Here is a 57,671-nt window from a genome sequence, read left to right on the forward strand (position 1 = left end):
CGCCAAGCAACGGAAGAACCTGTGCAACCTGCGCAGGTTCTTTTGATTTGCGTGTAAGCGGAAGAATGGACGCTACAAAGGGAATAGTGCAATTACCCCAGAAGCTCATAGCTGGAGATGGTGGCGTCTGATGAGCGTCGATGTTCGTATATCCCTGGAGTTGGTGCAGTGCGGAAGCATCATAATTCGTACATTGCCGGATATTGGCCGCGTCCGTCGAGCGTCGAACTTCGCATAGCAGTAAATCCCTACGGGCAAGCATGCAGGGCTCTTTGATTGGCAAAAGCCGAAACGGGTAAAAAGAAAGAGGAGCAAGTTTACCATTATATCAAAATGATGCTTGCAGAGGAGGGATTCCGAATGCCTTGGAACAAGAACGATTATCCCGATTCCTTGAAGAACTTTACGGCCCCGATCCGGAATAAGGCCATTGAAATTGCCAATGCCTTGCTGGATGACGGGTATGAAGAGAGCCGTGCGATCTCGATTGCGACCGCCAAAGCGAAAGAATGGGGCGAGGATCGGGACAAACAAATCCGCAAGAAAAACGCCGATTGAGTCATCGGCCGAGAACAAAAGCAGTTCATGCCTTGCATGGGCTGCTTTTTTTGTTTTCTTTATGATAAAGTGGCCTGGATGAAAAAGCTCGCTCATGAATAAACTATATGGAATGACTTTTTTCACACTTGGTTATGCTGATAAGAAATGAAAGTTTGGAAATTTACAAAAAGGTACTGGAAAAGTGTAAAATACATCACCGTTTGAAGCGTTTATGCCGATTATAGTAATAAAGAGAGCGGAAAACCGCTCTTTGGAAAAGCAAATCATACGGAGTGTGGACCTATATGGCTGTGCAGCAAAATGAAACGGGGCGGGTCCATTACGGGGATCCTGCGGTAACCGACGGCATTTCGGTATTTTCGCCGGCCTTCGACCGGTTTTTCGCTTATGAAGGAATGGATTTGGGGGTCACCTACGGGAAGGAACAAACGTTTTTCCGGCTTTGGGCTCCGACTGCCTCGGAAGCTCGGCTTTTGCTGTCACGGCGTTGGGATGCGGAAACGGAACTGGAGCTTCCCATGCAGAAAAGCGAACAGGGAACTTGGACATCCACCGTTAGGCATGATTTAAAAGACTGGTTTTATTTGTACAAGGTGAAGATCGGCGACCAGTGGAATACTGCTGTCGATCCATATGCTAAAGCGGTTGCGGTAAATGGCTGCAAGGGGGCCATCGTCGACTTTGCGGAAACCGATCCGGCGGGCTGGAGTCGGGCGGAGCGAGTCCCGGGTTCCGATTCGCCTGTCGATGCGGTGATTTATGAGCTTCACGTTCGTGACCTTTCGGTACACCCGGACAGCGGCATTCGGAACCAAGGCAAGTATCTTGGTCTTTGCGAAGCAGGGACGCGGGGCCGCAATGGAATCTACACGGGTCTGGATCATATCGCCGGGCTTGGCGTTACGCACATCCAGCTGCTGCCCGTCAGTGACTACAGTGAAATTAGCGTGGACGAAACACGTCCGTGGGCGCAATACAACTGGGGCTACGACCCCTGCCATTACAACGCGCCGGAAGGCTCTTACGCTACCGATCCGTACGAACCGGCAGTTCGCATCCGCGAACTGAAACGGACGATACAGGCCATTCACGAGCGTGGGATGAAAGTGATCATGGACGTGGTGTACAACCATGTTTATGACGGGTATCGCATTCACTTCAGCAAGCTGGTGCCCGGCTATTATTTGCGCTATCGGGACGACGGCACGCTTTCGGACGGTTCCTTTTGCGGGAATGAAACCGCCTCAGAGCGAAAAATGATGCGGAAATTCATGACGGATTCTATTTTGCATTGGGTGAAAGAGTACCAGGTGGACGGCTTCCGGTTCGATTTGATGGGCTTGCACGACATTGAAACCATGAGGGAGATTCGCCGCCGATTGGATATGATCGATCCGTCACTGTTAATGATCGGCGAAGGCTGGTCGATGGAATGCGGACTTCCGCCTGAGGAGCGGGCCAACCAGACGCATGCGGTCCGCCTGCCCGGCATCGGCCAATTCAGCGACTCGCTGCGCAATGGCATCAAGGGGAATCCTTTTGACGCGGGAGACAGCGGATTTATCGGCGGAAACGCCCGATTGGCGGACGATATCCGTAAAGGGGTGGCGGGCGGTATCTTTTACAACGACCGGCTGCATTCCTTCGCCGCCGAGCCGGTGCAATCCGTCAATTACGCGGAATGCCACGACAATCATACGCTGTGGGACCGGCTGAAGCTGACGCGCCCGTATGAGGAGGAAAGCCGGCTGAGCAGCAGGCACCGGCTGGCCGCAGCGATCCTCATGACCAGCCAGGGGATTCCTTTTTTGCATGCGGGGCAGGAATTTATGCGGACTAAACAAGGCGTGGAGAACAGCTACCGCTCTCCGGACGAGATCAATTGGCTGGATTGGAACCGGTGCTCCGAGCGGCAGGACGATGTGCATTACATGCGCGAGCTGATCAAGCTCCGCCGCGCCCATCCGGCGTTCCGGCTGAAAACCGCAGCGGAAATTCGTTCGCATTTGTCATTTGAGGAAGCCCCCGACGATTGCCTGGCTTTTGCACTTCGCAACCACGCGGGAGGCGATTCGGTTCGTCACTTGTATGTTCTGTATCGGACGGACGACGGAATCCGGGAATCCCGGCTGCCGGAGCTGGGCGAGTGGCGCATCCGCTTTGGCGAGGAGCATGTCCGGGAGCTGGAGAATGGACGGCTGGTTTCGGCCGGAATCGGCATGGTGGTGCTGGCGGTTTACTGACTTTCCTTTCCTAGAAAAGGATTTCCCTGACTGAGCACCGTTTCGAATACAACCGAAATAAAGGCCTCGACCGCCTTCGAGAGATACCGGCCCTTGCGGTAGGCAATCACCAGGGTGCGGTGAGGCCTTCCTTTCAAGGTGAGGTAAACGGGTGTAAAAGGAATCGAGGTATCCCGGGCGAACATGGAAGGCAAAAAGCCGATTCCCATGCCGGCTGCGACAAGCGACTGGACTGTTTCGATATTGGTGCTTTCGAAAACGATATTGGGCTCGAATCCGGCCTGGCGGCACAGGCCCATGCTGATGTCCCGGAAAGCCTGTCCCAGCTTGAGCACGATAAAAGGCTCGTCGCGCAGCTCTGCGATATCGATTTCCCGCTTGCCTTCCGACGCCGCCAGCCGATGGTCCCGGGGAACCGCCAGCCACAGCTCTTCATTAAGCAGGGGCATGTACTCGAGCGACGGCTCCGTCACCGGCAGCGTCAAAATACTGATATCCGTTTCACCCCGGATGGCCAGCTTTTCCAGTCCTGCCGTCCGTTCCTCGATCAGGGAAAGCTCGATGTCCGGATAGCGCTGCCGGAAGACCGGAAGGACCAGCGGCAAAATATGAGACCCGGTAATGGGAAGGCAGCCGACAATTAGGCGGCCTTTTTTCATTTGGGAGATGTCCTCCATTTCGCGGACCAGCTGGTTCACGTGATCCAGAATAAACTGCGCTTTTTCTACAAAAACGCTTCCGGCATGTGTCAGTTCGACCGAATTGGTGCTGCGCTGAAAGAGAAGCACCCCGATTTCCTTTTCCAGCTTGGACAGCTGCTGGCTCAAAGACGGTTGGGCGATGTGCAATTTTTCGGCCGCGCGGGAGAAATTTTTTTCGGCCGCGATTCGGACGGCGTATTGTAGCTGGCGGAGTTCCATAACTGCTGCACCTTCCTGACGGTATTGGTCTGTTTTTACATCAATTTAAAAATGGACTTTACAAAACAGGCGGCAGACACCCAAAAGACATCGGGTGGACAAATGTCCAATCCTCCGCAAGTAACCAACATAGGATGTGGTAACTTTTTGTTGGAGGCGACGCTTATGGATGAGAACCCGAAGGGGACAAAAAAGCGAAAATGTAAGAAACTCAAAAAATTTAAATCCTGCAAGGTCGTACAAGTCAAGCCGAAAGTGGTTGTCAATGCGCCGCAGGGTCCTCAGGGTCCTCAAGGCTTCCAAGGGCTCCAGGGCTTCCCGGGTCCCCAGGGACCGCAAGGGATACCCGGAAATGACGGGCCTCCCGGACCGCAGGGGATTGCCGGTCCGATCGGGCCGATAGGTCCTGCGGGTGCGGCAGGGGCTACCGGAGCGACAGGGGCAACCGGTGCGCCCGGACCGGCAGGAGGCGCAACCGGCGCCACCGGAGCGGCGGGCGCAGACGGAGCCACGGGCGCCGCAGGCGCGGCAGGAGCAACCGGAGCCACGGGCGCCACCGGGGCTGCGGGCATCGCAGGCGCGGCAGGCGCAACCGGAGCTACGGGTGCAACCGGAGCTGCGGGCATCGCAGGCGCAGCAGGCGCAACCGGAGCTACGGGTGCAACCGGTTCGACTGGCGCGACCGGGGCGGGGATTACCGATTATTTAAGTGTTTACCGGTTTGACCCGGGCACCGGAACAGATACCATTCCGGGAAACACAGCTGTTGCTTACAACGGTGTGTTTGCCAACGTAGGAGGAGCGTTTACGTTTACTCCGCCATCGGGAATTATTGCAATCAACGAAATCGGCACCTATCTGATCAACTTTGTCGTTCATAACCAAGGGAGTGCGGATTTCAACCTGACGGTTAACGCCGTTCCGATTACGCCGGTGCCTTTTACCGGAAATGGCGGTGGGCCCACCTCCGCGGAGGCTATTATCGCAATAGGAGCGGTTCCCGCAACGGTGCTGCTTGTGAACGCAAATGCAACCCCGGCGCAACTGCACAATCTTACCAATACAACCCTGACGATATTGAAGTTGACCACCTGATTTACACGGATACGGCTTCCTCCTACAGAAAGTCGTTAACCGGGCGAGAATAACGAAGGGAATAGCCCGTTACGCTAAGCGGCTTGGAGAAGGGCGATGCGGTACGGAACTTGCGCCGCGCCGCCGCTCTCCAAGCCCGGTCATGGGCGGATTGCAATCCGCTGAGAGGTGTACATACTCCGGTTTTGCCGTTTTGCCCGCCATCGGTTCTGTCAACGTTCCCCTTATAGGAAACGATTATTAACATTATAGACATTATATCTTAGACCAATGAAGATACAAATGGTAATCTACTAGCAAAGCATAAAGTCAATATCTTCACGAGGTGAGCGGGCTTGGCTAAAACATTGTACGAGAAAATTTGGGATAATCACGTGATTTATCAAGAAGCGGGCAAACCGAGCATTTTGTACATCGATCTGCACCTGGTGCATGAAGTAACATCGCCGCAGGCTTTTGAAGGCCTTCGGCTGGCCGGCCGCAAGGTGCGCCGTCCGGACCTGACGTTTGCGACCATGGACCACAACGTTCCGACGAAGGACCGTTACAACATCAAAGACCCCATTTCTCTGCAGCAAATCCGGACGCTGGAGAAAAACTGCGCCGACTTCGGCGTTACGCTGTTCGGGCTCGACAGCATCGATCAAGGCGTCGTCCACGTTATGGGGCCCGAGCTGGGGCTTACCCATCCCGGCAAGACAATTGTTTGCGGCGACAGCCACACGGCGACGCACGGCGCCTTTGGCGCGCTGGCGTTCGGCATCGGGACAAGCGAAGTGGAGCATGTCATGGCCACCCAGTGCTTGCAGCAGGCCAAATCGAAAACGCTGGAGGTTCGCGTCAAGGGCAGTCTGCCGCCGGGCGTTACTGCCAAAGACCTGATTCTCGGCATCATCGCCAAGTACGGAACGGATTTCGGCACCGGCTATGTCATTGAATATACGGGCGAAGCGATTCGGGCGCTGACCATGGAAGAACGGATGACGGTCTGCAACATGTCCATCGAGGCGGGCGCTCGGGCAGGACTTATCGCGCCGGACGAAACAACGTTCGAATATCTCCGCGGCCGTCAGTACGTTCCGCAGGGAGCGGACTTCGACGCGGCGGTTGAAGCCTGGAAAACATACGTGACGGATGAAGGGGCCGAATATGACCTGACGGTCGATTTTGACGCCTCTACGCTGGTTCCGCAGGTTACGTGGGGAACCAGCCCGGGCATGGGAACAGGTGTCGACGCGCTGGTTCCCGACCCGCAGAGCTTTGCTACCGAAAACGAGCGGAAAGCCGCCGAAAAGGCGCTGGAATACATGGATCTGAAGCCGGGAACCCCCATGAAGGAGCTTCAGCTGGATGTCGTCTTTATCGGCTCCTGCACGAACGGCCGGATTGAAGACCTGAGGGCCGCAGCGGCTGTCGCCAAAGGTTACAAGGTCGCTCCTTCGGTCAATGCCATCGTGGTGCCGGGCTCGGGCCGCGTAAAGCAGCAGGCCGAAGCGGAAGGGCTCGACCGGGTCTTCACCGAAGCCGGCTTTGAGTGGCGGGACGCAGGCTGCAGCATGTGCCTGGCCATGAACCCCGACGTGCTGAGCCCCGGACAGCGCTGCGCTTCGACCTCGAACCGCAACTTCGAAGGCCGTCAGGGACGGGGAGGGCGCACGCATCTGGTGTCGCCGGAAATGGCTGCGGCCGCCGCGGTTACCGGGCGCTTCGTCGACGTTCGCGAGTGGCAGTATCAATAAGAGAGGGGTCTCATCATGGAATCGTTTAAAACGCATACCGGCCTGGCCGTTCCCGTCGATCGGGTAAATGTGGACACGGATGCCATTATTCCCAAGCAGTTTTTGAAACGGATCGAACGAACCGGCTTCGGCCAGTTTCTCTTCTACGAATGGCGTTGGGATGAAGGGGGACAGGTCATTCCGGAATTTCCGCTGAACCAGAAACGCTACGAAGGCGCCTCGGTCCTTCTCAGCCGGGCGAATTTCGGCTGCGGCTCCTCCCGCGAGCATGCTCCGTGGGCGATCATGGATTATGGCTTTAAAGTCGTCATTGCGCCTTCGTTTGCCGATATCTTTTACAACAACTGCTTCAAAAACGGCATTTTGCCGATCCGGCTGACGGAAGAGCAGGTGGACGACCTGTTCCGCCGCACCCGGGAAACGGAAGGCTACCGCCTGACGGTCGACCTGGAGAACAAGCTGATTACCGATGAGGCGGGACTCCGGCTGTCCTTCGACCTGGATGAACACCGCCGGCAGTTTTTGCTCCTGGGCCTGGACGACATCGGCCTGACGCTGCAGCATGAGGACGCCATTGCGGCTTACGAGGCTGCCCGCCGGTAAGTCATATTCTGCATCCGTTGGACCCGCTTGCCGGTCTAACAGCGAACCAAGCCTGCCCCGCCCCTTTGGCGGAGCAGGCTTTTTTTGGCTGCCCGGAAAGGAAAATGAAGGCTTTTGTCGAAAGCGTTAACCAGACACAATCGGCGGAACTTCGCAACTTTTTCCCAGGATTTGCGTCTATTTTGAGAAGGTTACATATCCCATTTCGAGGTGGAAGATGAAAAAGCTCGCTTGGTGTCTGGTCCTGATGCTTCTTTTTGTCGCGATGCTTCCCCAGAAAAGCCACGCCGCCACACCGGATGTTTCGCTCGTGCTGAACGGAGTGGAGCTGAAGCCTGAAGTCCCGGCGCAAAAAATCGACGGGTACGTCATGGTTCCGCTAAAGGTGGTATCGGAGAATTTCGGCGCGGAGGTTACCTACAGCGCGCCCGAGAAAAAGATTACCGTCGTCAACGGATCGGACGTCATCGAGCTGTTTATCAACCGGAAGCAGGCTATGGTCAATGCCAAGCCGGTTGTTCTGGACACCGAGCCGGTTTCCGTTGCCGGACGGGCGCTGGTGCCCGTTCGCTTTGTCGCCAATCAGATGGGCATCGGCGTCAAGTGGTTTGCCGCCACGCAGACGGTGGAGCTGAGCGGCAAAGCGGAAGCGCCCGCACCGACGGTTAAGCCGTCTCCGGCGGCTACGGCCAAGCCGGCGCCGACCGTCAAGCCGACGGCCAAACCGACGGCAAGCAGCACGGCGCTGCCGGGCCCCACAGCGACGCCGACAGCCGCGACACCGGAGCCGGGAACGGGAGGCGTACAGCCGCTTCCGGACACCTCGCCGGACGCCGGAAACGGTACGCCGGAACCGAATGCAAGCGCTCCGGCGGAAGAACAGCCGCTGCCCGAGTTAACGGGCATCCGTCTGGACGGGGGCAAGCTGACGGTTACGGCCGATGCTTCGATCCGGCCGAAGGTTCAGTATGTATCCAACCCCGCGCCGGATCGTCTGATCATTGACATCCCCGGCGCCCGTTTCGGTTCGTTTGTGGCCAAGCCCGCTCCCGAGGCGTCGCTTGCCGCCAATCATCCGCTGATTTCCAAAGTGCGGTATTCGCTTTACGACCCGAAGAGCGGCACCGTCCGCATTGTCATCGACCTGAAAGGCAAAGCGGGAAGCCGGATTTTATCGGACGGCACGAACGGGACCTTCTCTCTGGAAGTGACGGAAGCCAAGTTCAAGGTGCTGATTGACGCCGGACACGGCGGCATCAAAGCCGGCGCGGTGTCCGCATCCGGAAAGCTGGAGAAGGACTTTACGCTCGCGGTGGCGCTGAAGGTCGAAGCGATCCTGAAGCAGCAAAAAGGGATCGAGGTTTACATGACGCGCACCGACGACAGCCATGTGGAGAACGGAGACCGGGCCACGATGGCAAACGATATGGATGCGGACGCCTTTGTATCCATTCACGGCAACAGCCTGAACGCGGTGAGCAAAGGAACCGAAACGTACTATTACAACGCCTTCAGCAAAACGCTGGCGGAGGTTATGCACAAGCATCTGGTCGCGGCTACGGGCTTTGTCGACCGGAAGGTGAAAACGAACGATTATCTCGTGATCAAGAAAACGGATATGCCCGGCGTGCTTCTCGAAGTCGGCTTCCTGAGCAATCCTTCCGAAGAAGCGTTGATGTACGCGGATGATTTTCAGCAAAAGGTGGCCCAGGCGATCGCCGACGGCCTTATCGAGTATTTCACTCTGCCGCAATCCTGACAAGCTTCGCGGCAACCCTATGATTCAGGAGGAGAAGAGATGAACCGTTTTTCGACTGTAACCGCCAAGGCCGCTTTGTCCTTGGTTCTTTTATCGGGCAGCATGCTGGCTCCCGCAGTGATTTCCGCCGAGGATTTGCAGGCGGGGTCTCCCGTGAACTGGACGCTTCGCTCCGTTCTTTCGTTTCCGGACGTAAAACCGACGCATTGGGCGGCGAAGGAAATTGAGAAAATGTCGCTCCTCGGCATCATTTCCGGCGATAACGGCATGTTTTTGCCAGCCAAGGAGGTTTCGCACCAAGACGTGCTGCTGATGGCCGTGCTGAGCATGGGCCTGCGCGAAGCGGCCGAAAGCGAACCGACCGAGGAAATTGTCTTCTCCTTCGGCGTTTCGAATTATGCCAAGTCCTACGTCAAAATTGCCCTGGAAAAAGGCCTGATCAGCCTTTCGGAGATTCCGGACGGAGACGGCGCATGGGGCACCGCGGGAGCTAGCCGGGAGTGGATCGCCCAGGTAGTTGTACGCATGGCGGGCAAAGCCGAAGAAGCGGAGCAAAAAGCCTTTGCGCCGACGGCTTTCCGGGATGGGGATACCATCGCGCCGGATAAAGTGGGCTATGTCAACGAAGCGGCCGACCTGAAAATTCTAAGCGGCTTTGAAGACGGCACGTTCCGTCCGCAGAAGACGGTCACCCGCGCGGAAGCCGCACTTATGCTCAGTCGGGGCGCCGATTATTTGGCGGTGCAGCCCGGAAAACCCGTTACCGGAACGGTACTTTCCAACCAGTCGGGCATTCTGAAAATCATGACGGAAACCGGCGATTCCTTTGAAGGAACGCTTTCGGCCGATACCGTTGCTTACCGCGGCAGCGTTAAGGTAGGAGGCTCGACTCTTTTGCCGGGGAACCTGCTGAAATTGATTCTGTCCGAAAACGGAACCGTGTATTTCGCGGATGTTTTGCAGGAGCAAGGGCCGATTGTCACGTCGGGCGAAGGCGTCATCGCTTCGATTTCGCAAACGGACAAAACGGTATCCTTTACAACCGCATCCGGTACCGTAACCTATGGCTTGACGGAAAAAGCGCTGGCTCCGCTGCAAAATGCCCAGGCCGGCGACAAAGTGCGGTATGAAGCTTACGGAACAAACCTGGTTTCCGCAGCGGTCGTTCCGGTAATCAAAGGCAAGCTGGTTACGACCGGCGCGGAAGGAACCAATAAATATTTGACGATGGTGAACAGCAAAACCGGCAAGCTGGAATCCTACTACCTGGCCAAAAATCTGGTGGTGACCAGTCCGGTAAAGGGGAATGCGGTACTTGCCGATTTGTTCAAGGACGATCAGCTGGCGGTTGAACTGGACGCAAACGGCGACGCCGTCCGCGTCGACGTCGTATTCAGTTCCATTACGACAACCCGCTTGGCTACCGTTCTCGCGCTGGAAGGCAAAAACATGATGGTGACCCTGCCGGACGGAACGGTCGCCGCCTATCAGCTGGACGACAAAACCGTGATGATCGACTCCTCCAAAAAAGAAACGACGCTGCTTCCGGCAATGTATACCGTCTTCTCGAAGGGGCAGCGGGTCGACCTCATGACGGCGGGCAACAAAATTCTGAAAATCAATCTGTCCTCCGGCTTTGCCTACGGCGGAACGATCACGGACATCAACTTCTATTCGGGCAGCATGACGCTTGCGCTGCAGGATAACACATCGATGACGTTTATCGCTTCCGGTGCGAACGTGCTGGACGCGGCCGGCAACAAAATCCGCCTGGATCAGCTGACCGTCGGAGCCAGAGTGGAAGCGACGTTCAGCGCTACGCTGAACGGCCAAAACTACTTGAGCCAAATCAAGCTGGTGCCCTGACACCGTCTGGCCTGACGGTAGGCATTATCCATAACGATCGGATGTACTTCTTTGCAGGGGTTAAGAACCGGACGGCGCGCCCGTCCGGTCTTTTTTTCATATTAAACCGGCCGGTTTCGAAAAAAATTCGAAATTCCTTTCCCCCAGCCATTGATTATTCCAGGGTGTTTCGCTAGACTGGACTTTAATTGGTGTTCTCCGGAGGTTTCGAGGAGGTGCAGGCAGCCGGGTGAATGAGAAGAAAATCCGCCGGATACTCGACACGATGGGCGACTTGTTTCCCGAAGCGCATTGCGAGCTCCATCACGCCAACCCGTTCGAGCTGCTGATTGCGGTTATGTTATCCGCCCAGGCGACGGACGAATCGGTGAACCGGCTGACGGCCACGCTGTTCCGCAAGTACAAGAAGCCAGAAGATTATACGGCTGTGCCGCTTCCGGAGCTGGAGCAGGACATTCGGACGATCGGATTGTTCCGCAACAAGGCCAAGAACATTCAAGCCATGTGCCGGATACTTCTGGAGGAATATGAAGGCCGCGTGCCGGAAACGCATGAAGCTCTGGTCGCGCTTCCCGGTGTCGGCCGCAAGACGGCGAACGTGGTCGTATCCAATGCTTTCGGCATTCCGGCCATCGCGGTCGATACGCATGTCGAGCGGGTATCCAAGCGATTGGGGCTCGCGAAAGAGGACGACTCGGTGCTGGCCGTCGAGAAGAAGCTGATGGCCGTCGTTCCCGAAGAGGAATGGACGCTTTCCCATCACAGACTGATTTTTTTCGGAAGGTATCACTGCAAAGCTCAAAATCCCAAATGCGATGTCTGTCCCTTGTTCGATATTTGTCCCTATGGCAAGAAACGAATGAAGGTCGCGGGTATGAAGCAGCCGAAAAAAAGGAAAGCTGTTACCGGGCGGTCCATAGCAGGACAGCAAGAAGGTAAACTAGAGAACAAGCAATTATGACAAAGGATGGGATTTTGAGATGAAATGCATTGCTGTGTACACGAAAAACTTTGAACAGTTCTCCGACATCTATGAGAAGGTCATGAACACCCCGCTTGCTGACAACGAAGAGAAGGAAGTCGAAGGCGTCATGATCAGTGAATCCGGTCAAGTGCCGGAAAACTACCTTAACCGGATGAAGGCGAAGCCGGAAGTGGTTGTTATGAAGGTGAAAGGACAGCCGATCACCATTTTGCAGCACGGCGATGTATTTGAAATTCTGGTGCCCGAACAGGAAACCGCGGAAGCTGCGGTTCTGCAATAAAATCTCCGCAAAACGCCCGGTAAGGGCGTTTTTTCTGCGATTCGCAAACCCGGAGCATTATGCCGGTCCTTCGGACCAATTGAGATGATTTAAAAGGAAACCGCCGATTACAGGCGGTTTTTTGCCGTTTAACCCGATATGGGGCGATTTTCGCTTCTTGCCTCCAATTGCCGTACGTGCACCGGGATGGTACGATTCAGAAAGTCTTCAAGGGATGCGAGGGAGGGAAGGAAACGGCATGAATGTTTTCAGGCAGCTCAAGGAGTTCTATTGGCATGAGAAAAAGCTGCTGTTCGCCTCGATCATCAGCATGGTTTTCGTAACGGCGCTCGGACTTGTGTTTCCGAACATGCTCCGCTATTTGGTGGACGAGGTCATCGCCAAGGAACAGTATGAGCAGGTTCCTTATTTGGCGCTCGGGGTAGTCGGCGTCATCGCGGTCAAAGGGTTGTTTCAGTTTTTGACCGGCTTTACGGGAGGAAGGCTGGGCAACCGGGTGGCGTTTAACATGCGCAACGCCTTATACGGCCGGCTCCAGGAGTTTTCTTTCCAGTATTACGACAAAGCTCGGACGGGAGACTCATGTCCCGGCTGACCGCCGATCTGGAAGCCATTCGGCATTTCATCGGCTTCGGTTTCGCGCAATTTTTGAACGTCTTTTTTATGATCCTGTTCGGATCGGTCATGATGGCTACACTGAATTGGAAGCTCACGCTGCTGACCATGGTGACCATGCCGATTCTGGCGTACACCGCTTTAAAATTTGAAAAGCGCATACATCCGGCCTACCGGCGGGTTCGGCATTCGATGAGCAGCCTGACCACGGCCGCGCAGGAAAACATCACGGGCGTCCGGACGGTAAAGTCGTTTGCGCGGGAGCCCTACGAGGTGGACAAATTCGCCGTACGGAGCGAGGAGTACAAAGAGAGCAATCTCGCGGCTTCCGGGCTTTGGGCTCGTTTTTTTCCGGTCATGGAGCTGTTTGCGAACCTGGCGGTTGTGCTTCTGCTCGGCGTCGGCGGGTATTTCGTGATCGGAGGCGACCTGCTTCCCGGCGAGCTGATCGCTTTTTTCAGCCTGATCTGGTACATCGTCGGGCCGCTTTGGGGCATTGGGTATCACATCAATAACTATACGCAGTCGAAAGCCGCCGGAGAGCGCGTTTTGGAGCTGATTCACCAGTACATTCACGTCAAGGACAAGGAGCAGCCGAGGTCTCTTGTACCCGAGCAAGTAAAAGGACATGTCCGTTATGAAAATGTGACCTTTGCTTATCCCGACAAGCAGCCGGCTCTGACCGGCTTTACCCTTGACGCGGCTCCCGGCAAAGTCATCGGTCTGCTTGGCGGGACGGGGGCGGGAAAATCGACGGTGGTGAATTTGCTGATGCGCGCCTACAACGTGAAGGAAGGACGCATCCTGCTTGACGGAACGGATATCCGCGACCTGAAGCTTGCGGAACTGCGGAGCCAAATCGCATTTGTTTTCCAGGAAACGTTTTTGTTCTCTTCATCCATTCGCAACAACATTTCCTACGGCAACCGGAGCGCTTCGATGGAAGAGATCGTCCAAGCGGCCAAGCTGGCAAAAGCGCATGAGTTTATCATGGAGCTGCCCGAGGGCTACGATACGGTTGTCGGCGAACGGGGAATGGGCTTGTCCGGAGGGCAAAAGCAGCGGATCGCCATCGCGCGGGCGCTTCTGAGGAACCCGAAAATACTGATCCTCGACGATGCCACCAGCGCGGTCGACATGGAGACGGAGCAGGAAATCCAGGCCGGCTTCAAGGAGGTTATGGCGGGCCGCACCACCTTTATTATCGCGCACCGGATTTCGTCGCTGCGTCACGCCGATGAAATTATCGTGCTGGATCAAGGAAAAACCGTACAGAGAGGGACGCATCCGGAGCTTCTGCGGGTGCCGGGCCCGTACCGCCAGACCTATGACATTCAATACGCGGACGCTCCCGCAGCCGGGAACGAGCCGGAAAGGAGCGCAGCCCGATGACGCAAACCGACTTTCATACGCTGAAGGGCCAGCAGCAGCCTTCCAAGCAAAAGCCGTCCCGGGAACAGCCCAAACAGGACCGGTTTGTCTATCAGGACGACGACGCAATCGAAAGACCGTTCAACTGGGAAATGATCGCCCGGCTCGGCAAGTACATGCGGCCATACCTCCGGAAAATGCTTCCGGTTATCCTGATCTCCGTTATCCTTGTCACGCTATCCAAGCTGGCGATTCCGCTCGTCATCAGCGAAGCCATCGACGGCCCGATCATGGACGGCGATTCCCGCATGCTGCTTGTCCTGATGGCGGCCATGGCCGGTCTTTACGTCGTGCAGTGGCTGGCCGGAAACTACCGCATCCGCGCCACGAATGAAATCGGCCAGCGGGTCATTTACGACCTGCGGGACGATTTGTTCCGGCACATCCAGTCGCTGTCGTTCCGCTTTTTTGACAAGCGTCCGGCGGGCTCCGTTCTGGTCCGGGTGACAAACGACGTCAACTCGCTCCAGGAGCTGCTGACCAACGGCGCGATCAACGTGCTGATCGACTGCGTTCAGCTGCTGGGGATCGTCGTCATCCTGATGTTCCTCAATGTGAAGCTGGCGCTCGCCGTTATTGTGACGGTCCCGATCATGTTTTTTGTCTCCACCAAGCTGCGCAAAATGATCCGGATGGCCTGGCAGGACGTGCGGATCAAAAACTCCCGGATCAATTCCCACTTGAATGAAAGCATTCAGGGGATGCGGGTGACGCAGGCGTTTACGCAGGAAACGGAAAACATGCAGTACTTCGACGAAATGAACCGGGTCAACCGGAAATCTTGGGACCGCGCCTCGGCGATGAACCAGACGTTCGGGCCGATTATCGAAATAACCGGCGGCATCGGGTACTGTATTTTATTCTGGTACGGCGCGCACCTGATCCAGGCGGATTCCGCGCTGACCATCGGCATTCTCTTTGCCATCTTTACGTATATGGGCAACTTCTGGGAGCCGATCAACCGCCTGGGGCAGATGTACTCCCAGCTGCTGGTGGCGATGGCGTCAGCGGAGCGAATTTTCGAATACATCGACGAAAAGCCTTCGGTCGAGGAAAAACCGGACGCCAAAAAGCTGCCCTCCATTCAAGGCAAGCTTGATTTCGAAGACGTTGTCTTCGAATATGAGCCGGGACGGACCGCGCTGCACCGCTTCAGCCTTCAGGTGGCGCCCGGCGAATCCATCGCGCTGGTCGGACACACCGGCTCGGGCAAAAGCACGATCATCAACCTGCTTTGCCGGTTCTACGATCCGGTGGGCGGCCGGATTCTCGTGGACGGCCATGATATCCGGGACATCACCGTGCAAAGCCTGCGTTCGCAAATCGGCATCGTGCTACAGGACACGTTCATCTTTTCGGGCACGATCCGGGACAACATCCGGTTCGGCCGGTTGAATGCAACGGACGCGGAAGTGGAGGAAGCGGCCAAGGCGGTGCTGGCCCACGAGTTCATCACGAGCCTTCCGGACGGGTATGAGACGGAGGTGCAGGAGCGCGGCAACATCCTTTCGATGGGCCAGCGGCAGCTGCTTTCCTTCGCCCGGGCGCTTCTCGCCGACCCCCGTATTCTGATCCTGGACGAAGCGACGGCAAGCATCGATACCGACACGGAGCTGAAAATCCAGACGGCCCTGAAGACCCTGCTGAAGGGCCGGACGTCCTTCATCATCGCGCATCGGCTGTCCACCATCCGGCATGCCGACAAAATCATCGTGCTCGACCACGGCCATATGAAGGAAGCCGGCAATCATGACGATCTGATGGGCAAAAAGGGCATTTATCACGGTTTGATCGAGGCCCAGTACCGCTTTTTGACGGAAGCGGCCGGGTAAACCGGCCTTTGTGAATTCGCCGGAAACGAATCCGGCCGAAACCGGACCTCCGCCTTTCCCGTATACGGAAAGACGGAGGTTTTGCTATTTTTTGCACACCGGAAGGCCGAAGCGCTCGGGGGCCTTGGTTGCAAAAAACGCACCAAAGTTTTACTCTAGGAGAAGTTGCTTTGAAAAGACATGCAGATCGACGGGGAGGAAGGCCCATCATGATCTCGACCCGATGGCTGTGGAGACTTGCGGGAACGGCCGCGCTGCTCTCGGCTTTGCTGCTCACGGCCGGATTTGTTTACGCGGTCCGTTCCGTTCTGGATACGGGGGGACGCGACCAGCCTGCGCCTTTGCCTGCGCCTTCGGCGCCCGCCGCCGCCCGGATGGAAGAAGGCCTTCGTATTCTGGCGGTCGGCGACTCGCTTACCCGCGGGGTCGGAGACTCCAAGGGCGACGGGTACGCCGAGCGCGTCAGGAAAGGGCTGGAGGAACGGGAGAAGGAAGACGTTTTCCTGTGGAACCTGGCGATTTCCGGAGCGAAGACGCCCGACCTGCTGGGGAAACTGAACGAAGGAAACGGCCGGATGCTCTCGTACGCCAAAGAAGCGGACATTATTCTGTATACCATCGGCGGAAACGATTTGTTCCAGATCGGCGTGGGCGATGAAAACGCGGTCGCCGGAGACGCCGGCTTCCGCATCGATTATCCGGCTCTGGAAGCGCAGCTTCCCGAAGCGCTGAACCGGATGGAGGAAATCATGCGCCTTTTGTCCGGCGCCAATCCGGACGCCCGGGTTGTCTATGTGATGTTTTATCATCCTTTTCTGGATTACGATACGGAACGGGCGGGCTCGCTGTTTATTCAGGAATGGCAGAACCGCGCGATCGCGGCCGCCGGGCGGCTGCCGAACGTGACCGTCGTGCCGACCTTTGATTTGTTCGACCAGGTGCCGGTTACGCTGCTTGCCGGCGACCATTTCCACCCGAACGCGGAAGGGTATGAGAAAATCGCCGCACGGGTGCTGGAGCTGCTGGACCGTCCGGTGTCATCCTGACGGCTAGCGGGAACGATGTGCGAGAAGGAGAGAAAACCATGACCGAAGTGCTTTCCGTGCGCGGCCTGAAGAAAAAAATACGCGGCAAATGGATCATCAAAGGCGTCTCCTTTTCCATCCGGGAAGGGGAGGTATTCGGTTTTCTCGGCCCGAACGGCGCGGGAAAAACGACCACCATCCGCATGCTGGTCGGGCTGATTCGCGCGACGGAAGGGGAAATTACGGTTTGCGGGATTCCGCTCGGAAAGAATCCGGAGGCCGCCATGCGGAATATCGGCTGCATTGTGGAAAACCCCGAATTGTACAGCTATATGAGCGGATGGGAGAACCTGGAGCATTTCGCCCGGATGTTTCCCGATGTGAGCGGCGACCGGATCCGCGAAGTCGTGAGCATCGTCGGCATGGACAAGCGCATTCACGACAAGGTGAAAACCTACTCGCTCGGCATGCGCCAGCGGCTGGGCATTGCCCAGGCTCTTCTCGGGCGGCCGAAGCTGCTTATTCTCGACGAGCCGACCAACGGGCTTGATCCCCAGGGAATCAAAGAAATGCGGGAATTTATCCGGGAGCTGGCGGCGGGCGGGCTGAGCGTATTCGTGTCCAGCCACTTGCTCAGCGAAATCCAGCAGATGTGCGACCGGGTCGCCATTATCAGCCACGGAGAGGCCATCGCCGTCGGACAGGTGGACGAGCTGCTCGGCGAAACCGAGAAACGCATCGTTTGGCAGGTGCAGCCGGCGGAGCGCGCGCTTCCGGTGCTGGCTCCGTATGGCGGAGGCCAAGCGGAGCAAAGCGCCGATGCCGGCGCGGGCGGGCAAGGTGAGGCAGTATCGGCGCAGGAAGGTGCGGAGATCGCGGTGAAAATCGCGCCCGAGCTCGTTCCGGAGCTGAACCGCCGGCTGGTGGAGAACGGAGTCGAAGTCTTTTCGATTACGGTCAAAAATCCGACGCTGGAAGAGCTGTTCCTGCGGCTGACGGAGGGTGAAACAATTGGTTAGCTTGTACCCGCTGGTGCAAAACGAAACGATCAAGATGCTGCGCAAACGCCGGTTTCAGGTCGTCATCCTTATCGTGGCGGCCCTGATACCGATTTTTGTATACGCCCAGGTCAAAATTACCGAGAATAACCGGGAACGGTACGGGAACACGGACTGGCGCATCCAGGCGGAAAAACGCATCTCGGATATGACCAACACCCTCGGCAACAACATCCCCGAGGAGTGGAAGGTCTACCGCCAGGTCGAGATTCAGCGGCTGCAGTACGCCCTGGACAAAAACGTCGATCCGCAGTCTCCGAATTCCGTCACGTTTGCCAGTACGTTTATGCAAAACGCCGTTTCCTTGTTCCTTCCGCTCCTTGTCGCGGTGATCGCATCGGATATCGTTTCCTCGGAGCAATCGACCGGAACGATCAAGCTCCTCTTGACACGACCCGTGAGAAGATGGAAAATTCTCATGAGCAAATGGATCGCGCTGGTGCTCTTTTCTTCGCTTATCGTTATGTGCACCGCTTTGCTGGCTTATCTGATCTCCGGGGCCGCTTTCGGCTATGGAGGCTGGACCGCGCCGGTGCTAACGGGCTTTCAGGTAAACGGTGACGTGCTGGATACGTCCGGCGTCTATATGATCGACCAGTGGCAGTTTCTGCTGATGGAGCTGGGACTGGCCTGGTTCTCCTGTCTGGTCGTCGCGACGCTCTCCCTCATGATTTCCGTTCTGGTCCGCAGCACGGCGGCAGGGATGGGCATCATGCTGGCCGTTCTCATCGCGGGCGTCATTTTGACCAATATGGTATCGACCTGGGAAAGCGCGAAATACTTGTTTATGATCAACCTGAACACCCTTTCGTATTTGACCGCTTCCATCCCGCCTGTGCCGGGGCTGACGCTCGGTTTTTCGCTGGTTGTGCTTGCCGTCTGGGCGCTCGGCGCGCTGGCGCTGTCGTTCGGCGTCTTTACGCGCAGGGATATGTTGGGGTAAAATAGAACGAGGGGAACAAATGTTCTTGAAATTGCTGATTTTGAATGTGGAGGTTTAACATTGGCCGAACAGGTAGACATGTTTGAAAAAGCTTCGGTTGCGGCAAATAACGGCTACGGAGCGGACGATATTCAGGTGCTGGAAGGTTTGGTCGCGGTCCGCAAACGGCCTGGCATGTATATAGGGAGCACAAGCACGTCCGGTTTGCACCATCTGGTTTGGGAAATTGTCGACAACGCCGTCGACGAGCATCTGGCCGGTCATTGCAGCGAAATCGACGTGGTGATCCGCGCCGACCAATCCATTACGGTGACGGACAACGGCCGCGGCATTCCGACCGGCATGCACAAAACCGGCATTCCGACGCCGCAGGTCGTTTTTACGATGCTTCACGCCGGCGGCAAATTCGGCGGCGGAGGCTACAAGAAATCCGGCGGGCTTCACGGCGTCGGCGCCTCCGTAACGAACGCCCTTTCGGAATGGCTGACCGCGGAAATTTTCCAGGACGGCAAAATTCACCGGATGCGCTTCGAATACTGGGTGGACGAGAACGGCAAGGAGCATGTCGGGGAACCGGTCACGGGTCTGGAGGCCGTCGGGACGACCCGCAAGACGGGCACCCGCGTTTCCTTCAAACCGGACAAGCGGGTTTTCCAGGGCGGCATTTCCGTCAACTACGACACGCTGGCGGAACGGCTGCAGGAGATCGCCTTCTTGAACTCGGGTCTGAAGGTGACGATCAAGGACGAACGCACCGGCAAGGAAGAAACCTACCTGTACGAAGGCGGAGCCAGCCAGTTCGTCCAGTTCCTGAACGAAGAGAAAACGGTTTTGCACGATGTCATTCACTTTTACGCCGAGAAGGAAGAAATCGAGGTGGAAGTGGCGCTTCAGTTTAACGACGGATACACGGAAACGCTGGCGTCCTTCGTCAACTCGATTCCAACCCGGGGCGGCGGGACGCACGAAACCGGCTTCAAGACGGCGTTTACCCGAGTGATGAATGAATACGCCCGGAAAACCGGCATCCTGAAGGAAAAGGACAAAAACCTCGACGGCACGGACTTGCGCGAAGGATTGATGGCGGTCATCAACATCAAGATGGGCGAAGTGGAATTTGTCGGACAGACGAAGGATCAGCTGGGCAGCTCCTCGGCCAGAAGCGCCGTGGATGCCGTTGTTGCCGAGAAAATGGCGGTGTTTCTGGAGGAGAATCCGTCTGTCGGACAAAGTCTGCTGAAGAAGGCGGTCCAGTCCGCCAAAGCGCGCGAAGCGGCGCGCAAGGCAAGAGACGAGGTGCGCAGCGGCAAGAAGGGCAAGAGCGAAAGCTCCAACCTGAACGGCAAGCTGACGCCCGCGCAGTCGAAGGATTACATGAACAATGAGCTGTTTATTGTCGAAGGCGATTCGGCCGGCGGCTCGGCCAAGCAGGGCCGCGATTCGAAGCATCAGGCGATTCTGCCGCTCAAAGGCAAGCCGATGAACCCGGAGAAAGCGAAGCTGCTCGATATCCTGAAGAACGACGAATACAAAACGATCATTTCCGCCATTGGCGCAGGGATCGGACCCGAATTCGATTACACGGAAAGCAGCTTCGGCAAGATCATCATCATGACGGACGCCGATACCGACGGCGCGCACATCCAGGTGCTGCTGCTTACCTTCTTCTATCGCTACATGAAGCCGCTGATGGATGCGGGGATGGTGTTCCTCGCGCAGCCGCCGTTGTACAAAGTCACCAAAAAGGGCGGACGAAATCCCGTATCCCGGTACGTTTTCTCGGATGAAGAATTGCAGGCGGTTATCAAGGAGCTGGGCCGGAACGTAGAGCTGCAGCGTTACAAGGGCCTGGGGGAAATGAACCCCGAGCAGCTGTGGGAAACGACGATGAATCCCGAAACGCGGAAGCTGTATCAGGTGCAGGTCGAAGACGCCGCGAAAGCGGAGCGGAGGGTGACCACCCTGATGGGCGACAAGGTCGATCCGCGTAAACGCTGGATTATCGAAAACGTCGACTTTGCCGAGTATGAAGAATAACGTAGGGAGCTAACAAACGGATGGGAATTCTGGAACAATTTTTGCCGGCTTTTCTGGAGGATGTCGTCAGCGACCGTTTTGGACGATATTCCAAATACATTATTCAGGACCGCGCCATACCCGATGTCCGGGACGGACTGAAGCCGGTGCAGCGGCGGATCCTGTATTCCATGTACGAAGCGGGGAACACCCCCGATAAACCATACCGCAAGTCTGCCAAAACCGTGGGCGATGTCATGGGGAACTACCATCCTCACGGCGACTCGTCGATTTACGAGGGCATGGTGCGGATGGCGCAGCCCTGGAAAATGGGCCATGTGCTGATCGACGGCCACGGCAACTGGGGTTCGATGGACGACGACCCGGCGGCCGCGATGCGGTATACCGAGGCGCGGCTATCGCCGATCGCCATGGAGCTCCTGCGCGACATTGACAAGCGTACGGTGGAGTTCAAGGACAACTTCGACAACACGGCCAAAGAGCCGGTGGTTTTACCGTCGCGTTTTCCGAATCTTCTCGTGAACGGGGTAAGCGGCATTTCCGCCGGCTTTGCCACGGAGATTCCGCCCCACAACCTGAACGAGATCGTCGACGCCTGTATCCGGCTGATGGAAGACTCCGAGCTTTCTCTGGAGGAAATAATGAAGACCGTTGCCGGTCCCGACTTTCCGACAGGCGGCATCATCATGGGCGGCGAAGGCATTCGGGATGCATTCCGAACCGGCAAAGGCCGCATTTACCTTCGCTCCCGTACGGCGATCGAAGACCTGCGCGGCGGAAAGCAGCAGATTGTCATTACGGAAATTCCGTATCAGGTCGTCAAAAGCCGGCTGGTCACCGCCATGGAAAACATCCGGCTGGAGAAGAAGGTCGAAGGGATCGCGGAAGTCCGCGACGAGAGCGGACGTAATGGTCTCCGCATCGTCATCGAGCTGAAGAAGGATGCCGACGCCAACGGCATTCTCGCTTATTTGCTGAAGAAAACCGACCTGCAGGTGACCTATAACTACAACATGGTGTCCATCGTGGACCGAGCTCCGAGACAGCTGGGCATTCGCGAAATGCTGCTGGCTTATATCGAGCACCAGAAGGAAGTCGTTACCCGGCGCAGCGAATTTGAGCTGGAAAAGGCCGAGGACCGCGCCCACGTTCTGGAAGGTCTCGTTAAAGCGCTCAATATTCTGGACGAAATCATCGCGGAGATCAAAGCCTCCAAAAACCGGCAGGACGCCCAGCGCAACCTGGTGGAGCGGTTCGGCTTCTCGGAGAGGCAGGCGGATGCGATCCTGACCCTGCAGCTGTACCGGCTGACGAATCTTGAAATCACCTCGCTGGAAAAGGAACTGAAGGAGACGCAGCGGGTGATCGCCTACCTGCGCGGCATCCTGTCGAGCACGCCGAAGCTGCTGAAGGTGATCAAGGACGAAATGTCCGAGATCCGCGACAAGTACGGCATTCCGCGTCGCTCCGAGATTCAGGGCGAAGTCGAGGAGATCAAGGTAAACCTTGAGGTGCTAGTTCCTTCCGAGGAAGTGCTGGTGGCGCTCTCCAACCAAGGATATATCAAGCGCACGAGCAAGCTTTCCTACACCCGTTCGGGGAGCGATTTGGCTTCCGTCGGCACGAAGGAAGGGGACTACCTCCGGCATTTATTTGAGGTCAACACGATCGAAAACCTCTTGATCATTACGCGCAAAGGCATTTCTTTTGTGCTTCCGGTGCATCAGATTCCCGAGTACAAATGGAAAGAGAACGGAACGGCCATCGTCAACGTCATTCCTCTCGCCAAGGACGACCGCGTGATCGCCGTCCTGCCCGTCAAGGATTTTGAAGCGGCGGACCGCTCGCTCCTGTTTGTCACCCGCAAGGGACAGGTGAAGCGGACCGAGCTGAAGGAATACCACACCAGCCGTTCGGGCGGCATCGTCGCCTGCAAAGTGGGCGACGGAGACGAAGTGATCCGGGTGATCGAAAGCGGCGGCGGGGAAGATTTGATGCTGGTGACCAAGCAGGGCGCCAGTATCCGCTTCAAGGAAGACGAAGTCAGCATGATGGGCCGGGCCGCCGCCGGCGTTCGCGGCATCTCGCTCAAAGAGGGAGACGAGGTGGCCGCCGCGCTGCGGTTCTCCGGAGACGAAGGCGAAATTCTTGTGCTGACCGACCTGGGGTACGGCAAGCGTTCCCTGCTTTGCGATTATCCCCTTCAGGGACGCGGCGGCAAGGGAATCGCAACGTTCGAATTCAAGGAAGGCAAACGCATCAAGCCGAACGGGAACGCGGTGCTAGCGGCATTTGTGGTGCGCGAGCCGGTAAACCTGCAATTGGTTTCCGACAACGGCCGCAAAGTCACGCTGGATTCGGAGCGTGTCCCGCTGGAAGAACGGAAATCGACCGGGCGCTCTCTTGCGCCGACCGATAAAGGCGAAACCCTGCTGGAAGCATTCCCGGAGCCTGTCGTAACGACGGCAGGCTAAGAAACGAAGCTGTCCGGCAGTTGAAGCCGTCCGGTGATTGCCGCCGGACGGCTTCCGTGTAATCGGGCTTCGCTCCGCTTTCCCGTTGCGCTTAATGACCGGCCTTGCTTGTAAAGCCATTCGTCGTTTCGCCAGCGTACGACAAGCCGTCGCATCCCGGCGAACGCTGCCGGATGCCGTCCTTTTGACGATCGGTATCGATTAATGTAGTAAAGTATTAAGCGGATTAAGCTTCCGCCTTCGGTCAGCCGATGCTATAATGGGGACAAGCAAACGGGGACCGGGCGGGTATGACCGCGCCGGATGCCGAGGAAATGTATGTTTTGTGGAGGGATGACCGTGTATTCCGACGATTTCATAAAGCTGTGGCATAAGCTGTCCAAGGACATGAAATCCCATATGGAGGCCGAATTGACGCCTGCCCTGACGGAGGGCCAGCTTCAGGTTCTCGAGCTGCTGGCCGGCGACAAAAGGATGAAGCCGTCCGACTTCCTGGAATACCTGGAAACAACCCCGGCGGCCGTGACCACGCTGCTCGACCGGATGGAGCGGGGCGGACTCGTCGTGCGCGAGCGCGATGAGAAGGACCGCCGTGTCGTTTGGGTGAGCGCCACCGAGAAAGGGAAGACGGAATGCGAACGAGGCGTCGGAATCCGCCAGTCGTTCGTCGATTCCCACTTGGGCCGCATCTCCTATCACAACCAGCAGCTGCTGGTGTATTTGCTTGGCAAAGTCGCCAATTGAAACAGCCGTCCGGCTTGCCGCCGGACGGCTGTTTTTGGTTCTATTCGGCCGGGAGCGCCCATAAGCTCCAAGGGTGCTCCGGCGGAGGGGTGGAACGGAAGACAAGCCGTTCCTTCCGCGTCGGATGCGCAAAGGCCACTTCGTGCGACCACAAGGCGAGCTGCTGGCCCGGCTTGTTCACCCCGGCCCCGTACTTCTGGTCCCCGTAGAGGGGGCAGCCGATTGATGCGAACTGCACCCGGATTTGATGGGAGCGGCCCGTATGCAGCGTTACCAGCGCAAGCGAAAGCCCGTCGGCCTGGCCGAGAATCCGGTAATCGAGCACCGCTTCCTTGGCGCCCTCCGTACCGGGGCGGACGGTGCTGACCGTATTGGTGCGCGGGTCCTTCAAGAGATGATGGCGCAGCCGGTCCTCGCTTTTGGCCGGCGCTCCGCGCAGCACGGCGAGATAGGCTTTGCCGAAGGAGCGGGTGCGCACCTCGTCGGAAAGCCGGGAAGCGGCTTTCGAGGTTTTGGCGAACACCATGGCACCGCCGACCGGCCGGTCCAGCCGGTGCACCAGGCCGAGAAAGACATTGCCGGGTTTGCCGTGCCGCACCTTGAGGTCTTCCTTCAAGGTGGTGAGCAGGTCCAGGTCGCCGGTCGCGTCTTCCTGCGTCGGCATATTGACCGGCTTGACCGCAATCAGTACGTGATTGTCTTCATATAGAAGCGGGATTTCCCCCCGCGAACGTTCCGGCGCCATCTTCTTACGCTTCCCAGCGCCCGAGAATGCCGCAGGGCAGATGCAGGCCGCTCGCCGTAATCGGCAGTCCGATCTCGTCGCTCGTGATTTTGCCGTTATGCTTCCGCTTGATCGCCATCGTCAGAATATTGGTGAGTACGCTGGCGGAAAGCCCGGTCGTGTAGGAGTTGATCAGGAAGAAAAGCGGATGGTCCGTCAAGATGTCCGCGCAGTGCTCCACAAACCGGTAGAGGTCGTTTTCCAGCTTCCACATTTCGCCGCCCGGGCCGCGTCCATACGAAGGCGGGTCCATGATGATGGCGTCATAGCGGCTGCCGCGCCGCTGCTCGCGCGCCACGAATTTGAAGACATCGTCCGTGATGTAGCGGACCGGACGCTCCGCAAGCCCGGACAGCGCCGCATTCTCCTTGGCCCACTGGACCATGCCTTTGGCCGCGTCGACATGCACGACGTCCGCGCCTGCCGCCGCGCAGGCAAGCGTGGCGCCGCCCGTGTAGGCGAACAGATTCAGGACGCGTACGGGCCGGCCGGCCGAGCGGATCTTGTCCATCATCCAGTCCCAGTTGGCCGCCTGCTCGGGAAACAGCCCCGTATGCTTAAAGCCTGTCGGCTTGATATAAAATTTCAGCTCCTTGTAGCCAATGGTCCAGCGTTCGGGCAGGCGGACCTTTTCCTCCCATTCGCCGCCTCCGCTTGAGCTCCGGTGGTACCGGGCGCTTGCCCGCCGCCACATCTCGGTTTCCTCGGCAAGCGGCCAAATGATTTGCGGGTCCGGCCGGCGCAGCACGAAGCCGCCCCAGCGCTCCAGCTTCTCGCCGCCGCCCGTGTCCAAAAGTTCGTATTCTTTCCAATTTTGCGCTACCTGCATGGTACCCTTCCTTTCCGTTGTCCTTCCTATTCTACATCACCCGCTGAGGGAATATCCACCAGGGAACGCGCAAAGAGGCGGGGTGTTTTGATTTTATACGGGAAGGTTAATAACATAAGTAGTACCTTCAATTCAACTCCCTAAGGAGAGTCCGCCTTTGAAATCCTCGCAGCTGTCCGATCACGATCTCTATTTGTTCCATCAAGGAAATCTGTACCAGACTTACAAAATGCTCGGCGCTCACCCGGCCCGGGAAAAAGGAAATACTGGTGTCCGGTTTGCCGTTTGGGCTCCGCATGCGGCGGCTGTTCACGTCGTCGGCAATTTTAACGGCTGGAACGGCGAAAGCCACGCCATGAGACGCGTCAGCGAGAATGGCGTTTGGTGCCTGTTCATACCCGGCTTGGAACCGGGAGAGGTTTACAAATACGAAATCCGGCCGCGTCAGGGAGCGCCCTTTCTGAAAGCCGATCCGTACGCGTTTCAGGCGGAAGTCCGGCCGGCTACGGCTTCGGTTGTGGCCTCCGCAGAGCCGTTTCCCTGGACGGACGGGTCCTGGAGAAGAGACCGCAAGCGCAAAAGCGTGTACCAAAGGCCGATGAACATATACGAAGCGCATCTCGGCTCCTGGAAAAATAAAGGCTTTGAAGATTTTTATACATACGAAGAATACGCGCACAGCCTGATCGATTATGTGGCGGAAATGGGTTATACCCACATCGAGCTGCTTCCGATGGCGGAGCATCCCTTCGACGGCTCCTGGGGGTATCAAACGACCGGCTATTACGCGGTGACCAGCCGCTACGGTCCGCCCGAAGGCTTTAAATATTTCGTCAACCGCTGCCACGAAAAAGGCATCGGCGTAATCGTCGACTGGGTGCCGGGGCATTTTTGCAAGGACGATCACGGGCTGCGCCTGTTCGACGGCGAGCCGTGCTACGAATACGAAGACAGCCGCCGCGCCGAAAAACCGCTTTGGGGGACGCTCAGCTTTGATTTCGGACGCGCCGAAGTACTCAGCTTTCTCCTTTCCAACGCGCTGTTCTGGTTTGAAGAGTACCATGTAGACGGACTGCGCGTCGACGCGGTGGCCAGCATGATGAGCTTCAACTTCGACAAGCCGCAGGACATGTGGACGATGAACCAGGAAGGCGGGCACGAAAATCTGGAGGCCATCGCCTTTTTGAAACGGCTGAATGAGGTGGTCTTCCAGTACCACCCCGAAGCCTTGATGATCGCGGAGGATTCCTCGGACCGCCCGGGCATCACCGCGCCGACCTTTGAGGGAGGCCTTGGCTTTAATTACAAATGGAACATGGGGTGGATGAACGACATCCTCAAGTACATGCAGAAGGAGCCGCACGAACGGAAGAATCACCATCATCTGATCACCTTTTCGCTGATGTACGCTTTTTCCGAAAATTACGTGCTGCCGTTCTCGCACGACGAGGTTGTCCACGGAAAGAAGTCGCTGCTGGATAAAATGCCGGGCGATTACTGGCAGAAGTTTGCGAATTACCGGGCCCTGCTCGCTTATTTGATCGGCCATCCGGGCAAGAAGCTGCTGTTTATGGGCGGGGAGTTCGCCCAGTTTATCGAGTGGAACGAATGGGGGGAACTGGACTGGTTCCTGTCGGACTATGAAGCCCACCGGCATTTCAGCGGCTTTGTCCGGGAGCTGAACCGGCTTTACCTGGAGGAGCCCGCGCTTTGGGAACAGGATCACGAGCCCGGGGGCTTTGAGTGGATCGATGCGGACAACGCCGGACAAAGCGTCGTTTCCTTTGTCCGCAAAGGCAAACGCCGCAAGGACGATCTGGTGGTGATCGTAAACTTCACGCCCGCCACCTATCCGGTGTACCGCATCGGGATGCCTTCGCGCGGCGACTACATCGAGGTGCTGAACAGCGACGCGGCGGAGTTCGGCGGCTCGGACCAGCGCAACCGCGAGCCGGTTCGCGCCCTCGCGCTGCCGTTTCACGGGAAGAAATACAGTGCGGAGTTAACGGTGCCGCCGCTCGGGGCGGTAATCCTGAAGAAAGCGGCGCTTTCCTCGGCGGAGCCGGCGGCGGCAAAGGCCGAAGCCCGGCCGCGTTCGGGGCGCAAGCGGACGAGCAAAGCGACGGCCGTTTCCCGGACCGGGGCGGAGGAGCCCGCCGCGAAGCCGCCCGCGGGACGGAGCCGCAGAACCAAAACGCAAGCGGATACGGCCGATAAACCGGCGCCCCGCCCGGCGGGAGCCGGGCGAAGCCGCAAGGCAAACGGAACGGAGGGCCAAACCTAGGCCCGGTAAAACAGCGTCCGCAAGGACAGGAAGGGAGATCGCTATGCCCAGAAAAGAATGCGTGGTCATGCTTCTGGCCGGCGGCCAGGGCACACGGCTCGGCGCGCTGACCAGCAATCTGGCCAAACCCGCCGTGCATTTCGGAGGCAAATACCGGATCATCGATTTTCCGCTCAGCAACTGCGTGAACTCCGGCATCGACACAGTGGGCGTGCTGACGCAATACGAGCACCTTGTCCTGCACGATTACCTGGGAATTGGCAGTCCGTGGGATCTGGACCGTCAGGAAGGCGGCCTTCGGGTGCTGCCTCCTTTTTTGAACCAGTCGGGCGGGTCCTGGTATACCGGAACGGCGAACGCCATTCATCAAAATTTCACCTTTATCGAGCAATACGACCCGGATTACGTCCTGGTGCTGTCCGGCGACCATATTTACAAAATGGATTACGACAAGCTGATCGGCCACCACAAGCGGACGCGCGCGGAAGCGACCATTGCGGTCATGCCCGTCCCATGGGAGGAAGCCAGCCGGTTCGGCATCATGGAAACCGATGAGGATATGCGGGTCACCGTATTCTCCGAAAAGCCGAAGGAGCCCAAAGGCAACCTCGCGTCGATGGGGATTTACATTTTCAATAAAAACGTGCTGCAGGATTATTTAAAAGCGGATGCCGCGGATCCGGCGTCCAACCACGATTTCGGCAAGGACATTATTCCCGCGATGCTGCGGGACGGACTGAACCTGCAAGCCTATCCGTTCAAGGGCTACTGGAAGGATGTCGGCACAATCAAAAGCCTGTGGGAGGCCAGCATGGACCTGATCGCCCCCGAGCCGGAAATCAACCTGAACGACCGTTCCTGGCGGATCTATTCCGTCAATCCCGTGCAGCCGCCGCAGTTCATTTCGCCGGAAGCAAAGGTCAAATGCTCCATTGTGAACGAAGGCTGCATTCTGTTCGGCGACGTGGACCATTCCGTTCTTTCCTATGACGTGCGCGTCGGCAAAAATAGCGTCATCAAGGATTCCGTTATCATGCCGGGCGTGCGGATCGGCGAAAACGTCACGATCCACCGGGCGATCATCGGGGAGGGCTCCGTGATTGAAGACGGACAAACGGTCGGAAGCCCCGATTCTGAGGACATTACGCTGGTGGGCAGCTACGAGACGATGATCTGAACGAAACCGCACAAATCCGAAAAGGTGGGACCGCAATGAAAGATGTACTGGGCATCATCAACCTGGTTAACGAACCGGATGACCTGGAGGAATTGACGTATCACCGGGCGGTCGCTTCCGTTCCTTTCGGCGGCCGGTACCGGCTGATCGACTTTATGCTGTCGAGCATGGTCAATTCGGGCATCCGCAGCGTAGCCGTTTTCACCCATACGAAGTACCGGTCCTTGATGGATCATGTCGGCTCCGGCAAAAGCTGGGACCTGGCCCGCAAGCGCAACGGCCTGTTTTTTCTTCCTCCGGCGGTGGAGGAGCTTCAGGAAATGCTGCGGGGCGATCTCTTTTACTTTCAGAAGCACAAGGATTTCTTTTACCGGAGCTCGTCCGAATATGTCGTGCTGGCCCGCAGCCATATGGTTTGCAATATCGACCTGGCGGAGGTTGTCAATTTTCACCGCGAGTCGAAAAGCGACATCACCCTGGTGTACAAAGAAGACAAGACGCAGGGAAGCGCCAAGTGCCGCCGCATCCAGACGAACGCGGAAGGCCGCGTGACGATGATCCAGGATCATTATGGACGAACGGACAGCGACAAGGTTTCGATGGAGATTTATGTTCTGAAAAAAGAGCTTCTGCTGGACATCGTGGAAACGTCCCTGGCGCAGGGATACGACCATTTTGTCCGCAACGCGGTCATGCGGAACCTGGACCGGCTGACCGTCAACGGCTTTCCGTTTAAAGGCTATCTCGGCGTGGTCAACTCGATCCCCAGCTACTTCCGCCACAGCATGAATCTGCTTGATCCCGAAGTCTACCGGCAGCTGTTTTTTGAACCGTTCCCCATCCTTACCAAGGTCAAAGATGAGCCGCCGACCAAATACACGACCCGGGCCAACGTCAAAAACAGTCTGATCGCCAACGGATGCGTGATCGACGGGACGGTGGAAAATTGCATTCTGTTCCGCGGGGTAAAAGTGCACAGCGGAGCGGTCCTGCGGAACTGCATTGTCCTTCAGAACGGCCACGTGCTGGAGCGGGCGACGATCCAGAACGCGATTCTCGACAAGGATGTGCGGATTTCCAACGACACGACGCTGATCGGAGACGCGAAAGCCCCGTACATCGCAGAGAAATTAAAAGTGATCTAGTTTGGCGAAACAGGGCCGGAGAGGAGCGGAATCATTCTGCTGAAGCGTTAGCGATCGGAAGAATGATCCGCATCCCGGAGGCCCGTCTTTTCGCCTTAACGGGAGGAAGAGAAATGAACGTGCTGTTTGCCGCCTCGGAGGCGGTTCCTTTTGTAAAATCGGGCGGTCTGGCCGACGTAATCGGTTCGCTGCCCCGCGCCTTGCGGGAGCAGGGCGCCGATGTCCGGATCATCCTGCCGAAATACGAGGATATTCCGGCCGAGCTCCGCGAGCGGATGACCCTCGTGAACGAGTTCAGCGTGTATGTCGGCTGGCGCAAGCAGTACTGCGGGCTGCAGGAGCTGGTGCACGAAGGCATCCATTGGTATTTTCTCGACAACGAATTTTACTTCAGGCGAACCGGGCTGTACGGCTACGGCGACGATGCCGAACGGTTTGTGTTCTTTTCCCGGGCCGTTTGCGAGGCCTTGCAGCATATGGATGGATACAAACCCGACATCGTCCACTGCCACGATTGGCAAACCGGGCTTGTCCCGTTCATGCTGAAGGAGCATTACGGGCACCTGGAGGATTACCGGAGCATCCGGACGGTGTTTACCATTCACAATCTGAAGTACCAGGGCTTGTTTTCCCGCGAGCTGCTCCAGGATTTGCTGGGGGTCGGGGACAGCTATTTCACGGCGGAAGGGCTGGAATTCTACGGAGGCGGAAGCTGCATGAAAGGCGCTCTGCTGTATTCCGACGTGATTACCACCGTTAGCAAAACCTATGCGGAGGAAATTCAGACCGCTTATTACGGAGAGCAGCTTGACGGAGTTTTGCGTGCCCGCTCGAACGACCTGTACGGCATCCTGAACGGGCTCGACAATGAATTTTACGACCCGATGAATGACCCGGCCATTACCGTGAAGTTCCGCAATTCGCTGGTCAAGAAGCGGCTGAACAAAAAGCTTTTCCAGCAGGAGCACGGGCTGGCGGTGGATGACCGCATTCCGATGATCGGGGTGGTGTCCCGACTGGTGGAACAAAAAGGCTTCGATCTGATCGAACGGATTCTGGACGAAGCGCTGCAGGACGACATCCAGTTCGTACTGCTCGGAACGGGAGACTGGAAATACGAGCAGTTTTTCAAGGAGCTTGCGGAGCGTCATCCGGACAAAGTGTCCGTACATATTCGTTTCCAGGAAGAGCTGGCGCACCGGATTTACGCGGCTTCCGATATGTTTCTTATGCCGTCCCAGTTCGAGCCCTGCGGCCTGGGGCAGCTGATCGCCTTCCGGTACCGCTCGGTGCCGATCGTCCGGGAGACGGGCGGCCTGAAGGACACCGTTCTGCCCTACAATGAATTCACAGGAGAAGGGACGGGGTTCAGCTTCGCCAACTACAATGCCCACGAGCTTCTGTTCACGATCCAGCGCGCCGTCGGCTTGTACCGGGACGAGGAAGTGTGGAAGAAGCTGATCGCCAATATTTCCAAGCTGGATTTCGGCTGGAGCCAGGCGGCAAGGCAGTACATGGACCTTTACACGAAGCTGCTGCAGCCGCAGGATTGATCCGAAAGCCCGGTAAACCGCCATTCGGAAGAAAATCGCCCGCACCGCGTGTTTATCGCGCGGCTGCGGGCTTTTTGCCGCCGAGGGAGGACAAACGGAACTGGTCCAGCTGCAAAAGGAAGCCGGTGATTCGGCGTTCCGCCAGCAGGGCGGCGTTCAGCTCCCCGAGCGTTAGTGTGACCTGGCCATTTCGGTTTGCGCGGAAAAGGAGGTGCGTCGTGCGGGGAAACCGCAGCCACGCCGCCGCCAGCCGGCAGTCGTCCGCGGTAAGAGGGGAGAACGACCGGTAGCCGGCCAGAACCGCTTCCGCTGTCGAGAACCTCCACGCCCTCTCCTTGCAGGTATTAAAAAGCAGCCGGTACAGGTCGTAAGCCCTCAAATCAATGCGCAGCGTCTCAAAATCGATCAGGCGCATCCGGCCGCGGGCGTCGATAATAAAATTGGTCGGCCCCCCGTCGCCGTGGCAGAGAACAGCGTTTCGGCGGAGCCTGCATTGCCCGCTGTACCCGGCTTTGGCCAACCGAAGCTGCGCGCCTTTCGCGTAGCCGGTCAGCTCCTTGCGATGGCGGCCGATCCAATCGGCGATCCGCCGGTCGCGTGCCTGAAGGGCCGCTTCCGAGAGCAGCCGCTCCAAATCCCGCTTCATGCCGCCGAGCTCCCGCGGCCAAGCCCCGATCCGGTTGTTCGCGCCTTTTGCGTTCAGCGGCATTCCCTTGCTTGCGGCGTGAAACCGGGCCAGCGCTGCGCCGCACAGCCGCAGGTCGCTGCGGGAACCGAGCGACGGCCATCGGCCATGGAACCAAGGCGTGAGGACATAGGTTTGCTGCTTGTCGGGGGTAAGGAGGAAGACGCGCTTCCCGTGGCGCTGCTCCGGTCTGCGCCAGGCCAGCGGAGGGGCGCCATGGCTTCTCAGGCGCCTGAGGGATTGGTCGATCCAACGCAGCCTTTGCGGGGGGAACGGCATTCGTTTCAGGCTGTACGGAATCCCGCCGGCGGTTTTGACACGGTAAACGCCTTCCGACACCGGGACCGCGCTGACGGCGGGAAGACCGAACCTTTCCGCCATTCGGATGGCCAGGGAAGGCATCTGTTCATTCCTCCTTGTCAAGCTTTTTGATGCGCGCCGTCCTTTCGCGAAACAGCGCCTCGTACCGGCGGGCGGCTGCTGGCCAGCGGTATTGGCGGGAGACGCGAAGGGCGGCTTTTCGTTTCCGCTCCGTCGCGGCGGGATGCCGCCACATGGAAGCGATCGCGCGGGCAATGTCCGGTTCCCGGGGCTCCGCCAAAACACCGGCCGTAGAATTGCGGACGAATTCCTTCAGGCCGCCCCGCTGTGTGGCGAGGAGCGGGACGCCGTTCGCCATCGCCTCCAACGCGACCAAACCGAACGATTCGTGCGAGCTCGGCACAACCACAGCTCCGTGTTTGCGGTACATTCGCTGCACCTCGGGCGGCGTTTTGAAGCCGGTCCAGATTACACTCCGTGCCGCCCCATGACGCCGGATATAACGGCGCAAGCGCCGTACATACAGCGCAGACCCCTTTCCGACGATGGTCAGCGACGCGGAAGGCCTTAATCTGCGGACGCGCACAAAGGCGCGTACCAGCGGCTCCACTCCTTTGGAGGGAATCAGCCGGCCCACAAACAAAAGCTTGCCCGGATTGACGCGGGCCGGCGGCTTGCCTTTTCGTACGCCATGCGGAATAACGGCGATTTTGCCGGCAGCCGCCGGAACCGTCTGGATGATTTCACTCCTCAGGGAGCGGCTTGGAACAGCGATGCGGTTGGCATTGCGCAGCAAAATCAGCTGCAGCCGTTTTGTAGCGACCCGAGAGGGAGAACCGGAAACGAGCGAGTGGCAGGAATAAATCAGGGGCGCCCGGAACAGTCTCCGGCATTCCAGGGCGGCGAGCGCAAATTCCAGGCTGTGAACCTGAATGGCGTCCGGACGCGGCAGGCCGGAACGGAGGGCATACCGGATGAGAGGGGAGGTGTAAAAGCTGCGGTTTTTCTCGCTGTAAAACGCAGGGAGGCCGGGCAGCCGGACGACGCGGAGAGACCCGCTTTTGCCGCTTGTTATCCAGCGCCCTTCTCCTCTGGTAAACAACGTGACCGAAAGGTTCCGGCGCACAAGCGATCTTGTCAGCTCCGTCGCGACCGTTCCGAGTCCTCCGATAATATGGGGTTGATACTCCAGTGTAAAAATCCAAATGTGCAGGGGGTTCGTTGCCTTCACCCGATCCCGCCTCCTTGTTTCGTCTGCGTTCAGTATATTCCGCAGACGGGGAGGCGGGTGGGGACTAGCGCAGGAGAGGCGAAAAAGGCGCAGCCGGTTTAGTCGACCGGCTTGCCGCGTTCCGCCGCCGAGCGCTCGGCTTCAAAAACGGCGTCTCCTTCGTCATTTTGCAGGTAGCGGTCGTATTCCTTTCCGCGTATGGCCCTTCGGTTGGCGCCGTCGATGTCGGTGGCGGCGAAATCGTCCATTTTCTGAACGCTGCCGTCTCCGTTGCCGCCGCCTTTCGAATCGGTATAGCGGAAGCGGTCGGGATCGTCGGCCATGGCCGGAGAATCGGAATTTCCATATTCCTCGACAATGCGCCAGGCGTCGTTGTCGTCCCGTTCGGCCTGCTCGGTCACGTAATGACGGTCCGTAACGCCGCGCCCAGGCACCATCACTTCTTCTTCGACCGGACGGCTGTCGGATACCTCCTGCATCTCGGAATGCTCCACGGTGAACCGGGTCCATGGAATCGCTTCAAGGCGCTCATACGGGATCGGTTCCCCGCTTTTCTCGCAGATGCCGTACGTGCCGTTGCCAACCCGTTCCAGAGCGGCCTCTACTTCGGCAAGCCGGGATTGCTCGGATTCATTCAGCGCCAGGTCCCGGCTTCGCTCGAAAAGCTCGGTCCCGGTGTCGCCCGGGTGGTTGTCCGCCGCCGTCAGCTCGCCGGTGGAATCCCGCAGCGACTCGTTCTCGTTTCGCTCTAGCTGGGCGTTCAGCTCGTTACGTTCCTCCTCCAGGCGGGTGCGCAGCGTTTTTATTTGATCTTCATTCAAATGTCTCATGGTGTCGAACCTCCCGTTGATAGGTTGAACGGCCGGCATGCAAGGTGTCCGGCCGCAGGCTTTCTACTTCTCTATTACCCGTCAAGGAGCTCCGCCAATCCTCGGGCGATGTGGACAAACGGGTTCCGAAAAGCTATGATAATAGGACAAGTTCATAACCGTTTCGGGCAAAGGTGCGGGTTTGGCTGTCGAACAAACCCGCTTAATAGGGAAGCCGGTGCGAATCCGGCGCGGTCCCGCCACTGTAAATGCCGAGCGGCTTTTCACACGCCACTGTTTCTGCCGGACGGGAAGGCGAAAAGCCGTGTTTGACGCATGAGCCAGGAGACCTGCCTTGCCCGGGTGTTTCTGATTCTTCGGGGGGTGGGATAAGAAACGATCGTATTCGCATGTCCATGCGCACCAATCCGCCACCTTCTTCAGAGGCGGTTTTTTTTGTGCCAATCTATCATTTTATGAAGAAAAGAGGCCTGAACGTTGAAACGAAATTCATCTGTTGTTGCACTTGTCCTGTCTTTTCTGCTGCTGCTTTCCGCCGCGCTGCCGGCCGGCGCATTCGCAGCCGAAGCCGCGGTAACCGCGGAAACCGGCGTATCGGTTGAAGAAGCCGTCTATTCCGCGGCGGACTCAATCACCAAAGGCGGCGTCGACTCCGATTGGGAAGCCGTCGGACTGTCCCGGCTCGGCGCGGACGTTCCCGCCGGTTACGTTTCCAAGCTGGAAGCGTCCGTGAAAGAGGCCAAAGGCCAATACGGCAGGGTTACCGACGCCGCGCGCACGGTACTGGCACTCACGGCGCTCGGCAAGAACGCGGCCGATTACGCGGGTTACAATCTGATCGCCGGTCTTGCGGATCATGCCAAGATGACGAATCAGGGTCTAAACGGGCCTTTGTATGCGCTGGTCGCTTTGGATGCGGGCGGGTATGAGATTCCGCAGGGAGCCGCCTGGACCCGCGACAAGCTGATCGCGTACGTTCTGGATGCTCAATTGGCCGACGGAGGCTTCTCCTTTACGGGCGACGCAAGCGATCCCGATCTGACCGCTTTTGCGCTGACGGCGCTTGCGCCTTACAAAGACCGCCCGGCCGTGAAAGCAGCGGCCGACAAGGCGGTTGCGCTGCTCGCCAAGACGCAAAACGCGCAGGGCGGCTACACGACCTGGGGCACGGAAAGCAGCGAAACCGTTGCGCAGGTCATCATCGGCCTGACGGCACACGGCATAGACCCGACGGAAGCCCGGTTCACCAAGGGCGGCGTCAGTCTGGTGGACAAGCTGCTGACCTTCCGCGACGACAAAGGCAGCTTCCGTCATGAGCTCTCCGGCGAGGCGGATGTCATGGCGACCGAGCAGGCGCTTCAAGCGCTTGTCGCTTACAAGCTCTTTGAAGCAGGCGGCGGCCGCCTGTACGATTTTGCTCCGGCTCCGGTCATTCGGGTGGAGGGCGACAAGGCCGGTTCCGCGTTCTCCGGCTCCGTCAAGGCGGCAAATGTGCTGGACGGCTTGAAGGAACTGACCACGGCCCAAAACAAAGCGCTTGTCGTTGAAGAAATGGCGTACGGTCCTTTTGTAAAGTCGATCAGCGGACTGGAATCCGGCGTATACGGAGGCTATGACGGCTGGATGTTCGCGGTGATCCGCGACGGAAACTGGATTTTCCCATCTGTCGGGATGAACCAGTTTGCACTGGAAAAAGGCGATGAAACGGTCGTTTACTATGGCGGCGGAGACACGCAAGTTGTCCAAGCCGTATACGCAACCCCTGCGGCACCGCAGGCCGGCAAGCCATTTACGGTTACCGTTACGAAAGCAACACTTGACTGGGAAAGTGGAAAAACGGTGGAAACGCCTGCTGCCGGCGTACAAGTCGCCATTGGTGCTGCCACTGCGATCACCGACGCCAGCGGCAAAGCCGGCTTCTCTTCCGTACCCGCCGGAAAACATACGGTTACCGTGAGCGGCTACCGGACGGGCGATGCTCCTTCTGTTGTGCGTAAACAAACCGGTCTGATTGTAAAACCGGCGCAAAGCTTCGCCGATCAAAAGGAAGTCTCCGTTTGGGCTTCCGTATATGTGGACCAGGCCTATATGAATGGTCTGATGGTCGGAACGGGCGTAAACGAGCTGCGGTTCTCACCGAAAAAAGCAATAACCCGGGCCGAATTTGCCACGCTGCTGTTGAAGCTGCTGAATGAGCAGCCGAATCCGAACGCGAAGCAAAGCTTTACGGATGTCGCTCCCGGGACCTGGTATTACGGCTACGTCATGAAGGCGAAGGAGCTCGGCTTGGTGGAAGGCGTTTCGGCCGGCTTGATGAAGCCGTCCCAGCCGATCACCCGCCAGGATATGGCGGTTATGATCAGCAAGGCGTTTGATCTGAAGCGCACCTCGGACAGCCTGCCGTTCAGCGATCAGAAACTGATGTATGCAGGCGCGGTTCCCCATGTAGCGGCGGTATACGACAACGGCCTCATGGTCGGCTCCGCCGGGGCGTTTCATCCGAAGGACGCGGTAACCCGCGAAATGGCGGCCGTTGTGGCGATGAAGTGCTTCGCTCTGGCGAAATAAGCACGCCCGCACGCCCGCAACCCGCAAAAATAACCGGTATAAAGAAGCGAAGGGCGCATTCAGCCGCCCTTCGTTTCCTTTCCTTATGAAGGGGGAACCATGATGTTTGCTTTGAAAGGACGGACCGCGCGTTGTTTGGCCGCTATCGTGACAGCGGCCGCCCTGCTGCTGGGCGGCTGCGGAGCGGGCGGGCAGGCGCCGGAGGCGGCGGATTCTCCCGCCGTATCCGCCGCTGCGACGTCCGGCGTTTCGCCGTCGCCGAGCCCGGCCGTCACGGCTTCCGCGCCGGAAGCGCCCGATGCTCCGGCGGCCCCGGAGGCTTCCGCGCCGCCGACGGCATCGCCGGCCTCACCGGCGGCCCCGGCGAAGCCGTCCGCGCCCGGCGGCTCGGCCGGAAGCGGCGGGAAAGCATCCGCCGCGCCGACTTCTGCGCCCGCGCCGTCGGTCAAGCCGCAGGCTTCAGCATCCGCGTCCGCATCCCCGAAGCCAAGCGCGTCCGCTGACGCTCCGTCCGCCGCGCCGACAAAGGCGCCGGCTGCCGGGACGGCTGCGGCCCAAACGGCGGCCGTCTCGTTCTCCATCACGGGCGATAAAGAGCAGGGCGTCATTTTGGCTCCTCTCGAGGTCGAAGTGAAAGAGGGCGAAACCGCTCTGGAGCTGCTCAAGCGCGTCACCCGGGAACATAAAATCCCAATGGAGTACCGGGGCAGCGGAGCGCTTGCTTACGTGGAAGGAATCGACAATCTGTACGAGTTCGACCACGGCCCGCAAAGCGGCTGGCTGTTCCGCGTCAATGGGGAAGTGGCCAGGAAAAGCGCCGGCGCGGTCACAATTCTTCCGGGCGACCAAGTGGAATGGCTGTATACGCTTGACCTCGGCAAAGACATCGGGGCGGAGGCTTCATGAACCGGGGCATGGCAGCGTTGCATCCGGCCCCCGCGTTTTTGTTTTATGCCGGGCTGGCCATGCTCGTCATGCTGCTCTCGCATCCGCTCTATCTGCTGACGGCCATCCTGGCGCTGGGCCTGCTGGCCGTCCTGCAGGGGGCGGGGCGGGCGCTTGTCCGGATGCTGTCTTTTTCCCTCGTCGGCGCGTTTGCCATTGCCCTGATCAATCCGTTGTTTAACCACCGGGGACGGCACATCCTGTTCTATTTTCTGGATCAGCCCGTTACGCTTGAAGCCGTGCTGTACGGCACGACCGCGGCCTTGACGCTGATTGCCGTATTAACGGTTTTCGTTTCCTATAACCGGGCGGTCACGTCCGACAAGTTTCTGTATTTGTTCTCGGGAGCGGCGCCCAAAACCTCGTTGCTGGCGATGATGGCCATCCGGTTTGTGCCGCTTTTTCGCGTGCGGCTGAAGCAAATCGCGCTTGTTCAAAGGGCCAAGGGCATCAGCGTGCGGGAGGGCGGCCTTGTGAGCAGGCTGCGGAACGGGATGATCCTTTTGAAGGTGCTGCTGGTCTGGAGTCTGGAAGAAGGCCTGCAGACGGCCGATTCGATGAACGCCCGGGGATACGGCACCGGCAAACGAAGCGCTTATTCCGTATACCGGATGGACCGGCGGGATTATACGGCGCTTTTGCTGCTGCTCTTGAGCGGCGGGGCGTGCGCGGCGGGAAGGCTGCTGGGGAAAGGCGTATTCCCGGTTTACCCCCGGATGGTCCTTCCGCCGTTCGACGCCGGGGAAGCGGCGTTGTTCGGCTGCTTTTGTCTTTACTTGGCGATTCCTCTCGCCGTGGAAATCAGGGAGCGTGCAAAATGGAAATCGTAAAAACGGAAGGGTTGACGTTCACCTATCCCGACGATTCGCGACCCGCGCTTGCGGACGTGTCGCTGACCGTTCGGGAAGGCGAGTTCGTGGTGCTGTGCGGCGCGTCGGGCAGCGGCAAAACGACGCTTTTGCGCCACCTCAAGCGGGAGCTGGCGCCAGCGGGCTTACGGTCGGGCCGCGTGCTCTACAAGGGTGCCCCCATGGAAGAGCTGTCCGTCCGGGAGGCGGCGGAGGAAATCGGCATGGTTTTTCAAAATCCCGACAGTCAAATTGTAATGGACACGGTCTGGCACGAGCTTGCTTTTTCGATGGAAAACATGGGCTACAGTCAGCCGGTTATGCGCAAACGGCTGGCGGAGATGGCCCACTTTTTCGGGCTGGAGCCGATCCTGCACAAATCCGTGCACGAGCTGTCCGGCGGGCAAAAGCAGACGCTGAATCTGGCGTCGGTCCTTTTGCTCCAGCCGAAGCTGCTGCTGCTCGACGAGCCTTCCTCCCAGCTTGACCCGGTGGCGGCGCAGGAATTTTTGCAGATGGTGCGGAGGCTGAACGAGGAGCTGTCGATGACCGTTGTGATGAGCGAGCACCGGCTGGAGGATGCGCTTCCGCTTGCGGACCGGATCTGCCTGATGGAAAACGGCCGGATCAAGCATGAAGGGCCGCCGCGCGCGGTCAGCGCGGAAATCGCCCGCTCCGGGGAACGCGCGGACCTGGCTTACTTCCCGGCCTTGACGCAGCTGTTCTGGCAGGCGGAAGCCGGCCGGGAGACCGGCGGTAGGCAGGCCGGAGCTCCGCTGAACGTGCGGGAAGGGAAAGCGTGGCTGGAGCAAGCGGCGGCGGATGCGCCGGGCGGATTTGGCAGCCGGGCGGGCCGTGAATCGGCGGCGGCAGCAGCGGAGAGTCCGGCCCGGCCAGGACGTTCGGAAGCCTTCCTTTTGGCGTTACCGGATACGGCGGGGCGGAAGGAAGGCGTGGTCCTTACCTGCCGGGACGTAAGCTTCCGCTACGAAAAAGACGGGCCGGAGGTGTTGAGCAAGCTGAAGCTGACGCTGGCTCGGAACGAGCTGCTGGCTGTCGTCGGCGGCAACGGCGCCGGAAAATCCACCCTTCTGCAGGTGATGGCGGGCTTGCTGAAGCCGCAGCGCGGCCGCGTCGAGACGGAGAAGGGGCTGAAGATCGGCTACATGGCGCAAAACCCGCTGCTTTATTTCAGCTTCGACACGGTGCGGGAAGAACTGGAGCATATGGCGAAGCGGGCGGAGCCGTCGGGCTGGCGGGACGCAGCCGTTCATATGCTTGAGCGGCTGGGAATCGCCGGGCTGGCCGGCAAGCATCCGCACGACATCAGCGGAGGGCAGCAGCAAAAGGTAGCGCTCGGCATGCTGCTGCTGGCGAAGCCGGATATTGTACTGTTCGACGAGCCGACGAAAGGGCTTGATCCGTTCGCCAAACAAAGCATGGCGGCTCTGTTTGACGAGCTCCGGGCGGAAGGGAAAACCATCGCCATCGTAACCCATGACGTCGAGTTTGCGGCGGCCCATGCCACCCGGTGCGCCATGTTGTTCGACCGCGCCATCTCCGCCGAAGCGGCTCCGCGGCTGTTTTTTGGCGACAATTACTTCTATACCACATCGGTCAACCGAGCTGCTCGGGCTCTCTTTCCCGACGCGCTGACCGCGAAAGACGTACTGGAGCGGCTGTCATGAAAGGGCCGGTGTGGGGAGGCGTGTTCCTGTTCGCGATGGCTCTTGCGGTATCGGTTGCCGTCACGGACCGCTACTATTTGTTGCTTTCCTTTTTGCTGACCGGTGTCGCACTGATGCCGCTTTTGCTCCGGTTCGAACGCCGATCGGCGCATGCCCGCGAGCTGGTGCTGCTCGCCGTACTGGCGGCTGTCGCCGCCGTGGCCCGCGTGCCGTTTGCCGCGCTGCCCAGCGTGCAGCCGACCAGCTTTGTCGTGATCGTGTCCGGCCTTGTGTTCGGCGGAGAGGCGGGGTTTGTCATCGGAGCGGTAGCCGCGCTGGTATCGAATCTGTTCCTCGGGCAGGGGCCGTGGACGCCCTGGCAAATGTTCGGCTGGGGCCTGATCGGACTGACGTCCGGCCTGATGCCCAAAATGCGGATCACCGTCAAAAGGCCGCTGCTGATCGCGTTCGGCTTCCTCTGGGGGTTCCTTTTCGGCTGGCTCATGAACCTTTGGGTTTATTCGGCTTTTCCGGATGGGGGAGGACTTGCCGCTTACCTGGCGTCCTGCGCCGCGAGCTTTCCCTTTGATCTGGCTCATGCGCTGTCCAATGCGGCATTCCTCGCGTTGCTTGGCGAGCCCTGGCGAAAAGCGCTGGACCGGCTTCGCCGCAAGTACGGGCTGAGCGGAAATGCCGCTATTGCTAACCCGAAGGGGAACGAGTAAAATGAAGGGGAATGAACATGTACGTACAATATTATAGAAGCAGGCCGGATGCAACCCTTTTCATCGGTGGATTCTTTTTGTTTCGGTTAAATTGTTCGTACATTACATGCCCTGATCCGGGCGCCTTATGAGGAGGATGCGACATGAACAAGAATCCGATCCGTTTCTGGTTTGTTACGGGAAGCCAGCATCTTTACGGACCCGAAGTGATCGAGCAGGTGGCGGAGCACGCCAGGCTTATGGCCGAAGGGCTTGCCCGGGCCGAGGCCGTTCCGTTCGAAGTGGAGTGCAAGCCGGTTCTGACAACGCCCGACGCCATCCGCCGGTTATGCCTGGAGGCAAACAGCGACGACCGCTGCGCGGGACTGATTACCTGGATGCATACGTTTTCGCCCGCCAAGATGTGGATTGCCGGCTTAACGGGGCTGAAGAAGCCGCTGCTGCACCTGCATACGCAGTTTAACCGGGAAATTCCCTGGGACAGCATCGATATGGATTTCATGAATCTGAATCAATCCGCTCACGGAGACCGCGAATACGGCTTTATGGGCGCCCGCCTGGGCATTCCGCGAAAAGTGGTGGCGGGCTACTGGGAGGACCCGGAGGTGACCGGTACGATCGGCCGCTGGATGCATACCGCCCATGCGTTTGCCGAAGGGCAGAACCTGAAGGTCGCCCGGTTCGGGGACAACATGAGACAGGTAGCCGTGACGGAAGGCGACAAGGTGGAGGCGCAAATCAAGTTCGGCTGGTCGGTCAACGGCTACGGCATCGGCGACCTGGTCGAGCGGGTGAACGGTGCGGGCGAGCAGGCGCTCAAGCAGCTCCTTGACGAATACGCGGAGCGCTACGACATTTCCGACGAAACCCGCCGGACGGGCTGGGATTCGATCGTTTACCAGGCCCGCCTTGAGCTTGGCTTGAAGAGCTTTCTGGATGAAGGCGGCTTCGGCGCGTTTACTACGACGTTCGAGGATTTGCACGGCCTGCGTCAGCTTCCCGGCCTGGCTGTCCAGCGGCTGATGGAGCAGGGCTACGGCTTCGGAGGCGAAGGAGACTGGAAAACCGCGGCGCTTACGCGGGTGATGAAGGTTATGGCGGGGAATGAGGGCACGTCCTTTATGGAGGACTATACCTATCACCTGGAAAAAGGAAACGAGCTTATTCTCGGCTCGCACATGCTGGAGATTTGCCCGACCATTGCGGCGACAAAGCCTCGCCTGGAGGTGCATCCGCTTGGCATCGGGAACCGGGAAGACCCGGCGCGGATGATTTTTGACGGCCGCTCCGGTCCGGCCGTATGCGCTTCGCTTATCGACCTGGGGAACCGGTTCCGCCTGATCGTGAACGAAGTGGACGCCGTTCAACCTGCGGTCGCCATGCCGAAGCTGCCGGTGGCCCGCGTGTTGTGGAAGCCCCAGCCTTCCCTGCGGGAATCGTCGGAAGCCTGGATTCTTGCCGGCGGCGCCCATCACACGGTATTCTCGTATGTGGCCACCGCCGAGGATCTGGCCGATTGGGCCGAACTGGCCGGCATCGAGATGGTCCTGATCAACCGGCACACGGAAGCCTTCCGTTTCAAAAACGAGCTCCGCTGGAGCGACATGTATTGGCGGCTGCAAAAATAACCGGCCGCCCGGCGAAAGCCGCCCGAGGACGCAAAGAGTCCCGGGCGGCTTTTATTGCACGGTTGCGCATGGCTAAGGCAGGTGATGTCGAAGCGCAGTGGCATCAGCGCCCCGTCACGTTAGAGCCCCGTCACATCAGTGCCCCGTGACATCAGTGCCCCGTGGCGTCAATGTCCCGTGGCGTCAATGTCCCGTGATGTCAAAGCCCCGCGACATCAGTATCCCGTGACATCAAAGCCCCGTGATGTCACTGCCAACCGACGGTTCCCTTGACTGCTGAAAAGGACTGCAGGTACCTCCACGATGAAAAGCCGGCTTGGGGCTTTTTGTAGGAGAACCCTTCCATCCGCATTTCATTTGCGTTATTCAGTCGCCGTGAGTACCCTGTTCGCGGTCAGCCGGATGCCGTTTCCAAATTTGTTCTTACCCTTCTGTTCACGGTAGCGGTTCCGAGGCGTTGATCGGATGAAAGGCCGCCGATAGAAAGCCATCAAAAGAAAGCAGCAGCCGGAAGACAGCCTGTAGGGCGCGCTGTTTGGTGCCGTAAATGCGAGCTGCGTCAGCACTTCCCCGCGAAAATGTAGCCTAATGCCAACCGGGGAACGGGCCGCTTTAGCTTGCCGCTTGTAAAAGGTTCACCGGGATGCGTTCCGTTCCAGACATGTTGCTTGTAAAAGGATTGTTGGGAACGGTCCGCTAGGGCGTGCGTTTGCAAAGGAGTGCCGGCGGTCAGCATTTCTTCGTTGTTCCCCACATGTGTCGTGCGTAACGGTTGCCACAGCGCTTATTTGGGCAAAAAAGCCCCTTTTTAAAATCTAACGGTTGCCACAGCGCTTATTTTGGAAAAAACCTCCTATTCGATGGGGGAAAAACGAAAATAAGCCCTGTGGCAACCGTTACAGTTCCAGACTCCCCTTTTTCGGGCAAATAAGCTCGCTGGCAACCGTTACAGGCCGCAACGCCTTTTTTTTGAAGTAAGCATGTCGAAGGCAAAGTTACTTTCTGGAAAAAGGGCGGCGAATCATTCAGTTGGGCTCGGGAGAGTAGTGGACGATGACAAGGCACAAGGGGGCCGGGTGAAAAAGTATATAGTGGACGTAGGCATACGCAAGGCGGCCGGGAAAATGAATAGAGGACGTGGACGATTCCGAAAAAAACCGGCCGGTAGGCGAGGACCCAAAACCGGGCGTCTGCATATGATGGCGTGAAGACAGCAACGAACGAAAGGAGAGCACCCGCGATGAGCGCAATACCCGCCAAGCAGCAGGTGATCTATCAAGCCAACCGGGAAATGCTGCAGGCCTACAAAAGCATGTGCAAGGAAGTCCGTGAAATGTGCGACCGCCACCGGAACCGGATGGCGCAAGTCCAGACGGCGGACGGAAGAACATATGTCGGCCAAATCGCCCACGTGGATGACCGGAATCTGTACCTGCTGGTCCAGCAGGGGAGGGACGACCTGCAAAGGGCGTTTCCGTTCGGTTCGCCATACTTCTATCCCGGTTACGGCTTTAACAACTTTATCCTCCCCCTGGCGCTGTACGACCTGCTGGTTCTGACATTGCTTTTGTAAAGGTTCAATCGAGTCAAGAGGGGAGGAGCATCAGGCATGAGCAACGAGTACGGCTCGTTCGGGCCGAATGAATTTGAAGAGCGAAGCGCCGCGCTGCTGCCGTTCCCCGGCGGGCCCGGAGGACCGGGTGGTCCCGGGCCGGGACCGGGAGGTCCGTGGGGGCCGGGCGGACCAGGCGGAGGTTGGGGGCCGGGCGGGAGGCCGCGTCCGCGTCCGTATCCGTGGGTGCCGTGGTGGTACTATCCGTACCCGCCTTTTTACCCGCCATATCCGCCCTACTATCCGTTTTATCCTCCTTATCCTTTCCCGCCGTTTCCTTATCCGCGCCCGCGTCCGCCTTACTACCGGAATCCGTCCTGAGGCGGCCTTTTCCGGAAAGCCGGACGGCGCTTCCGCAGCCACGCGGCTCGGGGCGTCCGTCCGGCTGCGCTTTTCCCAAAAGCAGAAAGTGCATTTTCCCCACGGATGCAGTAAAATGGAAACCGGTATTCATGTTTACGAGATGGGATCGGGGTGCAAAGTGGGGATCGCCGAAATCGAACGCTTGTTTGAAGTTTATGGTTACCTGGTGCTGCTTGTGGGTTTGTTTCTGGAATTTATCGCCCTGCCTTTTCCGGGCGAAACGACACTGACTTATTCGGGTTACTTGACTTATCGGGGCATCCTGCATCCGCTGCCTGTGCTGCTCATTGCCTTTATTGCCACTACATCGGGCATGACCCTGACGTATTGGATCGGCAACAAACTGGGCATGCCGTTCCTGAAAAAGTACGGCAAATGGCTGCTGTTTTCCGAAGCGAAGCAGGAAAAGACCCAGCGTTGGTTCAATAAATACGGGACAAGCCTGCTGTTCATCGGGTATTTTATCCCCGGGGTGCGCCACTTCACCGGTTATTTCGCCGGTATGATGCGGATTCCGTTCCGCGCGTTCGCGCTCTTTACCTATACGGGAGCCGCTTTTTGGGTGCTTTGCTTCGTTATGCTAGGCCGTTCCTTCGGGCCGAGGTGGGAGCAGCTGCTGCATGCTTTCGAGAAAAACGCGTGGGTGATTGCAGCGGCCTTCGGAGGTGTGGTCGCCGTGCTCCTCCTGGTGAAATACATGTTCCGTTCCAGAAAAGCGATCGGGTAAACAAGCCAAAAGCCGGAGCGTTCGCCGCTCCGGCTTTCGGTTTGTTTCGGGACACGAGCGGGATTGACCATCCGTTCCTCCGCCGCATTAGGACGCGAACGGGATTGACCGTCCGTTCCTCCGCCGCATTAGGACGCGAACGGGATTCACCGGTCTGTTTCCTCCGCAGCATTGGGAAGCGAACGGACCTCAGCGGTCCGTTTCGTCCGCTCCGCCGGACAAGCCGGCGACGATACGGCCGGTTCCATCCGCGATCTCCTGGAGGCTGTCCCATACGTCCTTGGTGGTCGCCGCAAAGGCGATGCCCTGCCAATCCGCCTGGTCCGGCCGGGCGACAGACAGACCGTTCCGCCCGGCCGGCGGTTCGCCGTCAAATACAATCTCTTCCCCGTGAAACGTAAGGAGGGTCATGGAACGGGCCGCTCCGTCTGTGCGCGGCGTCAATGCAGGCTGTTCCGGCCCTTCCGTCAAGCTGCGGAGCTCTTTCAGCCAGGGAGAGCGACTGACAAAGGGCTGTTCGCTCATCAGGAGGCGGAGGAGCTCCGGGCGGGATTCGGTGATCCCCGGGAAACGAGTCCTTACGCCGGTCAGAAAGACGCCGGCGTTGTCCTCCACCGGGAAGCGGGGCGCGCCCGTTTGCGCTTTCCCGGGATCGGCGGCAGCGCCGAGGCGGGCGATTTGCGCGGCGCAGGCGTCCAGAGCCGCCTGGAGCAGCCGCAGGCATTCGCCGGCCGCGGCGGCGAGCGTATCCTCGATGCGGCGTTCCTGTATGGAGGTGACATAAGCTTCTCCGATCTGCGGAAGAAGCTGCTCGGCTTGATGAAGCAATTCGGTCGGTTCCGGATGCAACAGAAATCGTCCTTTCGGGCGTGGAATGAAAACTTCTTTCATTCTACCATGGATTGCCTGTGTGAAAAACCTCCCGGAACGTGCGGCCGCCGCCGCTCGGGCACCAAAAAAACCGGCCGAAGCCGGTTTTTTTGCGGAACACTTATTGAATGACCCGGGCCGCGCCCTTGTAATGGCTTTGGTAGTACCCTTTGGTCAAATCGCCGATGGTGACATCGGATTTCGTGTTGACGTTATGAATGAATTTTCCGTCTCCGATGTAAATGCCCACATGGCCGATTTTATTCGGGTTGCTGACGGAGAAGAAGACCAGGTCGCCTTTGCGCAGGTTGTCTTTGGCGACATGCGGGAAAGCGTTATACTGAATGTTCGCGCCCCAGCCCATTTTGAGGCCGAGCGCTTGCTTAAAGACATACTGCGTGTAGCTCGAGCAGTCCAGGAGCAGGTTGTTGGGATCGCTGGTTACCCGTTTCGAATAGCCGTAGTTGACTTTGCCGATCAGGCTTTTGGCATAGGAGATCAGCTTGTCCGCCTTCTGTTCCCAAGCGGCGGCGGGAGCAGGGGCGGGAGTGGGAGCGGGAGCAGGCGAAGCGGTTCCTCCGGCGGCGCCGCTTTGCGCCGGCGCGGCGGAGACGTTTATGTATTTGGCGGAAACCCAGCCGGTTACGCCGTTGTATTTGATTTTAACCCAGTATTTATTCGTGATTTCCAGGACCGGCACAACCGAGCCTTTTTTGACAAAGCCCATGGTGGCTTCGCCGCTGACCGGCGTTTTGTGGAAGTAGGGGCTGCCGTTTACAATCTTTCCGGTTGTCCCTTGGGCGACGGCTGTGGCGGCGTAGGCGGATGCGGGCGTAAAGACGGCAGCGCTTCCGAAAACGAGGGACAGGGCGACGGCTGCGGAGACAAGCGGTTTTTTGTAATTCAAGATTGAGTACCTCCAAAGATGACGTTTTTATGCGCCGAGTGCAGGGCGGGCACCGGTGTTCACGCGATCTTGCGGGGGGTTGATTTCAGGAACAGAAAGCTTGCGGGGTTCGGTTTGCTGATTTTTTGCCAAAGCTGTATAGCGGGGAACGGTAGCCCATCGGCCGCTGGCAACTCTTGCATAGGCCTATTTTAGCGAGGAGGCCAAATGCGAGACTAGCAGTAAATCATGGAAATCGGAGCCGCCCAACCATGGACAGATGTGCCAAACCCGCGTGATTCCGGGCTTTTTGGCAGGTGCAAGCTTTACTTGGTAATGTTCGCCATGTGAACGATTTGCGAATCTTCGTTCCGTTTTTTAGACTAAAAGAGCCGGAGGCGGGAACGGCCCCCGGCAGAAAGGCCAACGAGGTGGAGCATGGACATTTTACTGGTGGAAGACGATAAGACGATAGCGGCCGGCCTGGAGTATTCGCTTGCGGCCGAAGGGTACCGGGTGACGGTCCGCCACACCATAAAGGAAGCGCGCGAGGCGCTTTCGCGGCAGAGGTTTGACCTTCTGCTGCTGGATTTGACGCTGCCCGACGGAAGCGGATATGAGCTGTGCCGGGAAGCAAAGGCGGCCGACGACGTGCCGGTCATCTTTCTGACGGCGCTGGACGATGAGGTGAATGTCGTGATGGGCCTGGACATGGGGGCGGATGATTACATCACAAAGCCGTTCCGCGTGCGCGAGCTGCTGTCGCGGATGAAATCCGTGCTCCGCCGCTACAACAAAGCGGGCGCAGCGAAAACGGTGTTCCGGCTCGGCCCGCTGAAAATCAATGCTATGGAAGCAAAGGTGTACAAGCATGACGAGGAAATCGCGCTTACCGCGCTCGAATACCGCCTGCTTCTGACCTTTGCCAATCATGCGGGCCAGGTTCTGACCCGGAATCAGCTGCTGGAAAGCATTTGGGATATTGCGGGCGACTTCGTAAACGACAATACGCTGACTGTTTACATCAAACGGCTCCGCGAGAAGCTGGAAGACGATCCGGCTTCGCCGGCTCTGATCAAGACGGTTCGCGGCCTCGGCTACAAGGCGGGTGATTAATACGATCCGGAACAAGGAAGTGCGACGTTATTTTTATTTCGCCCTGGCCGTTTTGCTGGCCGGCTCGGCGGCTGCCGCATACGCCTTTTCGTTCGTGGCTGCGGCTCTTGTCTGCGGCACCGGCATTCTTTTGACCGGCGGCTTTTTCTGGCAGACGTTTCTCCGCTACCGCGAAATCCGCCGCTTGTCCCATGACCTGCGGGCCATCAGCGCAGGCGATTATACGCTCGACATCCGGGACAATCAGGAGGGCGAGTTAAGCATCCTCAAAACGGACATCTACAAAGTCACGCTCATGCTTTCGGAAAAATCGGAGCTGCTGAAGCGCGACAAGACCTACCTGGCGGACGCCATCTCCGATATTTCGCACCAGCTGCGGACGCCCCTGACCTCCATGGTGGTCATGACCGATCTGCTCCGGGGCAACCTGTCGGACGAGAAACGACGGGAATTTACCCGCAGCCTCCGGGCCCAGCTGGAGCGAATCGAATGGCTGGTCAACTCGCTGCTCAAGCTGTCCAAAATCGATGCGGGCACCGTCGTGTTCAAGAAGGACACGCTGAGGGCGGACGAGCTGATCCGCAAAGCGGCCGCTCCGCTTCTGATTCCTATGGAGCTGAAGGAACAGCGGCTGGCCGTCTCGGGCGACCCGTCCGTCACGCTGACTGCCGATATGAACTGGACGGCCGAGGCGCTGCTGAACATTCTGAAAAACGGGGTGGAGCATACTCCGCCGGGAGGGGAAATTTCGGTCACTTGCGGATATAACCCGCTTTATACCGAAATCCGGATTGCGGACAGCGGGGAAGGGATTGCGCCGGAGGACATCCCGCATATCTTCAAACGGTTTTACAAGGGAAAGAACGCGGGGGAGGAAAGCGTCGGCATCGGCCTCGCGATGGCGAAGTCCATCCTGAACAACCAGAACGCCGAAATAACGGTGGCAAGCGGGCCGGAAGGGGGCACGGCGTTTACCGTCAAGTTTTACAAAAGCGTTGCTTCCTAGCTGCGGAAGCGTCCGCCAAGTGACGAAACTGTCACTATCGAGTCACCGGACAGTCACGCAGGGGAGGTATAGTAGAGCTATCGAATCTACTGGAGGGAACTATAAATGGAAATCCTGCGTGCGGAAAACCTGTCCAAGGTTTACGGAACGGGCGAGATGGCGGTAAAAGCACTGGACAATGTGTCCTTTTCGGTCAACAAGGGGGAATTTGTGGCGATTGTCGGGCCTTCGGGCTCGGGGAAATCGACGCTTTTGCATATTCTGGGCGGCGTGGACCGGCCTACCGGAGGAAAGCTGTACCTGGACCAGACCGATGTGTATCAGCTGGATGAAACCAATCTGGCGATTTTCCGGCGGCGGCAGATCGGGCTCATTTATCAATTTTTTAACCTGATTCCCGTCTTAAACGTAGAGGAAAATATTACGCTGCCTCTGCTGCTTGACGAGCATAAGGTGAACCCCAAGCATTTGAACGAAATTTTGCGCGCATTGAACCTGGAGGGACGCCTGACTCATCTGCCCAACCAGCTTTCCGGGGGGCAGCAGCAGCGCGTCTCCATCGGCAGGGCCTTGATCAACAATCCGGCGCTTGTGCTGGCCGACGAGCCGACCGGCAACCTGGACAGCAAGAACAGCCACGATATCATCGAACTGCTCAAAATGTTCAACAAACAGTACAACCAGACGCTCCTGATCATTACCCACGATGAGCGGATCGCTTTGCAGGCCGACCGGATCATCTCCATCGCGGACGGACGCATCGAGCGGGACGAGGTGATCCGCCGATGAACATCGTCAACAAACTGACCCTGCGCCAGCTTCGGTTAAACCGGAAGCGGACGCTCGTCACGATTCTCGGCGTCATTATTTCGGTCGCCATGATCACCGGCGTCGCGACGATCGTCGTTTCGTTTCTGGATTTGCTGCAGCGGGATGCGATTCAGACCGGCGGGAAATGGCATATCAGCTACGGCAGCGTCAACCGGGAGCAGCTGAAGGCGATCCGGGAAGACGGGGAATCCAAAGAGGTGGCGCTGAGCCGGGACCTCGGGTATGCGAAGCTCGATACCGTAAAAAACATCGACAAGCCCTATTTGTTCGTTCGCGAGTATGACGTCCAGGCGGTGACCAATTTTCCGATCCGGCTGGCGGAGGGCAAGCTGCCGATCAACGGAGAGGAAATCGCCGTTCCGAAGCATTTGCTGGAGCAGGGCGGAATGAATTACCGCATCGGCGACACGCTTACGCTGACCATCGGCCAAAGAATAAGCCTTTCCGAGGTTGAGGAGCCGCTGACGCAGAACAAACCGCTTCAAACGGCGGACGGCGAAGTGGCCGAAACGCTGGAGGGCTCTCTTCAACGGAGCTTTACCATTGTGGGCATTATCGAAAGACCGGATTGGGAACCGGCATGGGCGCCGGGGTATACGGTCGTTTCCGGCCTAGACGAAAGCGCGCTGGGACCGGAAGAAAAAGTGAAGGCATGGGTGGTGGCCGAGCATATCCGGCGCTCGATGTATGAACATGCGGAAACGCTCGCTGCCGAAAACGGTATCCAGGAATTGAACTTTAACAATGATTTGCTGCGTTACTACGGTATAACGAATAACGACGGCTTCCAGCGAACGCTCTATACGCTTGGAGGGATCGTCATGGTAATCATCATGGCGGGCTCGGTATCGCTGATTTACAACGCTTTCGCCATCTCGGTATCCGAACGCTCCCGGCATCTCGGCATGCTGTCCAGCATCGGAGCCACGCGGGCGCAAAAGAGACGTTCGGTTTTCTTTGAAGGGGCGGTTATCGCGCTCATCAGCATTCCGCCGGGCATTGTATTTGGACTTCTCGGAATGGGAATCACCTTTCTTGGGATCAATCCGTTGTTTAAAGAAGTTATGAATGTGGATCAGCAGTTCCGGCTGATCGTTTCATTCCCTTCCTTGGCGGCAGCCGTTGTCTTATCGCTGGTGACGATTTTTATCTCCACCTATGTTCCTTCCAGACGGGCGTCCCGGATTACGCCGATGGAAGCGATCCGGCAGACGCACGACATCAAGCTCACCGGCAAGGCGGTCAAAACCTCGAAGTGGACGCGCCGCCTTTTCGGGATCGAGGCCGAACTGGGCTTGAAAAACCTGAAGCGGAACAAGCGCCGGTACCGGGCGACCGTCTTCTCGCTCATTGTCAGCCTCGTGCTGTTCCTCGCCATGTCGGCCTTTACGCTCTATTTGCAAAAGTCGGTCGAAATTTCTCAGGACAACCTGAATTTCGATATTCAGATCGGCCTTTACGGGGAAGACGAAGGAGAAATGGAACGGATCGCCTCTCAGTTTATGGAGCTGGAAAAGGTTCGGGAAGCTTCTTACATCGAGTCGGTTTCCGGGCAGGATGGCTGGGTTCCGGCTTCGAAAGCGGCGGATCATCTGGACGATCCCGAGATTGGGGCCATACGGAACGAACAGGGCGATTACCGGTACTCCGTTGACATCAAGGCGCTCTCGGACCAGGTTTTCGACCGCTACGCCGCAGAAGTCGGCGTCGACCCCGCGGCGCTTCGCCGGCCCGGCGAGCTGAACGCCATCGTCATCGACGAAGCCACCTACGGAAACGAGGCGGCAAACAAATACGTCAACACCAAAATTGTCAAGCTAGCGGCGGGAGAGAAGGTCGACCTGTTTACGGAAAACTACGAAAATGGAGAAATCATGCAAGCCGGAACGCTTACGGTAGCTGCTACGACAAACAAGCTTCCGCTCGGTGTCCGGGCGCCGGATATGTACCCGCGCATCCTTTCCATTGTGCCCCAATCCGCCTTTGAGGAGTATGTGAAGCAGCATCCCGACCGGTTCATTAACAGAGAGCTTTATTTGAACAGCGACGATCCGATTGGGCTGCAAGAGGAGCTGGAGGCCATCAAAAGCCGGACCTCCGACCGGTCGATTGAAATTTACAACGTCTACCAGAGCAAGCGTTCTGACGATCAGGTGCAGCTGCTGCTCGCCGTGTTTGTCTACGGTTTCGTCGCCCTGATCGCGGCCATCTGCGTAGCCAACATCTTCAACACCATATCCACAAGCATTGCGCTGCGCAAACGGGAATTCGCCATGCTGCGTTCCGTCGGCATGACGCCGAAAGGGTTCAACAAGATGATGAACTATGAGAGCATTTTCTACGGTTTAAAGGCGCTGCTGTACGGACTGCCTCTCAGCTTCGCGGCGATGTTCCTGCTGCACCGCAGCATGGTCGGCAGCTTTGCTTTCTCCTTTATGGTGCCATGGATGGCTTTGGGGTCCGCGGTCGTTGCCGTTTTCGTGATTGTCGGCCTGGCGATGCTTTATTCCGGGGCCAAGATCAAAAAAGAGAACATCATCGACGGGCTGAAGCAGGAAACGGTTTAGGGCAGGAAAACAAACGAACAGAAACGAAACCAAAGCGGCGAGCCATCAGCCGAATGGATCGAAAAAGATCGGATTCTTAGGAATCCGGTCTTTTTTTTGACCAAAATCTCACATTATTAGAAGGAAGATGTCTCGATTCTTTGATACGATTTTCGTGAAACGGAAAACGAGACTTACATTTGCTGGGAGGGATGGTTGATGAACCTGGACATGCCGGTTGGGTATATCGGCTCCAGTCTGTGCATGCCTTCCGTCAATACGGAGGATGGCGTGTATATGCTTCTTTATCCGAAAAAGAAGGAGATGACGGTCTGCTTTGGCAAAAGGCGCTGGCGGATCGGAAAAGAGCAGGCAGTATTGGTGCCCCCCGGCGTAAAGAGGCTGGAGGTCCCGCAGCCCGAAGAGGCAAGCGATTTGATCCGCTTCCACGCGGGGCCTTTTCTCGACCGTGCGCTGATGCAGCCGAGGGAGCCTGTCGTGGTGCCGCCTTCCGAATCCGTCCACCAAATGCTGCTCGCTTTCGCCCAGAACATGCGGGATGAAGCGGATTTGCATCAGCAGCTTACGCATTCGGCGCGCCTCTACGCGCTGCTGGCCGAAATCCTGTATGCACTGAATCAGCCGGATGCGAAGCCGGACACCGTCATTCGTCCCCGCGAGGGGAAGAAGGAGTCCTCCATGCGGTATGCGCTGCGCTTCATGCATACCAATCTGGCGAATCCGGATCTTGACCTGGCGACGATTGCGGCGGCGGCCGGGTATCACCCCCATTACTTTTGCGAGGAATTCCGCGCGGCTCTCGGCGTATCTCCGATGCGTTACCTCCGGCAGCTGCGGATCAAAGCCGCGATGCATCTGCTGGAAACCACCGGGAGGACCGTCAAGGAAATCTGCCGCCAGGTCGGCATCAATAAACCGGATGTGCTGGCGCAGCATGTCAGGCAGTCCACCGGGCTGACTCCGGTGGAGTACCGGCGGAGATACCGGAAGCGACCGGGCGAAATACCCGTGGCGGAAGAGCCCGAATTGATGGAACGGATCTGAAATAAAAGGGCATTTATGAAAAACAAGGTATATGTATCCATAAACATCTGTCCTATAATAAAACAAAAGTCGGCAAGGGATGCGTGAATCATGATCCGTGTGAACGATATCGCGACAAACGAACACGCCGTTTTCGAGCGGTTTCGCAGCCTGGCGGGAGCTTTCGACGGCGGTCTTGCAGCCGTCTCCAGCCCCGATCCGCTGCTTTATCTCGGCGCAGTGCTTCATGCCAGGCAAACCGGCGGCTCGGTGCTGCTGCTTCCTGCGGAGACACCGGAGCAAACCGCATTGACGCAGGCGCAGGAGGCCGGCGCCCACGTATTGGTGACGGGCGCCGCGCCGGCCGTGGTTCCTCTTGCCAGCGAGCGGCCGTCCGGGGAAGCATCGCTTTACCAGCTGACCTCCGGCACGACCGGTACCCCCAAGCTGATCCGGCGGCCATGGGCATCGATTGAGGAAGAAATTTCTCACTACAACCGCGCGCTTGCTGCCGGCGAGGATGAAACACCGGTGGTGCTTGTGCCGATGTCCCATTCCTTCGGATTGATCACCGGCGTGCTGGCTTCTCTCGAACGGGAAGCCGTTCCCGTCCTGATTTCCGGCAAAAACCCGAAGCTGGCGATCCGCGTGATCCGCACAACGCCGCGGAGCCTTGTGTACGGTGTTCCTTTCGTGCTCCGTCTTCTGCTTGCCCTTGGCAAGGACGGCTTCCGCTTTCACCGGGTCATCGCATCCGGCGCGCCCCTCACGGAAGCTCTTCTCACGGAGCTGAAGGAGCGGTCGCACCAGCTGCTGCAGCAGTACGGGTCTACAGAAACGGGCGCCATGACGCTGTCCTTCGATCCCCGGGCGGCGACGGATGTGGGGTATCCACTGGGTCACGTTTTGATTAGCGCCTCCGGCCGCAAAGAGGAGCCCAGGGAGATAGAGGCTTTTATCGGCGGAACGCTTTACCGGAACCAGGACTGCGGCTACCGCGACGAAGAAGGCCGGCTGCACATCCTCGGCCGGCTCGACGAGCTGATCAACGTGTCCGGCTACAAGGTCATCCCGGGGGAGGTGGAGGAAGTGATCGCGGGCTGTCCGGGCGTTACCGAGGCGGTCGTATACCGTTCGAGCCATCCGGTCTGGGGGCATGCGGTCAAAGCGATGATCGTAGCCGAAAAGCCGGAGCTCAGCGAGGAGACGGTGAAGCGCTGGTGCATGGAGCGCCTTCCTCCTTACAAGGTCCCGCAGGAGGTTGTTTTTGCGGCTGCGATTCCCCGCAACGAGCGGGGAAAAATCAGCCGGGCTTTATTAGAACAAAAGGAGCGTGTACGAGAATGACAAGAGAAGAAATACTGGCCAAGCTGTGCGACCTGATGAAACGGACCCTGGAGGTCAAGCTTCCGGAGACCGTGACGGAATCCAGCCGGATGTACGAGGACTTGTTTATCGATTCCATCATGATTTTGCAGCTGATCGTTTATGTCGAAGAAGAATTTGGCGTCAGCGTGCCGGAGGAGGACGTGGACCCGTCCGTATTCCGCACTGTGGGCACGCTCATTACCTTTATTGAAAACCTGGAACGGGATAAAATCGCGTAACGCGTTTAACCATTGGGCTGGAGGTTGGAAAGCATGATCGAACCGCGCTTGCTGCATGATCAGATCGCCGGCAAAATTACGGAATTTGTATCCCTTCTGGTGGAAGGAAACGGGCTGTCGCCGACAGCCGACTTGAAGGAGCTTGGCATCGATTCGGTTCTGCTGCTTAATCTGATCATTCAGATCGAGCAGGAATATGGCATTTCCTTCGATGATGAAGAGCTGGAATCGTCCCGCCTGTCGTCGATCGAATCGATGGCGGAGCTGGTCGCCGCCAAACGGGAAAGCCGGGCGGACGGGACGGAATGACGCGCCCCTTGCGTATCGGCTGCATCGGCGGACAAGCCGGGAGGATTAACGAACGGGCCATCGACAGCCAGTGGGTGGAAGCGCTCGGCCGGCATGCGGAGGTGGTGCGCATCCCGCCGCTTCGCTGGATCAAGCTGGTCGGCGGTGCGCCGGGGAAATGGGAGAAGGCCGGTCCGGCGGAGCTTTTCGGCCTGGCCGAGGGCATGGCTTCGCTGGCGGAATCGTATCGTCTGGACGCCATCTACGCCAACCTGCCGCCGTTAACGCCCTATCTGCTCGCCGCCCGCAATTTGGCCGGGCTGTCCCTCGGATTTTTGATGATCGCCCATTCCGTAGGCTCGGAGCGCTGGCTCCGCCACTGGCTGGCGCTGGCCCCGCTGATCGGAATCCGGGATGTGGTCCTGTGCGCGACCCGTTCGGCGCAGGAAGCGCTCCGGAATGTTTCGACCGCCTACGATGCCGCGCCGGTCGTTCCGCTTTGCCTGCTGGCGGAGGATGATTTCCCGGCGGCGGCGGAGGCGGCGGCCGGGCGGGAGCGCGCCGCCTGGAGCGCGGCGCCGGAACGGACCGGCGCGGACCCGGGCACGGCTTGCGGAGAAGTCCCGCCGGGCGAGTTCCGCCTGCTGTCCATCGGGCGGCTGGAAGAGGGAAAGAACATCGACCGTTTGCTTTCCGTGTTTCATGAGGTGCGGAAACACTGTCCGCAGGCGCGGCTGACTGTAGCGGGCGAATATACCGGCGCCGCTTCCGAAGAAAAGGAGAACTACCGGAGAAGGCTGGAGAGCCTGACGGCGCAGCTTGGTCTGGGAGACAGCGTCGTCTTTCCCGGACCCGTGCTGGGCGAAGCCAAGGAGCAAGCGTTCCGGAGCTCCGACGTGCTGGTGAATCTGTCCACCGATCCGGGGGAAACGTTCGGCTTTAATCTGCTGGAAGCCAAGCAGGCCGGGCTTCCGGTTGTTTGCACAGGCTGGGACGGCATGCGCGAGGTCGTGGAGCACGGCGGCGACGGCTTTCTGCTGTCCTGCCGCTGGGAAGACGGCCGGGCGGCATTCGATACCGAAGACGCGGTACGCTATATCCTGCGCCTCGCGGAAGACCGTCCGCTGGCGAAGCGGATGGCCGGCCGGGCCCGGGAAAACGCGCGCCGCTATTCCAGCGCCGCCGTTATGCCCGCCGTGGTCGGCAAGCTGAGAGAAGCATTATCCGCGGAAGGCCGTCCCGATTCGCCGGATAAAGAAGCGTGGGAGGCCATTCTGCGCACCCCTATCGGCGTGCTGGGAACCCGCTGCCGGTATCCGCTGCTGACCGATCCGGAGATCCTCCG

Annotated in this window: 47 protein-coding genes, 1 pseudogene and 1 riboswitch (1 of these 49 running past the window's edge); of the genes and pseudogenes, 39 read left to right on the forward strand and 9 right to left on the reverse strand. The window is 58.3% G+C overall.

What is annotated here, in order from left to right; all coding sequences use genetic code 11:
• Positions 1-360 precede the first annotated feature (360 nt).
• Together AC6I6H_RS10470 and pulA are read left to right on the forward strand one after the other, a co-directional pair.
• On the forward strand, positions 361-558 hold the full coding sequence (locus AC6I6H_RS10470; RefSeq protein WP_497953710.1) for a DUF2188 domain-containing protein: 198 nt from the start codon (positions 361-363) through the stop codon (positions 556-558).
• 287 nt (positions 559-845) lie between these two features.
• Entirely contained in the window at positions 846-2,804 is a 1,959-nt protein-coding gene (pulA, locus tag AC6I6H_RS10475) for a type I pullulanase (protein ID WP_497953711.1), read from the forward strand.
• On the opposite strand, the gene AC6I6H_RS10480 is transcribed toward pulA, so the two are convergent.
• A complete protein-coding gene (locus tag AC6I6H_RS10480; RefSeq protein WP_497953712.1) occupies positions 2,798-3,724 on the reverse strand; it encodes a LysR family transcriptional regulator in 927 nt (308 codons plus the stop codon). The two genes, pulA and AC6I6H_RS10480, sit on opposite strands and share 7 nt — an antisense overlap.
• 165 nt (positions 3,725-3,889) lie before the next feature.
• Between AC6I6H_RS10480 and AC6I6H_RS10485 the strand changes: the two genes are divergently transcribed.
• The 16 genes and pseudogenes from AC6I6H_RS10485 (at position 3,890) to AC6I6H_RS10560 (ending at position 24,210) form a co-directional block, all read left to right on the forward strand.
• Positions 3,890-4,819 (forward strand): collagen-like protein, encoded by a 930-nt coding sequence (locus AC6I6H_RS10485; protein WP_497953713.1) that lies wholly within the window; start codon positions 3,890-3,892, stop codon positions 4,817-4,819.
• Positions 4,820-5,154: 335 nt separating this feature from the next.
• On the forward strand, positions 5,155-6,558 hold the full coding sequence (leuC, locus tag AC6I6H_RS10490; RefSeq protein ID WP_497953714.1) for a 3-isopropylmalate dehydratase large subunit: 1,404 nt from the start codon (positions 5,155-5,157) through the stop codon (positions 6,556-6,558).
• 15 nt (positions 6,559-6,573) lie between these two features.
• Positions 6,574-7,161 carry a 3-isopropylmalate dehydratase small subunit gene (gene leuD / locus AC6I6H_RS10495; protein WP_497953715.1) on the forward strand — a complete coding sequence of 196 codons (588 nt, stop codon included), beginning with the start codon at positions 6,574-6,576 and terminating at the stop codon, positions 7,159-7,161.
• Between the two features lie 217 nt (positions 7,162-7,378).
• On the forward strand, positions 7,379-8,920 hold the full coding sequence (locus tag AC6I6H_RS10500; protein WP_497953716.1) for an N-acetylmuramoyl-L-alanine amidase family protein: 1,542 nt from the start codon (positions 7,379-7,381) through the stop codon (positions 8,918-8,920).
• A 39-nt stretch (positions 8,921-8,959) separates the two neighbouring features.
• On the forward strand, positions 8,960-10,786 hold the full coding sequence (locus AC6I6H_RS10505) for an S-layer homology domain-containing protein (protein WP_497953717.1): 1,827 nt from the start codon (positions 8,960-8,962) through the stop codon (positions 10,784-10,786).
• Positions 10,787-11,015: 229 nt separating this feature from the next.
• Positions 11,016-11,747 carry an endonuclease III gene (nth, locus tag AC6I6H_RS10510; RefSeq protein ID WP_497953718.1) on the forward strand — a complete coding sequence of 244 codons (732 nt, stop codon included), beginning with the start codon at positions 11,016-11,018 and terminating at the stop codon, positions 11,745-11,747.
• Positions 11,748-11,766: 19 nt separating this feature from the next.
• Positions 11,767-12,051: an NAD/NADP transhydrogenase alpha subunit gene (locus tag AC6I6H_RS10515; RefSeq protein ID WP_497953719.1), complete on the forward strand. Its 285-nt coding sequence runs from the start codon at positions 11,767-11,769 to the stop codon at positions 12,049-12,051.
• 349 nt (positions 12,052-12,400) lie between these two features.
• Positions 12,401-13,095: pseudogene (locus AC6I6H_RS10520) on the forward strand (ABC transporter ATP-binding protein); the annotation flags it as partial.
• Positions 13,096-13,311: 216 nt separating this feature from the next.
• Positions 13,312-14,058: an ABC transporter ATP-binding protein gene (locus AC6I6H_RS10525; protein ID WP_497953789.1), complete on the forward strand. Its 747-nt coding sequence runs from the start codon at positions 13,312-13,314 to the stop codon at positions 14,056-14,058.
• Positions 14,055-15,929 carry an ABC transporter ATP-binding protein gene (locus tag AC6I6H_RS10530; RefSeq protein ID WP_497953720.1) on the forward strand — a complete coding sequence of 625 codons (1,875 nt, stop codon included), beginning with the start codon at positions 14,055-14,057 and terminating at the stop codon, positions 15,927-15,929. The genes AC6I6H_RS10525 and AC6I6H_RS10530 overlap by 4 nt, the downstream gene beginning before the upstream one ends.
• 209 nt (positions 15,930-16,138) lie before the next feature.
• Positions 16,139-16,975: a GDSL-type esterase/lipase family protein gene (locus AC6I6H_RS10535; RefSeq protein ID WP_497953721.1), complete on the forward strand. Its 837-nt coding sequence runs from the start codon at positions 16,139-16,141 to the stop codon at positions 16,973-16,975.
• A 38-nt stretch (positions 16,976-17,013) separates the two neighbouring features.
• Complete coding sequence (locus AC6I6H_RS10540) at positions 17,014-17,973, forward strand: ABC transporter ATP-binding protein (RefSeq protein WP_497953722.1); 960 nt, start codon at positions 17,014-17,016, stop codon at positions 17,971-17,973.
• A complete protein-coding gene (locus tag AC6I6H_RS10545; protein ID WP_497953723.1) occupies positions 17,966-18,955 on the forward strand; it encodes a DUF2705 family protein in 990 nt (329 codons plus the stop codon). The genes AC6I6H_RS10540 and AC6I6H_RS10545 overlap by 8 nt, the downstream gene beginning before the upstream one ends.
• Positions 18,956-19,015: 60 nt before the next feature.
• Positions 19,016-20,992: a DNA topoisomerase IV subunit B gene (gene parE / locus AC6I6H_RS10550; protein ID WP_497953724.1), complete on the forward strand. Its 1,977-nt coding sequence runs from the start codon at positions 19,016-19,018 to the stop codon at positions 20,990-20,992.
• A gap of 20 nt (positions 20,993-21,012) precedes the next feature.
• Positions 21,013-23,466 (forward strand): DNA gyrase subunit A, encoded by a 2,454-nt coding sequence (gene gyrA / locus AC6I6H_RS10555; protein ID WP_497953725.1) that lies wholly within the window; start codon positions 21,013-21,015, stop codon positions 23,464-23,466.
• Between the two features lie 339 nt (positions 23,467-23,805).
• Entirely contained in the window at positions 23,806-24,210 is a 405-nt protein-coding gene (locus tag AC6I6H_RS10560) for a MarR family winged helix-turn-helix transcriptional regulator (RefSeq protein ID WP_497953726.1), read from the forward strand.
• 40 nt (positions 24,211-24,250) lie between these two features.
• Here the strand turns inward: AC6I6H_RS10560 and AC6I6H_RS10565 are convergent, their stop codons facing one another.
• Entirely contained in the window at positions 24,251-24,955 is a 705-nt protein-coding gene (locus tag AC6I6H_RS10565; protein ID WP_497953727.1) for an RluA family pseudouridine synthase, read from the reverse strand.
• Between the two features lie 4 nt (positions 24,956-24,959).
• Positions 24,960-25,823, reverse strand: coding sequence for a class I SAM-dependent methyltransferase (locus AC6I6H_RS10570; RefSeq protein WP_497953728.1), 864 nt, complete (start codon positions 25,821-25,823; stop codon positions 24,960-24,962).
• Positions 25,824-25,980: 157 nt separating this feature from the next.
• On the opposite strand from AC6I6H_RS10570, the gene glgB reads away from it, so the two are divergent.
• From glgB to glgA, 4 genes are all read left to right on the forward strand, one after another.
• Positions 25,981-28,107: a 1,4-alpha-glucan branching protein GlgB gene (glgB, locus tag AC6I6H_RS10575; protein ID WP_497953729.1), complete on the forward strand. Its 2,127-nt coding sequence runs from the start codon at positions 25,981-25,983 to the stop codon at positions 28,105-28,107.
• A gap of 43 nt (positions 28,108-28,150) precedes the next feature.
• Positions 28,151-29,284: a glucose-1-phosphate adenylyltransferase gene (locus AC6I6H_RS10580; protein WP_497953730.1), complete on the forward strand. Its 1,134-nt coding sequence runs from the start codon at positions 28,151-28,153 to the stop codon at positions 29,282-29,284.
• Between the two features lie 35 nt (positions 29,285-29,319).
• Positions 29,320-30,429 (forward strand): glucose-1-phosphate adenylyltransferase subunit GlgD, encoded by a 1,110-nt coding sequence (gene glgD / locus AC6I6H_RS10585; RefSeq protein WP_497953731.1) that lies wholly within the window; start codon positions 29,320-29,322, stop codon positions 30,427-30,429.
• A gap of 113 nt (positions 30,430-30,542) precedes the next feature.
• Positions 30,543-31,982, forward strand: a complete 1,440-nt coding sequence (gene glgA, locus AC6I6H_RS10590) for a glycogen synthase GlgA (protein WP_497953732.1) — start codon at positions 30,543-30,545, stop codon at positions 31,980-31,982.
• Between the two features lie 52 nt (positions 31,983-32,034).
• On the opposite strand, the gene AC6I6H_RS10595 is transcribed toward glgA, so the two are convergent.
• From AC6I6H_RS10595 to AC6I6H_RS10605, 3 genes are all read right to left on the reverse strand, one after another.
• Positions 32,035-33,069: a phosphotransferase gene (locus tag AC6I6H_RS10595; RefSeq protein ID WP_497953733.1), complete on the reverse strand. Its 1,035-nt coding sequence runs from the start codon at positions 33,067-33,069 to the stop codon at positions 32,035-32,037.
• Positions 33,070-33,073: 4 nt separating this feature from the next.
• On the reverse strand, positions 33,074-34,219 hold the full coding sequence (locus AC6I6H_RS10600; protein WP_497953734.1) for a glycosyltransferase family 4 protein: 1,146 nt from the start codon (positions 34,217-34,219) through the stop codon (positions 33,074-33,076).
• Between the two features lie 98 nt (positions 34,220-34,317).
• Positions 34,318-35,049 carry a TraR/DksA C4-type zinc finger protein gene (locus AC6I6H_RS10605; protein WP_497953735.1) on the reverse strand — a complete coding sequence of 244 codons (732 nt, stop codon included), beginning with the start codon at positions 35,047-35,049 and terminating at the stop codon, positions 34,318-34,320.
• Positions 35,050-35,202: 153 nt separating this feature from the next.
• Positions 35,203-35,400: riboswitch (cobalamin riboswitch) on the forward strand.
• Between the two features lie 126 nt (positions 35,401-35,526).
• On the opposite strand from AC6I6H_RS10605, the gene AC6I6H_RS10610 reads away from it, so the two are divergent.
• On the forward strand, positions 35,527-37,617 hold the full coding sequence (locus tag AC6I6H_RS10610; protein ID WP_497953736.1) for an S-layer homology domain-containing protein: 2,091 nt from the start codon (positions 35,527-35,529) through the stop codon (positions 37,615-37,617).
• 83 nt (positions 37,618-37,700) lie between these two features.
• Here the strand turns inward: AC6I6H_RS10610 and AC6I6H_RS10615 are convergent, their stop codons facing one another.
• Entirely contained in the window at positions 37,701-38,225 is a 525-nt protein-coding gene (locus AC6I6H_RS10615) for a hypothetical protein (RefSeq protein ID WP_497953737.1), read from the reverse strand.
• Position 38,226: 1 nt separating this feature from the next.
• Here AC6I6H_RS10615 and AC6I6H_RS10620 point away from each other — a divergent pair, with 1 nt between their 5' ends.
• From AC6I6H_RS10620 to AC6I6H_RS10650, 7 genes are all read left to right on the forward strand, one after another.
• Positions 38,227-38,523, forward strand: coding sequence for a DUF4430 domain-containing protein (locus tag AC6I6H_RS10620; RefSeq protein WP_497953738.1), 297 nt, complete (start codon positions 38,227-38,229; stop codon positions 38,521-38,523).
• Positions 38,520-39,392: an energy-coupling factor transporter transmembrane component T gene (locus AC6I6H_RS10625; protein WP_497953739.1), complete on the forward strand. Its 873-nt coding sequence runs from the start codon at positions 38,520-38,522 to the stop codon at positions 39,390-39,392. The genes AC6I6H_RS10620 and AC6I6H_RS10625 overlap by 4 nt, the downstream gene beginning before the upstream one ends.
• Positions 39,380-41,098 (forward strand): ABC transporter ATP-binding protein, encoded by a 1,719-nt coding sequence (locus AC6I6H_RS10630; RefSeq protein WP_497953740.1) that lies wholly within the window; start codon positions 39,380-39,382, stop codon positions 41,096-41,098. Before AC6I6H_RS10625 ends, AC6I6H_RS10630 begins: the two co-directional genes overlap by 13 nt.
• Complete coding sequence (locus tag AC6I6H_RS10635; RefSeq protein WP_497953741.1) at positions 41,095-41,802, forward strand: ECF transporter S component; 708 nt, start codon at positions 41,095-41,097, stop codon at positions 41,800-41,802. Before AC6I6H_RS10630 ends, AC6I6H_RS10635 begins: the two co-directional genes overlap by 4 nt.
• A 143-nt stretch (positions 41,803-41,945) precedes the next feature.
• Positions 41,946-43,430, forward strand: coding sequence for an L-arabinose isomerase (gene araA, locus AC6I6H_RS10640; RefSeq protein WP_497953742.1), 1,485 nt, complete (start codon positions 41,946-41,948; stop codon positions 43,428-43,430).
• A 1,240-nt stretch (positions 43,431-44,670) separates the two neighbouring features.
• Positions 44,671-45,003, forward strand: coding sequence for a hypothetical protein (locus AC6I6H_RS10645; protein WP_497953743.1), 333 nt, complete (start codon positions 44,671-44,673; stop codon positions 45,001-45,003).
• 475 nt (positions 45,004-45,478) lie between these two features.
• Complete coding sequence (locus AC6I6H_RS10650; protein WP_497953744.1) at positions 45,479-46,132, forward strand: DedA family protein; 654 nt, start codon at positions 45,479-45,481, stop codon at positions 46,130-46,132.
• 189 nt (positions 46,133-46,321) lie between these two features.
• Here the strand turns inward: AC6I6H_RS10650 and AC6I6H_RS10655 are convergent, their stop codons facing one another.
• A complete protein-coding gene (locus AC6I6H_RS10655) occupies positions 46,322-46,981 on the reverse strand; it encodes a hypothetical protein (RefSeq protein ID WP_497953745.1) in 660 nt (219 codons plus the stop codon).
• Positions 46,982-47,123: 142 nt separating this feature from the next.
• Positions 47,124-47,909: a C40 family peptidase gene (locus tag AC6I6H_RS10660; protein WP_497953746.1), complete on the reverse strand. Its 786-nt coding sequence runs from the start codon at positions 47,907-47,909 to the stop codon at positions 47,124-47,126.
• Positions 47,910-48,326: 417 nt separating this feature from the next.
• Here AC6I6H_RS10660 and AC6I6H_RS10665 point away from each other — a divergent pair, with 417 nt between their 5' ends.
• The 9 genes from AC6I6H_RS10665 to AC6I6H_RS10705 form a co-directional block, all read left to right on the forward strand.
• Positions 48,327-49,004, forward strand: a complete 678-nt coding sequence (locus tag AC6I6H_RS10665; RefSeq protein WP_497953747.1) for a response regulator transcription factor — start codon at positions 48,327-48,329, stop codon at positions 49,002-49,004.
• Positions 48,997-50,010, forward strand: a complete 1,014-nt coding sequence (locus AC6I6H_RS10670) for a sensor histidine kinase (protein ID WP_497953748.1) — start codon at positions 48,997-48,999, stop codon at positions 50,008-50,010. Before AC6I6H_RS10665 ends, AC6I6H_RS10670 begins: the two co-directional genes overlap by 8 nt.
• A 105-nt stretch (positions 50,011-50,115) precedes the next feature.
• Positions 50,116-50,799: an ABC transporter ATP-binding protein gene (locus AC6I6H_RS10675; RefSeq protein WP_497953749.1), complete on the forward strand. Its 684-nt coding sequence runs from the start codon at positions 50,116-50,118 to the stop codon at positions 50,797-50,799.
• Complete coding sequence (locus AC6I6H_RS10680; RefSeq protein ID WP_497953750.1) at positions 50,796-53,408, forward strand: ABC transporter permease; 2,613 nt, start codon at positions 50,796-50,798, stop codon at positions 53,406-53,408. Before AC6I6H_RS10675 ends, AC6I6H_RS10680 begins: the two co-directional genes overlap by 4 nt.
• A 198-nt stretch (positions 53,409-53,606) precedes the next feature.
• A complete protein-coding gene (locus AC6I6H_RS10685) occupies positions 53,607-54,452 on the forward strand; it encodes a helix-turn-helix domain-containing protein (RefSeq protein ID WP_497953751.1) in 846 nt (281 codons plus the stop codon).
• A 90-nt stretch (positions 54,453-54,542) separates the two neighbouring features.
• Positions 54,543-55,778 (forward strand): AMP-binding protein, encoded by a 1,236-nt coding sequence (locus tag AC6I6H_RS10690; RefSeq protein WP_497953752.1) that lies wholly within the window; start codon positions 54,543-54,545, stop codon positions 55,776-55,778.
• On the forward strand, positions 55,775-56,038 hold the full coding sequence (locus AC6I6H_RS10695) for a phosphopantetheine-binding protein (protein ID WP_497953753.1): 264 nt from the start codon (positions 55,775-55,777) through the stop codon (positions 56,036-56,038). Before AC6I6H_RS10690 ends, AC6I6H_RS10695 begins: the two co-directional genes overlap by 4 nt.
• A 33-nt stretch (positions 56,039-56,071) precedes the next feature.
• The gene (locus AC6I6H_RS10700; protein ID WP_497953754.1) at positions 56,072-56,347 is read left to right on the forward strand and encodes an acyl carrier protein; all 276 of its coding nucleotides are present in this window, start codon (positions 56,072-56,074) and stop codon (positions 56,345-56,347) included.
• Positions 56,344-57,671, forward strand: partial view of a glycosyltransferase gene (locus AC6I6H_RS10705; RefSeq protein WP_497953755.1) — the 5' portion only. The gene runs 112 nt beyond the window's last position; only the first 1,328 of its 1,440 coding nucleotides appear in the window; its start codon is at positions 56,344-56,346; its stop codon lies beyond the right edge, outside the window. The genes AC6I6H_RS10700 and AC6I6H_RS10705 overlap by 4 nt, the downstream gene beginning before the upstream one ends.

The sequence above is a fragment of the Gorillibacterium sp. sgz306347 genome, assembly GCF_059735245.1.

Excerpts from the sequence above, each read along its gene's own strand:
- AC6I6H_RS10470 (WP_497953710.1), top strand. The coding sequence starts at position 361 with ATGCCTTGGAACAAGAACGATTATCCCGATTCCTTGAAGAACTTTACG.
- pulA (WP_497953711.1), top strand. The coding sequence starts at position 846 with ATGGCTGTGCAGCAAAATGAAACGGGGCGGGTCCATTACGGGGATCCT.
- AC6I6H_RS10480 (WP_497953712.1), bottom strand. The coding sequence starts at position 3,724 with ATGGAACTCCGCCAGCTACAATACGCCGTCCGAATCGCGGCCGAAAAA.
- AC6I6H_RS10485 (WP_497953713.1), top strand. The coding sequence starts at position 3,890 with ATGGATGAGAACCCGAAGGGGACAAAAAAGCGAAAATGTAAGAAACTC.
- leuD (WP_497953715.1), top strand. The coding sequence starts at position 6,574 with ATGGAATCGTTTAAAACGCATACCGGCCTGGCCGTTCCCGTCGATCGG.
- AC6I6H_RS10500 (WP_497953716.1), top strand. The coding sequence starts at position 7,379 with ATGAAAAAGCTCGCTTGGTGTCTGGTCCTGATGCTTCTTTTTGTCGCG.
- AC6I6H_RS10505 (WP_497953717.1), top strand. The coding sequence starts at position 8,960 with ATGAACCGTTTTTCGACTGTAACCGCCAAGGCCGCTTTGTCCTTGGTT.
- AC6I6H_RS10515 (WP_497953719.1), top strand. The coding sequence starts at position 11,767 with ATGAAATGCATTGCTGTGTACACGAAAAACTTTGAACAGTTCTCCGAC.
- AC6I6H_RS10530 (WP_497953720.1), top strand. The coding sequence starts at position 14,055 with ATGACGCAAACCGACTTTCATACGCTGAAGGGCCAGCAGCAGCCTTCC.
- AC6I6H_RS10535 (WP_497953721.1), top strand. The coding sequence starts at position 16,139 with ATGATCTCGACCCGATGGCTGTGGAGACTTGCGGGAACGGCCGCGCTG.
- AC6I6H_RS10540 (WP_497953722.1), top strand. The coding sequence starts at position 17,014 with ATGACCGAAGTGCTTTCCGTGCGCGGCCTGAAGAAAAAAATACGCGGC.
- gyrA (WP_497953725.1), top strand. The coding sequence starts at position 21,013 with ATGGGAATTCTGGAACAATTTTTGCCGGCTTTTCTGGAGGATGTCGTC.
- AC6I6H_RS10565 (WP_497953727.1), bottom strand. The coding sequence starts at position 24,955 with ATGGCGCCGGAACGTTCGCGGGGGGAAATCCCGCTTCTATATGAAGAC.
- AC6I6H_RS10570 (WP_497953728.1), bottom strand. The coding sequence starts at position 25,823 with ATGCAGGTAGCGCAAAATTGGAAAGAATACGAACTTTTGGACACGGGC.
- AC6I6H_RS10580 (WP_497953730.1), top strand. The coding sequence starts at position 28,151 with ATGCCCAGAAAAGAATGCGTGGTCATGCTTCTGGCCGGCGGCCAGGGC.
- glgD (WP_497953731.1), top strand. The coding sequence starts at position 29,320 with ATGAAAGATGTACTGGGCATCATCAACCTGGTTAACGAACCGGATGAC.
- glgA (WP_497953732.1), top strand. The coding sequence starts at position 30,543 with ATGAACGTGCTGTTTGCCGCCTCGGAGGCGGTTCCTTTTGTAAAATCG.
- AC6I6H_RS10595 (WP_497953733.1), bottom strand. The coding sequence starts at position 33,069 with ATGCCTTCCCTGGCCATCCGAATGGCGGAAAGGTTCGGTCTTCCCGCC.
- AC6I6H_RS10605 (WP_497953735.1), bottom strand. The coding sequence starts at position 35,049 with ATGAGACATTTGAATGAAGATCAAATAAAAACGCTGCGCACCCGCCTG.
- AC6I6H_RS10615 (WP_497953737.1), bottom strand. The coding sequence starts at position 38,225 with ATGACGCCCTGCTCTTTATCGCCCGTGATGGAGAACGAGACGGCCGCC.
- AC6I6H_RS10625 (WP_497953739.1), top strand. The coding sequence starts at position 38,520 with ATGAACCGGGGCATGGCAGCGTTGCATCCGGCCCCCGCGTTTTTGTTT.
- AC6I6H_RS10630 (WP_497953740.1), top strand. The coding sequence starts at position 39,380 with ATGGAAATCGTAAAAACGGAAGGGTTGACGTTCACCTATCCCGACGAT.
- AC6I6H_RS10635 (WP_497953741.1), top strand. The coding sequence starts at position 41,095 with ATGAAAGGGCCGGTGTGGGGAGGCGTGTTCCTGTTCGCGATGGCTCTT.
- araA (WP_497953742.1), top strand. The coding sequence starts at position 41,946 with ATGAACAAGAATCCGATCCGTTTCTGGTTTGTTACGGGAAGCCAGCAT.
- AC6I6H_RS10645 (WP_497953743.1), top strand. The coding sequence starts at position 44,671 with ATGAGCGCAATACCCGCCAAGCAGCAGGTGATCTATCAAGCCAACCGG.
- AC6I6H_RS10650 (WP_497953744.1), top strand. The coding sequence starts at position 45,479 with ATGGAAACCGGTATTCATGTTTACGAGATGGGATCGGGGTGCAAAGTG.
- AC6I6H_RS10665 (WP_497953747.1), top strand. The coding sequence starts at position 48,327 with ATGGACATTTTACTGGTGGAAGACGATAAGACGATAGCGGCCGGCCTG.
- AC6I6H_RS10675 (WP_497953749.1), top strand. The coding sequence starts at position 50,116 with ATGGAAATCCTGCGTGCGGAAAACCTGTCCAAGGTTTACGGAACGGGC.
- AC6I6H_RS10680 (WP_497953750.1), top strand. The coding sequence starts at position 50,796 with ATGAACATCGTCAACAAACTGACCCTGCGCCAGCTTCGGTTAAACCGG.
- AC6I6H_RS10685 (WP_497953751.1), top strand. The coding sequence starts at position 53,607 with ATGAACCTGGACATGCCGGTTGGGTATATCGGCTCCAGTCTGTGCATG.
- AC6I6H_RS10690 (WP_497953752.1), top strand. The coding sequence starts at position 54,543 with ATGATCCGTGTGAACGATATCGCGACAAACGAACACGCCGTTTTCGAG.
- AC6I6H_RS10695 (WP_497953753.1), top strand. The coding sequence starts at position 55,775 with ATGACAAGAGAAGAAATACTGGCCAAGCTGTGCGACCTGATGAAACGG.
- AC6I6H_RS10700 (WP_497953754.1), top strand. The coding sequence starts at position 56,072 with ATGATCGAACCGCGCTTGCTGCATGATCAGATCGCCGGCAAAATTACG.